Origin of the sequence: Pseudoalteromonas sp. A601, from assembly GCF_002165575.1 — a bacterium.
GTDB lineage: Bacteria > Pseudomonadota > Gammaproteobacteria > Enterobacterales > Alteromonadaceae > Pseudoalteromonas.
The window spans coordinates 57,672-115,342 of the sequence record NZ_MXQF01000012.1; the positions used below are offsets into that span (position 1 = coordinate 57,672).

General features: G+C 40.6%; 54 protein-coding genes (2 of these 54 cut by a window edge). 27 read left to right on the forward strand and 27 right to left on the reverse strand.

The genetic code is table 11. The features are described from left to right. From panB to sfsA, 6 genes are all read right to left on the reverse strand, one after another. Positions 1-793 carry the 5' portion of a 3-methyl-2-oxobutanoate hydroxymethyltransferase gene (gene panB, locus B5G52_RS11770; protein ID WP_087532846.1) on the reverse strand. Its footprint begins 2 nt before the window's first position, so the window shows 793 of its 795 coding nt (coding positions 1-793); its start codon is at positions 791-793; only part of the stop codon is in view: it crosses the left edge, with 1 base visible at position 1. Positions 794-824: 31 nt separating this feature from the next. After that, on the reverse strand, positions 825-1,310 hold the full coding sequence (gene folK, locus B5G52_RS11775) for a 2-amino-4-hydroxy-6-hydroxymethyldihydropteridine diphosphokinase (protein ID WP_087532847.1): 486 nt from the start codon (positions 1,308-1,310) through the stop codon (positions 825-827). Between the two features lie 4 nt (positions 1,311-1,314). Beyond that, positions 1,315-2,742, reverse strand: coding sequence for a polynucleotide adenylyltransferase PcnB (pcnB, locus tag B5G52_RS11780; RefSeq protein WP_087532940.1), 1,428 nt, complete (start codon positions 2,740-2,742; stop codon positions 1,315-1,317). A 174-nt stretch (positions 2,743-2,916) separates the two neighbouring features. Beyond that, positions 2,917-3,864, reverse strand: coding sequence for a tRNA glutamyl-Q(34) synthetase GluQRS (gluQRS, locus tag B5G52_RS11785; RefSeq protein WP_087532848.1), 948 nt, complete (start codon positions 3,862-3,864; stop codon positions 2,917-2,919). 17 nt (positions 3,865-3,881) lie between these two features. Next, complete coding sequence (gene dksA, locus B5G52_RS11790) at positions 3,882-4,325, reverse strand: RNA polymerase-binding protein DksA (RefSeq protein WP_087532849.1); 444 nt, start codon at positions 4,323-4,325, stop codon at positions 3,882-3,884. 267 nt (positions 4,326-4,592) lie between these two features. After that, positions 4,593-5,312, reverse strand: coding sequence for a DNA/RNA nuclease SfsA (gene sfsA, locus B5G52_RS11795; RefSeq protein ID WP_087532850.1), 720 nt, complete (start codon positions 5,310-5,312; stop codon positions 4,593-4,595). Between the two features lie 80 nt (positions 5,313-5,392). On the opposite strand from sfsA, the gene pepB reads away from it, so the two are divergent. After that, complete coding sequence (pepB, locus tag B5G52_RS11800) at positions 5,393-6,688, forward strand: aminopeptidase PepB (RefSeq protein WP_087532851.1); 1,296 nt, start codon at positions 5,393-5,395, stop codon at positions 6,686-6,688. 134 nt (positions 6,689-6,822) lie between these two features. Here the strand turns inward: pepB and B5G52_RS11805 are convergent, their stop codons facing one another. The 7 genes from B5G52_RS11805 to B5G52_RS11835 all read right to left on the reverse strand — a co-directional run bounded on the left by B5G52_RS11805 (position 6,823) and on the right by B5G52_RS11835 (position 13,082). Beyond that, a complete protein-coding gene (locus tag B5G52_RS11805) occupies positions 6,823-8,652 on the reverse strand; it encodes a DUF885 family protein (protein WP_087532852.1) in 1,830 nt (609 codons plus the stop codon). Between the two features lie 81 nt (positions 8,653-8,733). Next, positions 8,734-9,870 (reverse strand): radical SAM family heme chaperone HemW, encoded by a 1,137-nt coding sequence (gene hemW / locus B5G52_RS11810; RefSeq protein ID WP_087532853.1) that lies wholly within the window; start codon positions 9,868-9,870, stop codon positions 8,734-8,736. Further along, on the reverse strand, positions 9,867-10,466 hold the full coding sequence (locus B5G52_RS11815; RefSeq protein ID WP_087532854.1) for an XTP/dITP diphosphatase: 600 nt from the start codon (positions 10,464-10,466) through the stop codon (positions 9,867-9,869). Before B5G52_RS11815 ends, hemW begins: the two co-directional genes overlap by 4 nt. A 3-nt stretch (positions 10,467-10,469) precedes the next feature. Beyond that, on the reverse strand, positions 10,470-10,913 hold the full coding sequence (locus B5G52_RS11820) for a DUF4426 domain-containing protein (RefSeq protein ID WP_087532855.1): 444 nt from the start codon (positions 10,911-10,913) through the stop codon (positions 10,470-10,472). A gap of 51 nt (positions 10,914-10,964) precedes the next feature. Continuing rightward, on the reverse strand, positions 10,965-11,498 hold the full coding sequence (locus B5G52_RS11825; protein ID WP_087532856.1) for a YggT family protein: 534 nt from the start codon (positions 11,496-11,498) through the stop codon (positions 10,965-10,967). A gap of 33 nt (positions 11,499-11,531) precedes the next feature. After that, positions 11,532-12,353 (reverse strand): pyrroline-5-carboxylate reductase, encoded by an 822-nt coding sequence (gene proC / locus B5G52_RS11830; RefSeq protein WP_087532857.1) that lies wholly within the window; start codon positions 12,351-12,353, stop codon positions 11,532-11,534. 15 nt (positions 12,354-12,368) lie between these two features. Continuing rightward, positions 12,369-13,082 (reverse strand): YggS family pyridoxal phosphate-dependent enzyme, encoded by a 714-nt coding sequence (locus B5G52_RS11835; RefSeq protein WP_087532858.1) that lies wholly within the window; start codon positions 13,080-13,082, stop codon positions 12,369-12,371. A gap of 2 nt (positions 13,083-13,084) precedes the next feature. On the opposite strand from B5G52_RS11835, the gene B5G52_RS11840 reads away from it, so the two are divergent. From B5G52_RS11840 to B5G52_RS11850, 3 genes are read left to right on the forward strand one after another with little or no spacing between them, the layout of a single operon-like run. Further along, a complete protein-coding gene (locus tag B5G52_RS11840; protein ID WP_087532859.1) occupies positions 13,085-14,125 on the forward strand; it encodes a type IV pilus twitching motility protein PilT in 1,041 nt (346 codons plus the stop codon). Between the two features lie 20 nt (positions 14,126-14,145). Continuing rightward, positions 14,146-15,276 (forward strand): PilT/PilU family type 4a pilus ATPase, encoded by a 1,131-nt coding sequence (locus tag B5G52_RS11845; protein WP_087532860.1) that lies wholly within the window; start codon positions 14,146-14,148, stop codon positions 15,274-15,276. A 1-nt stretch (position 15,277) separates the two neighbouring features. Continuing rightward, the gene (locus B5G52_RS11850; RefSeq protein WP_254911193.1) at positions 15,278-16,189 is read left to right on the forward strand and encodes a hypothetical protein; all 912 of its coding nucleotides are present in this window, start codon (positions 15,278-15,280) and stop codon (positions 16,187-16,189) included. Here B5G52_RS11850 and ruvX read toward each other — a convergent pair. From ruvX to B5G52_RS11880, 6 genes are all read right to left on the reverse strand, one after another. Beyond that, complete coding sequence (gene ruvX / locus B5G52_RS11855) at positions 16,152-16,598, reverse strand: Holliday junction resolvase RuvX (RefSeq protein ID WP_087532861.1); 447 nt, start codon at positions 16,596-16,598, stop codon at positions 16,152-16,154. The two genes, B5G52_RS11850 and ruvX, sit on opposite strands and share 38 nt — an antisense overlap. A gap of 28 nt (positions 16,599-16,626) precedes the next feature. After that, on the reverse strand, positions 16,627-17,184 hold the full coding sequence (locus B5G52_RS11860; RefSeq protein WP_087532862.1) for a YqgE/AlgH family protein: 558 nt from the start codon (positions 17,182-17,184) through the stop codon (positions 16,627-16,629). 27 nt (positions 17,185-17,211) lie between these two features. Continuing rightward, the gene (gshB, locus tag B5G52_RS11865) at positions 17,212-18,165 is read right to left on the reverse strand and encodes a glutathione synthase (protein WP_087532863.1); all 954 of its coding nucleotides are present in this window, start codon (positions 18,163-18,165) and stop codon (positions 17,212-17,214) included. Positions 18,166-18,218: 53 nt separating this feature from the next. Then, positions 18,219-18,953 (reverse strand): 16S rRNA (uracil(1498)-N(3))-methyltransferase, encoded by a 735-nt coding sequence (gene rsmE, locus B5G52_RS11870; protein WP_087532864.1) that lies wholly within the window; start codon positions 18,951-18,953, stop codon positions 18,219-18,221. An 83-nt stretch (positions 18,954-19,036) separates the two neighbouring features. Then, positions 19,037-19,510 (reverse strand): hypothetical protein, encoded by a 474-nt coding sequence (locus B5G52_RS11875; protein ID WP_087532865.1) that lies wholly within the window; start codon positions 19,508-19,510, stop codon positions 19,037-19,039. A gap of 29 nt (positions 19,511-19,539) precedes the next feature. Then, positions 19,540-20,433, reverse strand: a complete 894-nt coding sequence (locus B5G52_RS11880; RefSeq protein ID WP_087532866.1) for a hypothetical protein — start codon at positions 20,431-20,433, stop codon at positions 19,540-19,542. A 69-nt stretch (positions 20,434-20,502) separates the two neighbouring features. Here B5G52_RS11880 and glnE point away from each other — a divergent pair, with 69 nt between their 5' ends. Next, on the forward strand, positions 20,503-23,295 hold the full coding sequence (gene glnE, locus B5G52_RS11885; RefSeq protein WP_087532867.1) for a bifunctional [glutamate--ammonia ligase]-adenylyl-L-tyrosine phosphorylase/[glutamate--ammonia-ligase] adenylyltransferase: 2,793 nt from the start codon (positions 20,503-20,505) through the stop codon (positions 23,293-23,295). Positions 23,296-23,354: 59 nt separating this feature from the next. On the opposite strand, the gene B5G52_RS11890 is transcribed toward glnE, so the two are convergent. From B5G52_RS11890 to tolC, 3 genes are all read right to left on the reverse strand, one after another. Next, positions 23,355-23,927, reverse strand: a complete 573-nt coding sequence (locus tag B5G52_RS11890; RefSeq protein WP_087532868.1) for a TcpQ domain-containing protein — start codon at positions 23,925-23,927, stop codon at positions 23,355-23,357. A gap of 61 nt (positions 23,928-23,988) precedes the next feature. Beyond that, a complete protein-coding gene (gene lpxL, locus B5G52_RS11895; protein ID WP_087532869.1) occupies positions 23,989-24,915 on the reverse strand; it encodes an LpxL/LpxP family Kdo(2)-lipid IV(A) lauroyl/palmitoleoyl acyltransferase in 927 nt (308 codons plus the stop codon). Between the two features lie 110 nt (positions 24,916-25,025). Further along, positions 25,026-26,366 carry an outer membrane channel protein TolC gene (gene tolC / locus B5G52_RS11900; protein WP_087532870.1) on the reverse strand — a complete coding sequence of 447 codons (1,341 nt, stop codon included), beginning with the start codon at positions 26,364-26,366 and terminating at the stop codon, positions 25,026-25,028. 155 nt (positions 26,367-26,521) lie between these two features. Here tolC and B5G52_RS11905 point away from each other — a divergent pair, with 155 nt between their 5' ends. The 11 genes from B5G52_RS11905 (at position 26,522) to B5G52_RS11955 (ending at position 38,787) form a co-directional block, all read left to right on the forward strand. Further along, a complete protein-coding gene (locus B5G52_RS11905) occupies positions 26,522-27,142 on the forward strand; it encodes an NUDIX domain-containing protein (RefSeq protein WP_087532871.1) in 621 nt (206 codons plus the stop codon). Positions 27,143-27,175: 33 nt separating this feature from the next. Next, positions 27,176-27,634 carry a DUF1249 domain-containing protein gene (locus B5G52_RS11910; protein ID WP_087532872.1) on the forward strand — a complete coding sequence of 153 codons (459 nt, stop codon included), beginning with the start codon at positions 27,176-27,178 and terminating at the stop codon, positions 27,632-27,634. Continuing rightward, positions 27,621-28,412, forward strand: a complete 792-nt coding sequence (locus B5G52_RS11915; protein WP_087532873.1) for a metallophosphoesterase — start codon at positions 27,621-27,623, stop codon at positions 28,410-28,412. Before B5G52_RS11910 ends, B5G52_RS11915 begins: the two co-directional genes overlap by 14 nt. Next, the gene (locus B5G52_RS11920) at positions 28,397-28,957 is read left to right on the forward strand and encodes a YqiA/YcfP family alpha/beta fold hydrolase (RefSeq protein ID WP_087532874.1); all 561 of its coding nucleotides are present in this window, start codon (positions 28,397-28,399) and stop codon (positions 28,955-28,957) included. The genes B5G52_RS11915 and B5G52_RS11920 overlap by 16 nt, the downstream gene beginning before the upstream one ends. A 32-nt stretch (positions 28,958-28,989) precedes the next feature. Further along, positions 28,990-30,879 carry a DNA topoisomerase IV subunit B gene (parE, locus tag B5G52_RS11925; protein ID WP_087532875.1) on the forward strand — a complete coding sequence of 630 codons (1,890 nt, stop codon included), beginning with the start codon at positions 28,990-28,992 and terminating at the stop codon, positions 30,877-30,879. A gap of 47 nt (positions 30,880-30,926) precedes the next feature. Then, positions 30,927-32,816 carry a GGDEF domain-containing protein gene (locus tag B5G52_RS11930; RefSeq protein WP_087532876.1) on the forward strand — a complete coding sequence of 630 codons (1,890 nt, stop codon included), beginning with the start codon at positions 30,927-30,929 and terminating at the stop codon, positions 32,814-32,816. After that, a complete protein-coding gene (locus B5G52_RS11935; protein ID WP_087532877.1) occupies positions 32,809-33,903 on the forward strand; it encodes a sorbosone dehydrogenase family protein in 1,095 nt (364 codons plus the stop codon). Before B5G52_RS11930 ends, B5G52_RS11935 begins: the two co-directional genes overlap by 8 nt. 10 nt (positions 33,904-33,913) lie before the next feature. Further along, the gene (parC, locus tag B5G52_RS11940) at positions 33,914-36,205 is read left to right on the forward strand and encodes a DNA topoisomerase IV subunit A (protein ID WP_087532878.1); all 2,292 of its coding nucleotides are present in this window, start codon (positions 33,914-33,916) and stop codon (positions 36,203-36,205) included. A 153-nt stretch (positions 36,206-36,358) separates the two neighbouring features. Beyond that, positions 36,359-37,072: a 1-acylglycerol-3-phosphate O-acyltransferase gene (locus B5G52_RS11945; protein ID WP_087532879.1), complete on the forward strand. Its 714-nt coding sequence runs from the start codon at positions 36,359-36,361 to the stop codon at positions 37,070-37,072. Then, positions 37,072-37,407: a ribonuclease E inhibitor RraB gene (gene rraB / locus B5G52_RS11950; protein WP_087532880.1), complete on the forward strand. Its 336-nt coding sequence runs from the start codon at positions 37,072-37,074 to the stop codon at positions 37,405-37,407. The genes B5G52_RS11945 and rraB overlap by 1 nt, the downstream gene beginning before the upstream one ends. A gap of 159 nt (positions 37,408-37,566) precedes the next feature. Continuing rightward, complete coding sequence (locus B5G52_RS11955) at positions 37,567-38,787, forward strand: HD-GYP domain-containing protein (protein WP_087532881.1); 1,221 nt, start codon at positions 37,567-37,569, stop codon at positions 38,785-38,787. Here B5G52_RS11955 and B5G52_RS22380 read toward each other — a convergent pair. Then, on the reverse strand, positions 38,747-39,085 hold the full coding sequence (locus B5G52_RS22380) for a hypothetical protein (RefSeq protein WP_087532882.1): 339 nt from the start codon (positions 39,083-39,085) through the stop codon (positions 38,747-38,749). The genes B5G52_RS11955 and B5G52_RS22380 overlap by 41 nt on opposite strands. Before the next feature lie 315 nt (positions 39,086-39,400). Here B5G52_RS22380 and B5G52_RS11965 point away from each other — a divergent pair, with 315 nt between their 5' ends. From B5G52_RS11965 to cyoE, 8 genes are all read left to right on the forward strand, one after another. After that, the gene (locus B5G52_RS11965) at positions 39,401-40,723 is read left to right on the forward strand and encodes an outer membrane protein transport protein (protein ID WP_087532883.1); all 1,323 of its coding nucleotides are present in this window, start codon (positions 39,401-39,403) and stop codon (positions 40,721-40,723) included. Between the two features lie 298 nt (positions 40,724-41,021). Continuing rightward, complete coding sequence (dld, locus tag B5G52_RS11970; protein WP_087532884.1) at positions 41,022-42,722, forward strand: D-lactate dehydrogenase; 1,701 nt, start codon at positions 41,022-41,024, stop codon at positions 42,720-42,722. An 855-nt stretch (positions 42,723-43,577) separates the two neighbouring features. Then, entirely contained in the window at positions 43,578-43,991 is a 414-nt protein-coding gene (locus B5G52_RS11975; protein ID WP_087532885.1) for a hypothetical protein, read from the forward strand. A 253-nt stretch (positions 43,992-44,244) separates the two neighbouring features. Beyond that, positions 44,245-45,159 carry a ubiquinol oxidase subunit II gene (gene cyoA, locus B5G52_RS11980; RefSeq protein ID WP_087532886.1) on the forward strand — a complete coding sequence of 305 codons (915 nt, stop codon included), beginning with the start codon at positions 44,245-44,247 and terminating at the stop codon, positions 45,157-45,159. Between the two features lie 2 nt (positions 45,160-45,161). Next, positions 45,162-47,165: a cytochrome o ubiquinol oxidase subunit I gene (gene cyoB / locus B5G52_RS11985; protein ID WP_087532887.1), complete on the forward strand. Its 2,004-nt coding sequence runs from the start codon at positions 45,162-45,164 to the stop codon at positions 47,163-47,165. Beyond that, positions 47,162-47,782 carry a cytochrome o ubiquinol oxidase subunit III gene (gene cyoC / locus B5G52_RS11990; RefSeq protein WP_087532888.1) on the forward strand — a complete coding sequence of 207 codons (621 nt, stop codon included), beginning with the start codon at positions 47,162-47,164 and terminating at the stop codon, positions 47,780-47,782. The genes cyoB and cyoC overlap by 4 nt, the downstream gene beginning before the upstream one ends. Continuing rightward, a complete protein-coding gene (cyoD, locus tag B5G52_RS11995; RefSeq protein WP_087532889.1) occupies positions 47,782-48,141 on the forward strand; it encodes a cytochrome o ubiquinol oxidase subunit IV in 360 nt (119 codons plus the stop codon). Before cyoC ends, cyoD begins: the two co-directional genes overlap by 1 nt. Before the next feature lie 45 nt (positions 48,142-48,186). Then, complete coding sequence (cyoE, locus tag B5G52_RS12000) at positions 48,187-49,071, forward strand: heme o synthase (RefSeq protein WP_087532890.1); 885 nt, start codon at positions 48,187-48,189, stop codon at positions 49,069-49,071. 65 nt (positions 49,072-49,136) lie between these two features. On the opposite strand, the gene B5G52_RS12005 is transcribed toward cyoE, so the two are convergent. The 4 genes from B5G52_RS12005 to ettA form a co-directional block, all read right to left on the reverse strand. After that, the gene (locus B5G52_RS12005) at positions 49,137-49,808 is read right to left on the reverse strand and encodes a hypothetical protein (RefSeq protein WP_087532891.1); all 672 of its coding nucleotides are present in this window, start codon (positions 49,806-49,808) and stop codon (positions 49,137-49,139) included. Between the two features lie 56 nt (positions 49,809-49,864). Further along, a complete protein-coding gene (locus B5G52_RS12010; RefSeq protein ID WP_087532892.1) occupies positions 49,865-50,773 on the reverse strand; it encodes a histone deacetylase in 909 nt (302 codons plus the stop codon). A 53-nt stretch (positions 50,774-50,826) separates the two neighbouring features. Then, positions 50,827-51,195, reverse strand: coding sequence for a PilZ domain-containing protein (locus B5G52_RS12015; RefSeq protein WP_087532893.1), 369 nt, complete (start codon positions 51,193-51,195; stop codon positions 50,827-50,829). A gap of 213 nt (positions 51,196-51,408) precedes the next feature. Next, a complete protein-coding gene (gene ettA / locus B5G52_RS12020) occupies positions 51,409-53,082 on the reverse strand; it encodes an energy-dependent translational throttle protein EttA (RefSeq protein ID WP_087532894.1) in 1,674 nt (557 codons plus the stop codon). A gap of 213 nt (positions 53,083-53,295) precedes the next feature. Here ettA and metA point away from each other — a divergent pair, with 213 nt between their 5' ends. The 3 genes in view from metA to metH are tightly spaced (at most 9 nt apart) and all read left to right on the forward strand, a layout consistent with a single transcriptional unit that may run on beyond the window. Beyond that, a complete protein-coding gene (gene metA, locus B5G52_RS12025) occupies positions 53,296-54,243 on the forward strand; it encodes a homoserine O-succinyltransferase (protein ID WP_087532895.1) in 948 nt (315 codons plus the stop codon). Beyond that, entirely contained in the window at positions 54,233-55,300 is a 1,068-nt protein-coding gene (locus tag B5G52_RS12030) for a homocysteine S-methyltransferase family protein (protein WP_087532896.1), read from the forward strand. The genes metA and B5G52_RS12030 overlap by 11 nt, the downstream gene beginning before the upstream one ends. Before the next feature lie 9 nt (positions 55,301-55,309). Then, positions 55,310-57,671: the 5' portion of a methionine synthase gene (gene metH / locus B5G52_RS12035; protein WP_087532897.1), read on the forward strand. 269 nt of this gene lie beyond the right edge of the window; the window shows 2,362 of its 2,631 coding nt (coding positions 1-2,362); its start codon is at positions 55,310-55,312; its stop codon lies off the right edge, out of view.

Consider the following 57,671-nt stretch of genomic DNA (forward strand, 5'->3'; position numbering starts at 1 on the left):
AGTTAAACTCATGCTCGCTGCTTGGAAAGACGCCGCTTTTAACATCTGCGCAGTATTTTTTAACGGCATCAGGCATGTTACCTGTTTCAAGTAAAAAGTTTTTCGAAAATTTAGGAATATAGCCTGCTGAAATACCTACCAAATCATGCATAACTAAAATTTGACCGTCGGTTTGATTACCAGCACCGATACCGATAGTTGGAATATCTACAGCATCGGTTATACGCTTTGCAAGTGCTGAGGGGATACATTCGAGCACTATTAATTGTGCGCCTGCTTTAGCGAGTGCTTGGGCATCACTTATCATTTTTTGTGCTTGTTCGTCACCACGACCTTGAATTTTAAAACCACCAAATACATGAACTGACTGAGGTGTTAAACCTAAGTGACCGCATACAGGAATGCCCTGTTGAGTCAAAGCTTTGATAGAGTCATGAAGCCATTCACCGCCTTCAAGCTTAACCATGTTTGCCCCTGCACGCATCAATTGTGCGGCATTTTGACAGCTTTGTTCTGGGTTTGAGTAGGTCATAAATGGCATGTCAGCAATAACAAATAAGTCGCGACTACCAGCACGTACACTGCGGGTATGGTAGGCAATATCTTGATTGGTCACAGCTAAAGTGTCATCGCCACCTTGTAGCACCATTCCAAGTGAATCTCCGACCAAAATAACGTCTACACCGTTATCATAAAATAGCTTGGCAAAGCTGGCGTCATAAGCCGTTAAAGCGGTTATTTTTTGTTGTTCTGCTTTCATTTTAATGAGAGTAGAAACTGTTATTTTAGACATAATATCCTCGTAGGCAACGCCCTGAAATTAGTTACAGAGGTAATTGTTGTAGTTCGTTTAATGCTAAGGTCGCGGTCATTGTGTTTAATTTTATACCGGATGGCAATAAAAGGTTTGGTGCAATTTCAAGTAAGGGGTACACCACAAACTCGCGTTCGGTTAAACCGTAATGAGGGACCGTCAAACGCTCAGTATTTATTATTTGTTTGCCAAATAATAAAATATCAATATCGAGTGTACGTGGCCCCCAACGCTCTTTTTTGCGAACACGACCATGTTCAAGCTCTATTTTTTGCGTTAAATCGAGTAGCTGCTCTGGGCTTAGCGCTGTTTTTATGGCAGCCACAGCATTGACATAATCTGGCTGGTCTTGCGGCCCCATTGGCTTACTTGCGTAATGGCGGGATACCGTAATAAACTCACTGCGGGGCAGTCCTCGTAAGGCAACTACCGCATTTTTAAGCTGTTCTCGTGGGGCATTCAAATTTGCCCCTAGACCAAGATAGACGATTTCCATTTATTTACTCAGCCGTCGGCTTTGGGCTTCGGCGGCGGGTACGTCTGCGGCCTTTAGGCGCCCCTTGACTACCTAGTGATTTGACCATGTCTTTTTGACCATTGATGTCTTTACTCAAATATGCAGTCCACCAGCTTGCCAATTCTTGATGTTCTTGTTCACCTGCTTGCACACGTAATAATAAGAAATCATAAGCTGCTTTAAAGCGAGGCTGTTGCGTTAATCTATAAGCACGTTGACCTGCACGTTTGTCTAAGCGTTGCTGAATATGCCAAATATCACGAGCGCCTAAGGTAAAACGCTTTGGCACGGCAATATGTTGTGCATTTTCGCTGAGGACTTTATTCATTGCTTGTACGTATGCATCATATTCAGATAGTTGTTCACTCAGTTGTAACTGCTTAGCAATTTTTAATAGTGGGAACCAAAGCAACGCCGCAAAAATAAACGCTGGTGTGACTTTTTTATCAGCATTAATACGCTCGTCTGTATTACGAAACATTTGCTGGATAAGTGAAAACTCTAAACCATCTGGATTTTTATCTAAAATACTATCCAGCGCAGGGAACAGCGACTTAAACAGGCTATAACGTCGCAGCATAAGGAAATTTTCTTCTGCTTTACCGTTTAAAAATAATTTTAGTGTTTCTTCAAATAAACGCGCCGGCGGAATGTTATCTAACAAGCTTGCCAGTTCTGTTATTGGCTTCTCTGTTGCTGGCGCAATAGTCATATCTAATTTAGTGGCAAAGCGAACGGCACGTAACATGCGAACCGGATCTTCTCTGTAACGTGTTTTTGGATCACCAATCAGTTCTATTTGTCTGGCATTGATTGCGGCTATACCATTGGCAAAATCATGAATAGAGAAATCATTAATTGAGTAATACAGCGCGTTTATTGTAAAGTCACGGCGCTCGGCATCTTCTTCAATACTGCCAAAGACGTTATCTCGCAATAATTGGCCTTGCTCGCTTGATTGGCTAATTTGGTTTTTGTCTTCAGCGGCTTCATGATGGCCACGCATTGTGGCTACTTCAATGATTTCACGGCCAAAAACAATGTGCGCTAAACGAAAGCGGCGGCCAATTAAACGGCAGTTACGAAACAGCTTCTTTACTTGTTCTGGTGTGGCATTGGTTACAACATCAAAATCTTTTGGTTGCTGGCCTAACAAAATATCACGAATACAACCACCGACAAGGTAAGCATCAAAGCCCCCGTCTTTTAGGCGATATAATACCTTGATTGCATTTGGGCTAAATTGTTTACGAGAAATACCATGCTCATTACGTCCTATCACCAAAGGCTGTGTCGAGTCTTGCTGCTGGTTTGTCTGCGCGCCATTTGGGCCTATAATTTGCCGACAAAATTGAAAAAGCTTGGAAATAATAATCTGTCTCCTACAGAATTTGGTTGATTGATAGCGCATAGCTATCAAAAATCTAACCAAGTATAGCTGTATTTTGTTATTAACTGCACGAGGAATGTGCATACTTGGCGATAAACGTATTGCGTTTAAGGTTTGCTAAGGTTGGGTATAATATACCAGTGCAGCTTAAAAATTAAGTTGAAGACTTTAAAATAAACGCTATTTAGCGAATTTTTACTTAATTATGTGAGTAAAATGCGTCGCTTGGTTATCTGCTGACTGAGAAATTTGAATTTGTGCTACTTTTGGCACCGCAGATAACTTATAGCGATTTACGGCCCAGTCCATCATTTGCTCAATACTCAATGTTAAAACTTCTTGCTCTGGTGCTAAACCCAAAAACTCAAAAGCACTAAAAAGAGCAGGTTTTGGCTGCTGCTTAGAAATAGCCGGAGCATAATTTTGCTTAGATAATTTAAAACCTGGTTTGGCAACAGCTAAAGGGAGGTGGGCGTAATTCGGTATATTGGCATCGAGTTGTTTAAATAAACTGAGTTGTCTGGCTGTGGGCACTAATAAATCAGCTCCGCGTACGATATTAGTAATGCCCTGTTTGATATCGTCAGCTACTACAACCAGCTGATAAGCAAATAAACCATCACTGCGTTTGATTATATAATCTTCATGGGCGAGGGCTGGATCAACGGCAACATCGCCTTGGATGAGATCGTGATAATGTGTTGTCGCATGTTGCTGGATTAAGCGCAGGGCGCCGCTTGCGTTATCTAAAGCACGACGCTTGCAGTGGCCTTGGTATATACCACCCAGTGCTTTGATCTGTTTGCGTGAGCAGTTACAGGCATAAACAAGTTGCTGGGTTTGGAGTTGGTGTAGATAGTGGTGGTAAAGCTCATGGCGCTTAGTTTGATAAACAACTTGCTCGTCCCAGTACAAGCCATAGGCTTCCAATGTTTTGAGAATATCGTCAGCAGCACCTTTTACAACGCGGGTTGTATCTATATCTTCGATACGTACTAACCAGCTGCCTTGATTGTTTTTTGCATCAAGGTAACTACCCACAGCCGCTACCAATGAACCAAAATGAAGAGGCCCAGAAGGAGACGGCGCAAAGCGACCGCGATAGTTGCGCACTGGCGCAGTAACGGCTGTGGTAATAGACATGGTTTAACTAAAAGTTATTAACCGCGTCCAGATTGTTTTTCTTTGATCTCAGCTAGCGTTTTGCAGTCTACGCATAAATCAGCAGTAGGACGTGCTTCTAAACGGCGGATACCAATTTCAATTCCACATGATTCACAAAACCCAAAATCGTCTTCTTTGATAAGGATAATTGTTTTTTCAATTTTTTTGATCAGTTTACGCTCGCGGTCACGGGTTCTAAGTTCTAAAGAGAACTCTTCTTCTTGTGCAGCACGGTCAACTGGATCTGGAAAGTTAGCAGCTTCATCTTGCATGTGTGATTTAGTGCGGTCTACTTCGTTACGTAAATCATTGCGCCATGCTTCCAAAATAGTTTTAAAATGAGCACGTTGTGCTTCATTCATATACTCTTCGCCCGGTTTTTCCTGATACGGTTCTAATCCGGCCTGAGCCAATAACCCTAATTTTTTTTGGTCTGGCATAACTTTCTCCTAAATCCTTAATATAATGCCCAGCTTTAGCCGGCGGCTATAAATAACAGAATCCTATGGCCTAGGCAAATTTATTTTTAATTAATTAGCTGTGGTTAAATTATTTTTACTGCTTTAAAAGGTATCAGGCGGTAATTATGATTGCTTTTTAAGCACAGTGTGATTTTTTAACTGGCCTAGTTATATGGGCAAAAATATTTTTTACAACTTAATTTTTTATTTGTATTAATTTGATTGGTGGAATGGACGTTTCATTGATTAAGAAATAAAAATTACTTTTTCGTCCAAAGTTATTTCTTTGGCCGAAATTTTTGCTTTGTAAGCCAACACTTCAACGCCCTTCGCAATCGCTTCTGTTAATAACTGGGCGTATTTTTCATCGATATGTTTTGCTGCACTCACTTGGGTTATGCCCTCATGTAATACGGCAAATAGCAATACAGCACGATGGCCCTGCTCAACCATTTCAATTAATTCGCGAATATGTTTTTGCCCACGAAGGGTTTGTGCATCAGGAAAATATCCCTGTCCAGTTGTTGGCGAATCTTGACTTAATAAGGTGACGGATTTTACTTCCACGTAGCAATTAGGGCAGCTGGTATCGCTGAGTAAAAAGTCAATTCGGCTATTTTCTTGGCCATATTTCACTTCACTTTGTAATTGCTGATAACCACTAAGCTCACTAATAATATTCGTTTGAATAGCTTCTTCGACCACTTTGTTTGCCATTGCAGTATTAACACATATGAGGTGTTGAAACTGATTTTGCGTCAGCTCTAAAGAATGCGGATATTTACGCTTTGTATTATCGCTGGTTGAGTAAAATGCGTTGAACTGAGGCTCGGCGCAACCTGTCATTTTACCCGTGTTAGCGCAATGCGCAGTAAATTCAGTACCATCCACTAAGCGTAAGTCGGCTAAAAATCGTTTGTAGCGCTTAATTAATATGGCTTGTTGTAATGGCTTAGCAAATTTCATTATTTAGTCTCAATAAGTTGGGAAGTTGTGCCAGCTATAGTAGACTCAGTGCCACTAATTAGCGCAAAGAGTATTCTAACATGTCTGAAAAATTTGTTGTTCAATTAAGCGAACAAGCGGCTGCATCTCATTGGGGCGAAAATGCCACACTTTCATTTAATGAGCACGGTGCTACAGTCCACCTAGCCGAGCAAGAGACCTTAAAAAACGTGCAAAAAGCGGCGCGTACCATTGCCAATCAAGGTGTTAAAAATGTGGTTTTAGCTGGCGACTGCTGGTGTACTGAAACACAATGGGCATTTTATCAAGGCTTTGTTTCTCCTAAAACGTTAGCTGGCGTTGAGTTTGCAGAAAATGCAAAAACAGACAGCCAAGAGCTAAACTCATTATTACGTGCTGCCACTTGGGCGCGTGAAATGATCAACGGCACAGCGGATGATATTTTCCCAGAAAGCCTTGCAGGTAAAGCGGCTGAATTTATTCAATCACTTGCGCCAGAGCATGTCAGCTACCAAATTATTAAAGGCGATGCATTACTTGAGCAGCAATGGATTGGTATCCATGCTGTTGGCCGTGGAAGTGATCGCCCACCAGTATTATTAGCATTAGATTACAACCCTACTGGGGATGATAATGCACCAGTAGATGCGGCTTTAGTTGGTAAAGGTATCACGTTTGACTCAGGTGGTTACTCAATTAAGTCAAGTGAAGGCATGTTGGGTATGAAATGCGATATGGGTGGTGCAGCGACTGTTACAGCTGGTTTAGCTTTAGCAATTAGCCGCGGTATCAACAAACGTATCAAGCTATTTTTATGTTGTGCGGAGAACATGATTTCGGGCCATGCATACAAACTAGGTGACATACTTACTTATAAAAATGGCACAACGGTTGAGATTGTAAATACCGATGCAGAAGGACGTTTAGTACTTGCCGATGGTCTTATGGCTGCAGGCGAAACAGGTGCACCGCTTATCATCAATGCCGCAACTCTAACTGGCGCAGCATTGGTTGCAGTTGGTCAAGAGTACAATGCCTTATTTGGTCTTGATAAAGAATTTGTGCGTGAAGTTGAAGGCTTTGCAGAGCAAGAAATGGAAGCCGGCTGGCCATTACCACTTGAAAAGTGGCACCAACAAAATTGTCCATCGCCTTATGCTGATACTGCAAATAGCCGTGCGCAAAAAGGTGGCGGTTACGGTGGCGCATCAAATGCTGCGGGTTTCTTATCACGCTTTGTACCAAACGATGGTAAAGGCTGGGTGCATATTGATTTAGCTGCTGCGTTTAATATGGGTAGCACAGGCCAATGGGCTGCTGGCGCAACAACTGTTGGTATGCGCACCGTTGCACGTACTTTGCTTGAAAAAGCGTAAAGTAAGCTAGTTTATAGAGTACTTTATTGATCAGGCTTTATGTTGTTTATTAAATAAATTCAATATTCTAAGTTTGATTCAATAGTAAAAAGGCCGCAAATGCGGCCTTTTTAGGTTTTAAAGTAAACGATTCTTTAAACTGATTTACTTGCTACCCATTGATCAACAAAGCTTTCAAGTACGTTAAGTGGCACAGCGCCATTTTTTAGTACTACGTCGTGGAATTGGCGAATATCAAACTTATCACCAAGTTTAACTTTTGCCGCTTCTCGTAGTTCTAAAATCTTTAACATACCCACTTTGTAAGCCGTTGCTTGTGAAGGCATTACAACGTGGCGTTCAACCATTTTAACGCCGTCAGACGTCGCGTTTGGTGTATTATTAACGTAGTAATCAATACCTTGTTGGCGAGTCCATTTCATTTCGTGGATACCTGTATCTACTACTAAGCGACATGCACGCCATAGCTCCATTGATAAGCGACCAAAGTCAGAGTAAGGGTCTTCATAAAGGCCCATTTCTTTTGGTAGTAATTCAGAGTATAAACCCCAGCCTTCGATGTAGGCTGTGTAGCCACCGAATTTACGGAATTTAGGCACACCCTCAAGCTCTTGCGAAATCGCAATTTGCATATGGTGACCCGGAATACCTTCATGATAAGCTAATGCTTCCATTTGGTACGTTGGCATTGCTTCCATGTCGTAAAGGTTGGCATAATAAATACCAGGGCGTGAGCCATCTGGCGCAGGTTGTTGGTAAAATGCTTTACCAGCGGCTTTCTCACGGAAGGCTTCAACAGCTTTCACTTTTAGATCTGCCTTTGGCTTAACAATGAATAGCTCATCTAAGCGAGACTTCATGTTATCAATAAGGCCTGTGGCTTCATCAAGGTAGCGTTGCTTACCTTGTGCTGTATTTGGGTAATAAAACTGTTTGTCAGTTTTCATAAACTGCATGAAGGCTTTTAAGTCGCCCTCAAAGCCAACTTTATTTTTGATTTCACGCATTTCATCATGAATGCGTGATACTTCAGCTAAACCTATGGTGTGAATTTCTTTTGCCGTTAGGTCTGTGGTTGTAGTACGGGCTAACGCATTGTTATAAAAAGCTTCGCCATCAGGAAATTTCCATGCACCGTCACGATCATCTGCGCGTTTTTCAAGCTGAGCAAGGTAATTGATTAGCTTAGAGTAAGATGGTTTTACAGCGGCTTTGAGTGCTTTTTCAGCATCACTGATCAAAGCGTCTTTATCGGCTTGATCTATTTCTAATGCTGTTACTTTACGTTTGAAATCAGCGAGTAATGTTGAATCTTCACCTTTTTCAAATGGCGCACCAATAATGATGTTTTGGCTAGAGTCAATGACGTGAGGGAATACGAACTTAGGCGCAATAATGCCTTTATCTGCACGTGTTTCTAGATCTTTGATAAGTTGGTCGATGACTGTAGTTACACCATTAAGACGCGAGATATATGCTTTAGCATCTGCAACATCAGCAATTTGGTGTTGGTTAATTAAAAATGCAGGGATCATTGAATGAACACCAAACATTTGGTTTACAGGGTAGTTATGGTAACGCCATTTAAAGTCTGCAATCGTGTTTTCAAGATCTTGCTTTTTAAGGTCGTAACTTACTTTGGTACTTTCATCAAGTAAGTCACGGTTAATTGCATTGAGTGCTACTAGGTCGTCTTTAGTTTGCTGTAAGTCTTCAAGAGCGCGCTCTTCGCTGCCATCATCCCACTTATCGTAATCTTTTTTGATACCCATATAAGTTTGGTAAACCGGGCTGCTCATCACATCACGGTTAAAGGTATCTTCAAAAAAAGCATTGGCTTTGTCGATTTCACTCTGTACAGGTTGTGCTTGTACGCTTGGAGTAGTTTGTTGCTCAGGCGTTTGCTGGCAGCCACCTAGCAGTGCAATACTCACTGCGGCAGCGATAAAGGTAAGTTTACGCATGTTTTCCCTTTTGTTGTTAGAAACCAATAAAGGTTATAAATTAATTATTATTAGTGAGTAGTCACAAGAAATTACTTATAACTATACAAATAATTCTAGCAGGTCATTCAAAAAACGATGACCTTTTTGGCTTACTTGCCAATGGCTATCCCTATCAATTAGTAAGCCTGTATTTATCGCTTTATTCAAGGCTTCAGATTGGCTCTGCAGCGATAAATTTGTAAGTGCAGGTAAATCACTTTTTGGGCAAGCTTCAAATAGACGAAAACGATTCATATAAAACTCAAATGGTAAATCGTCTTGCTCTACAGGCCATTGCTTAAATAAATACGGTTTAGCCAAATCCATATACCCGCGAGGATGCTTTACTTTTTCGGTGCGAGTAATTACTCCTGTTTTTGCATCAGTGACCTTACCATGCGCCCCACAACCAATGCCTAAATAGTCGCCAAACCGCCAATAATTCAAGTTATGTTGACATTGAAAGCCCGGCTTTGCATAACCTGAAATTTCATATTGCTGGTAACCTGCTTGAGCGAGCAATGCCTGACCTTGCTCTTGAATATCCCACAAAGTGTCGTCGGGTGGCAGTGTTGGGGGCTTTGAGGCAAATTTAGTATTGGCTTCAATGGTGAGTTGATACCAAGATATATGAGGCGGGTTTAACGCAATGACTTTTTTTAAGTCACTGAGGGCATCCTCAACAGATTGCCCGGGCAACCCATGCATTAAATCGAGATTAAAGCTGTTTAAACCGGCTTCGTGAGCTTGCTCTGCTGCATAAGTGGCTTCATCAGAGCCATGAATACGGCCTAGAGCTTTTAGCTTATCATTTTGCATGCTTTGCACGCCAATTGATATTCGATTAATACCCGCGGCGACATATTCTTTAAAGCGCCCAGTTTCTACCGTACCAGGGTTAGCTTCTAACGTGATTTCACAGTTATCAGATAAGCCAATGAGAGAATCAACGGCGTTTAAAAGACGGACATAGGCGTCACCAGTTAATAAACTTGGGGTGCCACCACCAATAAAGATCGAATGAATTTTTCGTCCTTGTACAAGGTGTAAATCAGCTTTTAAATCATCAATTAAATGTTGAACGTATTCTTTTTCAGGAATATCGCCTTTTTGCCCATGACTATTAAAGTCACAATAAGGGCATTTTTGCACGCACCAAGGTACGTGTACATATAAACTTAAAGGGGGTAATTTCACAGGCCGCCTTTAAGCTTAAGCTCTGCTAATAAGGCTTTTAATGCTTGGCCTCGATGGCTAATGGCATTTTTTTGCTCTTTACTAAGCAGGGCACTGGTGCAATTAAGTTCTGGTACATAAAATATAGGGTCATAACCAAAGCCACCTTGGCCGTCTTGGCTTTGGGTAATTTTCCCTTCCCAACTGGCACTACAAATTAGTGGGGTAGGGTCATTGGCGTGGCGCATTAGTACCAATACACACCAAAAGCGAGCACTGCGAGTTGGGTTATCGCCTAGTTCAATTAATAGCTTATCTATGTTGTCTTGATCGCTTGCATCAGCGCCTGCATAGCGAGCCGAATAAACTCCTGGTGCGCCATTGAGGCCATCGACCTCTAAGCCTGAGTCATCCGCAATGGCAGGGTGCCCTGTTATTTTTGCTGCATGTCGAGCTTTAATAATTGCATTTTCTACGAACGTAGTGCCTGTCTCTGGTACTTCTGGGACGTTAAAATTGCTTTGTGGTAACACTTCTATTTCAAGGGAGCTTAGCATCTTTGCTAATTCAGTTACCTTTCCTTGGTTACCCGTGGCTAAAACTAAGGTTTTTTTCATGATTTAATCTACGTAAAATTTTTGTTGGAACTGCAATTTTTGAAATTGATTGTTTTGTTTAATTTCGATATCAAATCGTAAAATTTCCTCGTTGGTAAATTTTACTTGAGCAAGGTAGTAAATAGAATCGCCTTCAATCACTTCTTTAAATTCTAAAGCTTGTTTATTGCCTAATAAGTTTTTTGCAGTTCCTGTAAGTGATGCTGTTTGCGCTGTATTATCGGCATCGTTTTTTAAAATCGAAATATTAACAATGCCTTTATAGTTACTGCGCTCAAGGCCATAGGCTTGTGCAATCTTGGGCTGAACAAACGTTGATGGAAAGGCAATATAGTGAACTTGCCACGGGCCAAGCTCTTTATACTGCGCACCTTGCATTTGCTCACTGTGGGCACTAAAGGTAATTCCTGCTAATGCGAAAAATAAGATACTTGCTAGTTTTTTCATAAAAGACTCATAATAAAAGAGGCCTATTTAGGCCTCTGAGAAAGGGAGTGTTTAGCCGATTAAATCCATAAACAGGATTTGTGCAAATTGCAGTGCGATAATCAATACTAAAATTGATAAATCAAAGCCACCTAAAGGCGGTAAAACCTTGCGGATGGGCTTAAGCATAGGCTCTGTCAGCTGGTGGAATACAGCTTCAATGGGGTTGTAACCTTGGCTTACCCAACTTAATAAAGCGCGGATGATAAGTACCCAAAACAATAAATTTAAGCCCTCTTTTATCACTGTAATAAAGGCAGAAACAAACACGGTTTGCGCAGACCAACCACCATAAAACATAAGCATCAAGGTCGAGATTTTTGCAATTGCAACAATGAATGCCAATAACAGAGAGGCGAGGTCAAGCCCACCAAAACCGGGAATAATTTTACGTAGTGGGTTTACAGCAAATGAAGTTGCTTTAACCACAAACTGGCTCAATGGATTGTAAAAGTCAGCTTTGGCTGCTTGCAGCCAAAAGCGTAGTAAAACCACCATTAAAAATAGATCAAATACAATCCCGACTAAAAATTGCATGGCATTCATAATTTACCTCGAAAAATAAGCATATCAGCTTAGTTAAAGTTCTTGTTCCATTTGCTCGGCACGGGCAATACACGCATCCATTGCATCAGCAACAGTAGCTGTTAAGCCTTGTGCTTTTAAATGTTCGACTGCAGCATGCGTTGTTCCACCTTTAGATGTTACATTGGCACGTAATTGAGAAATACTAATGTCAGGCTGTGATAGTGCCATCTCTGCAGCACCTAATGCGGTTTGCTGTACTAAGCGACGAGCATCTTCATCATTAAAGCCCAGTGCTTTGGCTTTCTCTTCGATGGCTTCCATAAATAAGAAGAAATAAGCAGGTGATGAACCTGTAACAGCAATCACGTCATTGATTTGAGACTCTTGCTCAACCCATACTGCAATACCGGTTGATTCAAATACTTGTTGTACAAAGACGTGTTCATCAGCGGTCTCACCGTCGCCAAAGAGACCCGATACACCACGACCAAGCAACGATGGGGTGTTCGGCATACAACGGACCATTTTTACGTTTTGCCCTAACATCTCACGAAGGCGTTTAACGGTCAGGCCTGCAGCCACAGAAATAAAGAGTTTATCACTAAAATCGATGCCTGAATCTTGGAATGATTGGCATAAATCACCCATCATTTGCGGTTTAACGGATAACACAATCACATCGGCATCACGCAGTGCTGCGTTATTATCTGAGGTGGTATTCACCCCGAAGTCCGCTGCTACCTTAGTAAGTTTTTCTTGATTGCGGTTAGTGGCAATAATATTTGATGCCTTAAACCCATTTTTTACCATGCCACCAATAATGGCGTAGCTCATGTTACCTGTGCCTATGAATGCAATTGTTTTATCTGACATATCTTAGTTATCACCTTAGCTTCGTTGGCCAAAAATATCCGTGCCGATGCGTACCATGGTGGAGCCTGCAGCAATGGCTGCTTCTACATCACCACTCATCCCCATCGACAGGGTGTCTATTTGAGGATATTGGGACTTAAGTCTATCAAAGCAAGCACGTAATTGCTCAAAATATTGCATTTGTTGCTGCGTATTGTCGGTTTTTGCTGGGATAGTCATCAGCCCACGTAAGATCAGGTTAGGACAATCATCGACAAATTGCGCCAGTGCAGGGAGTGCATCCGGGTGGCAGCCTGACTTAGCTTCTTCTAGGCTGATATTAACTTGAATCAACACATTAAGCGGGTCTTTATTACTTGGACGCTGATTATTTAAGCGCTTGGCTATTTTTTCACGATCGATACTTTGCACCCAGTCAAAGTGACTTGCCACTAAAGCGGTTTTGTTTGATTGAATTGGGCCAATAAAATGCCAAACAATATCGCTATAATCTGCAAGTTGGGTTACTTTATCTACAGCTTCTTGAACGTAGGACTCACCAAATTCTCGGTGGCCTTGTTGATAAGCCGCTAAAATAAAGTCAGCAGGTTTTGTTTTAGAGACTGCAAGTAAGCAAATATCTTGCTCTTTGCGGTTATTTTTTTTTGCCGCTAATGCAATTCTAGCGTAGGCGGATTTAAGTCGTTCTGCTATTGTAACCATATAATTATCAGTTAGTTGTGGAGTCATAAATGGATATTACCGAATTATTAGCCTTTAGTGTGCAGCATAAAGCATCCGATTTACACTTATCATCAGGGGTTGCTCCGATGATCCGAGTTGATGGCGATGTGCGTCGAATTAATATTCCAGCTCTGGAAGACAAAGATGTAAACAGCTTAGTCTACGATATTATGAACGATAATCAACGTAAGGACTACGAGCAAAACCTAGAAGTGGATTTTTCCTTTGAAGTGCCAAATCTTGCTCGTTTTCGTGTGAATGCATTTAATTCTAACCGTGGACCCGCTGCGGTATTTCGTACTATCCCAAGTGAAGTGCTTACACTGGATGATTTAGGCGCACCTGATATTTTCAAAACGATTTCTGATAATCCTCGGGGCTTAGTGTTAGTGACTGGGCCGACAGGCTCGGGTAAATCAACAACTTTGGCGGCGATGGTCGATTATATTAACCAAAATAAACATCACCATATTTTAACCATCGAAGATCCTATCGAATTTGTTCATGACAATAAACTGTCACTCATTAACCAGCGTGAAGTTCATCGCGATACCCACAGTTTCTCCAATGCATTACGTAGTGCATTACGCGAAGACCCCGATGTTATTTTGGTCGGTGAGCTTCGTGATTTGGAAACCATTCGTCTTGCTATGACGGCGGCTGAAACAGGGCACTTAGTTTTTGGTACACTGCACACCACCTCGGCACCTAAAACCATTGACCGTATTATTGATGTGTTCCCAGGTGAAGAAAAAGACATGGTACGTTCAATGCTCTCTGAATCACTGCGTGCGGTTATTTCGCAAACATTGTTGAAAAAAGTTGGCGGTGGGCGAGTTGCAGCCCACGAAATTATGATTGGCGTCCCTGCTATTCGTAACTTAATTCGTGAAGATAAAATTGCGCAAATGTATTCATCTATTCAAACGGGTTCGTCTCATGGCATGCAAACGATGGATCAATGTTTGATTAATTTAGTGAATCACGGTGTGGTTTCTAACGCAGAAGCACGCGCTAAAGCGCAAGATAAAACTAATTTTGGCGGCTAGACCGAAGGATAAGAAATATAATGACTCATTCTCTTAACTATTTTTTACAACTGATGATAAACAAGCAAGCTTCTGATTTGTTTGTTTCGAGTCAGCTACCGGTCAGCGCTAAAATTAATGGCGAATTGATTGCATTGGGAGACGATAAAATTTCGGATGAGGAATCCTTAGCGTTAGTTGAATCGGCAATGAGTGAAAAGCAAAAAGCCGAATTTCATAACTCTAAAGAGTGTAATTTTGCCATTGCTACTGATGAGGGGCGCTTTAGGGTTTCTGCGTTTTGGCAGCGCGACTGTGCTGGAATGGTCATTCGTCGCATTGTGACTACAATACCTGATGTGAATGAATTAGGCCTACCTTCAACTCTGACCGATGTCATAATGGCTAAACGTGGTTTAGTGTTGTTTGTAGGTGGTACTGGTACGGGTAAATCAACTTCATTAGCAGCACTGTTGGGCTACCGTAACCGTAACCAGCGAGGCCATATATTAACCATTGAAGATCCGATCGAATTTGTACATGAACACCGCAAGAGTATTATTACTCAGCGTGAAGTAGGACTTGATACAGAGAGCTTTGAATCAGCTCTTAAAAGTTCCTTACGCCAAGCGCCAGATGTTATATTGATTGGTGAAATTCGCTCGCAAGAAACAATGGAGTATGCACTAAGCTTTGCCGAAACAGGGCATTTGTGTGTTGCTACTTTGCACGCGAACAACGCCAACCAAGCAATCGACCGAATTATGCACCTTGTGCCAAAAGAAAAGCACGATAAGCTAAAGTATGATTTATCCTTAAATTTACGGGCAATCATAGCTCAACAATTAGTGCCTACTGCTGATGGAAATAGTCGTGTTGCTGCAATTGAGATTTTACTTAATACACCAATCATCGGCGAACTAATTAAAAAAGGTGATATTGGCGGTATTAAAGAAGCGATGGCTAAGTCAAAAGATATGGGGATGCAAACCTTTGATCAAGCTTTATTTGAGCTATACAAGCAACAACGTATAAGCTATGCAGATGCATTGCACCATGCTGATTCACCAAATGATTTACGTTTGATGATTAAATTAAGAGATAACGAACAGCAGGGAGCTGGCTTTTTACAAGGTGTAACCATAGATGGTTTAGACCAAAAGGGTTCGTAATATGCAAAGTAGTCCTAAATGGTGTTTTTTGGCGTTGCTGTTTATCAGTTTAAGCACACCGTTTTTTGCTATTTCTCAACAAGATGTCATCCCTATTTATTTACGGGATGACGTTTACCATGATTACGTCCGTTTTTTAGACGGTGAAACCCCCGATAAAATTAACGATTTTAGCGGTAAATTCATTCGCCGTGATGTGGTCGATATGATCATTGCCCAGAAGGCATTACATTTGGGTGGGTTTAAAAAACGCTTTGATTACCAAGTTGGTAAGGTCAATTTTAGAAACACTAGGCTGCTTGAGCAAGGTGAGTTACTTATTAGCTTTGATACTTATTGGTATCAAGATGCCAAGCTGCTGGAAGAAAAAGTGCTAATTAGTGAACCAGTGATCCGTAAAGGAGAGTACTACGCTGGCATTTTTACTGCCCCTGATAATCAAGCAGTTTTCAAAATCCAGCATTTATCAGATTTTAATCAACTAACCAGTGTATCCACTCCACGCTGGCGAACAGATTGGCGCACGCTTGCACAACTACCGTTAAAAAACCTTATTCGTGAAGATGAGTGGTTAAGCCAAGTTCGAATGGTTTCCATGCAGTGGGTTGATTTTATGCTGATGCCCTTAATGCCTGCGATTAATAATCATTATGAGCTTGAAAATATCACCTTAAAAGCAATTCCTAAGGTTTTAATATTATTAGATGATAGTCGCCACTTTGTGGTATCAAAACTTCACCCAGAAGGCTACAGAGCGTTTGCTGCGTTACAAAAAGGCTTGCAAATAATGCGCGACCAAGGTGCAATTGAAAGAGCATATCGACAAGCTGGGTTTATTCCTGAGCTGACCGATCAAGTGATTATTAACCTACCACTTACCCGTAAGCTTGTTCAAAATAGCTCTCTAAAATAATCACTGCAGACATGTTATCCACGTTGCCTTTGCCTAAGCTCTTGTAACCACCTTGTTCAAATAACCGAGCCTTGGCGTCAGCTGTAGTTAAACGCTCGTCTTGGGTCTCTACGGGTAGGCCAAAATTATTATGTAAGCGGTTGGCAAACTTCTTAGCTTTGAATGTGACTTCTTGATTTGTTCCATCCATGTTCAGTGGTAAGCCAACTACTAATAGATCTGGCTGCCATTCATCAACGTGTTTTTTAATAAAATCCCAGTTTGGTATGCCATCTTTGGCTTTTACAGCGCTGAGACTTGAGGCTGATCCAGTCAGTTCTTGGCCAATGGCAATACCAATACTGGTCGTGCCAAAATCAAAGCCCATCACAGTACGTTCACCTTTGGGCTTAAGTTGTTTTTTGCTCATTGTTTCTTCTATTTAAAGTGCGTTGCGTTTAGGCATGACCTGCTTCAGCGCTTAATTGGCTAATATCAAAACCTAACGTTTCAACGGCCTTTTCCCAGCGTTGCTCCACTGGAGTGTTAAATATAATGTCAGGGTCCGCTTTGATGATAAGCCACGAATTTTCAAGTAGCTCTTGTTCCAGTTGACCTTGCTCCCACCCAGCATAGCCTAAAGTTATAATAAATTGCTCCGGTGCTTGCGTGGTCGTTAGGCTTGCTAATACATCTTTTGAAGTCGTAATCATTATTTCACTACTAAGCTCTTGGCTTGCTGCATAGCCCGGCTTTGGTGAGTGCAACACAAAACCACGATCGGTTTTTACAGGCCCGCCAGCAAACACGGCGACTTGTGATGCTTGATTTGATTTATCGTTATCGATTTCAATTTTATCAAGTAAATCACCTACAGTGATATTAATAGGCTGGTTAATAACCAGCCCCATAGCCCCATCTTCATTGTGCTCACAGATATACGTTACTGCACGTTTAAACAAAGGGTCTTGCATTGAAGGCATTGCGATTAAAAAGTGATTTTCTAATGATTGCATAACGTTACCCCTTTATTATATTGAAAATTAAGTATGGCTTAGTTTTCTCTCTATCGCATCAAATAAGATGCCGGTAATTGAAATATCATAAGCAGCCTCAATCTCTTTGACGCAAGTAGGGGCTGTTACGTTTATCTCGGTTAGCTTATCGCCAATAATATCAAGCCCAACAAAAACCAAGCCCTTTGCTTTTAATGTTGGTGCCACTGCTTGGGCTATTTTAAGGTCTGACTCACTAATAGGACGAGCTTCACCACGACCGCCAGCAGCTAGATTGCCACGGGTTTCACCATTTTGTGGAATACGCGCTAAACAATAGGGGATCACCTCACCATCAACAACCAGTACGCGCTTGTCGCCTTGTTTGATTTCAGGGATGTAATTTTGCGCCATCGCAAAGCGGCTACCATGCTCCGTCAAAGTTTCGCAAATGACGCCTATATTGGCATCATTTTCTGTCACTCTAAAAATAGATGCGCCACCCATACCATCTAAAGGCTTGAGGATAATATCTTTATGCTCAGCTAAAAATGCTCTAATTTGATGCTTATCTCTAGTTACTAAGGTATCTGGAGTATGTTCACTGAACCATGCGGTAAAGAGCTTTTCGTTAGCATCACGTAAGCTTTGTGGTTTATTGACGATTAATGTCCCTTCAAGTTCAGCACGTTCCAGAATATAGGTTGCATAAATATATTCAGTATCAAACGGCGGATCTTTACGCATTAAAATAACGTCTAAATCAGCAAGGGCAATGGTGGCTTTTTTTTCAAGTTCATACCAGTGGCTTTCATTATCAAATACTTGTGCTTTAGCTGCTGTTGCAAAAGCTTTACCTTTGCGTAGAGATAAATCATCCATTTCCATGTAATAAATTTCATAGCCACGACTTTGAGCTTGCATCATCATTGCAAAGCCTGTGTCTTTTTTAATGTTAAACCCGCTGATTGGATCTGAAATTATACCTAATTTAATTGCCATGTCGTTGCCTTACTAAATATGTTGCAATAGATATGAGGGTGCTTTTAGTAATTTCAATTAGCTAAATCACCAAACTGTAGTTGTAATGCACTTAAGACCGTTAAAGCGGCGGTTTCAGTTCGTAAAACCCGTGGGCCAATGCGAATATCTGTAAAACCTTGCTGTTTGGTTTGTGCTATTTCTTCATCAGTAAAGCCACCTTCAGGGCCAACTAAAAAGCGAACACCACTTTTGGGTACTGTGATTGTCTTAATCGAATGTTCGGCACGTGGGTGCAGAGTCAGCTTTATTTCATCACTGCTTTGTTTTAGCCACTCATTTATATCAATAGGGGGGTGGATGGTGGTAATACGATTACGACCTGATTGCTCTGCTGCAGAAATAGCTATTTTTTGCCATTGTTGGTGTTTCTTTGCTAAACGCTCAGCACTGAGTTTCACACCACAACGTTTACTAAAAATAGGGGTGATCTCTGTAATACCTAATTCAACAGACTTTTGAATGGTAAAGTCCATTTTATCGCCGCGAGATATACCTTGACCTAAATGAATACTCAATGGTGATTCAACGTCTATGTCGTTAAATTCAAGTGGCATAGCAACGACAGACTTTTTGCCAACTTCGATGAGTTCACACAAGTATTCACCGCCTTGGCCGTTAAATAATGATATTTGTTCACCCACCTTCATACGTAACACTCGACCAATATGACCTGCTGCATCATCGTTTAAATGAACGGGGGTTGAAAGTGCGATTTCGCTTGCTTGATATATATGAGGAACGCGCATGATGACCTTAAGATAAATAGCTAATGTAGCTTATGGTATGTAACGCTGCTCTTTGGTGCAAATATTATTAGCAGAACTAAACTTTAACTGTTTATTTTTTCATTTAAGGCGTCTAAATCTAGAGGTGTTTCTGCAATATCATCTTGACAGGATAAGTGGTTACTGTGTGCTTGTTCGGTGACCGGTTCAAAATGATAGCCGTGTTCAACCTCACTCACTAAAAATCGTACATTGTGCAGTGAGTTGAAGATAAAACGTTGATTGTCATCTGCAAGTAAATAATCGGTTTGATTAAATAAAACGCCTACAATATCGTGATGTTCGTGTAAGTAGCTTGCCAGCTCTGACACGCTAATTTCATTATTAAAATCACAGTAACAATAATCTTTGATAAGCTCATCAAACATCAATTTTACGAGCTGGCGGGTATTTATACCAGCAACTACTAAAGTGCTAGGGGTGCTGGTGCTAGCTTGACCAAAATAGTGTTCAGTGAATTGTCGGCTAAATTCACTGTCATTATCGATCAACAAGTAATTATCTACTTTAAACGGCATGGGGCCCCACATGTTGGTATTTTCAATAGCTAAATTGAAAACATACTAATAAGTAAATAGCCTATAACGCTGAAAACAGCAAATTCGATACAGGCAATACCAATGTTATCTTGATGGTCAATTTCAAGTGCAGTATCAATATTGGGTAAAGAAATGAACTTAATAATGGCCGTTAGTATATACAGTAATAACCACATCGTGCCGCAATGTAAAGCTAATGTGAAGATATTCTCTACCATTTTTCCGTTATGGAAAATTGCGCTTGCCAGCCCTGCATAAATCGCTAACGCTAAACCAATAGATTTTCCCGCATAACGTATGCCTATGGAAGTATTTTCTAGATTGAAGTTACTTTGTAGTGAGGCACCTTGATTTGCTCTAGCAAATCGATATTCGCGTAATTTACTATCTAAAGCAAAAATTCCCTGCAATAAAAAGAAGCTAACAAATGCGATTAATAAGCTACTAAACCCCTGAGTATGTGACCAGTTATAAAGGCCTAAGGTAATAATACAGTTTGCGATTAACATGCCAGAATCAACCAAAGCTGCACATACGTTTTGTTTTAAAATAGCTGCTTCTTCATTAAATCGATGCAAAATCCATTTACGATGAATTAAATGACCGATTTTAATGAAGCTAAATAAAAGTACAATTAATGTAATAACCTTTAAGGGGTTTGATTGTGCTGCGCTGATGCTAATTTCCTCAAACAAATAGGCAATGGTTGCAACGACTACACTTATCTCTGAAGCAAAACTAATACCCATAGCAAAGTTGTCATGTTGGGCAAGTTCTTCTTTCAAAGCTTGCTTTGCCTTGAAGTGGTTTAGTCCTCGTAAGCCTATTACGGTTAAACAAATAACCGCAAAACAAATGGCAATCGCGAGTAAACTAGTGTTAGATAAAGACAAATATGACATGTTGAACCTAGATAACAATTAATAATTTCATTCTAGTATGATTACTGCTGATATAAAAGAGAGTATTTAATGAGCCAACAACTCCCCACACAAATACAGACCCTTGGTACGGAACGCTTTGTAGAACTATATGCTGAGCGTCCAGTAAACGAGAAAATTATCAAGCTACTTGGCTTGAGTGAATTTGCTTGGCGTTGTTTAGAGTCTCAACCTGAGCTTATTGATATGTTGCTTTCAGAGCGTGACATGTTGCTGCGGGACTGCCCTTGCCCTTTTTTAGGCTATGAGCTTAGTAATATAGATGAAGTTGTAGGCTATAAAATACTACGCCAGTACAGAGAGCGCTACTGGCTCAAAGTGGCATTCTTGGATATGTGTTGTGATAACGATATAGCAGATAGTATTCGCTATATTTCTATGTTGGCAGACAGCTTAATCGATGGTGCAAATCGTTGGGCTTTTGCACAAGTAGCTAAAGTTAATGGTGAGCCTGTGGATGAGCAGGGCAACGCTATGCAAATGTTGGTTTTAGGGATGGGCAAGCTAGGGGGAAAAGAGCTTAATTATTCCTCTGATATCGATTTGATATTTGCTTATCCGCAAAGTGTAAAAACACAAGGCGGTCGACGCTCACTCGAAGCGCAAGTTTTTTATACTAAAGTTGCACAAAAATTGATTGCGTCATTGAACCAAAATACAGCTGATGGGCAGGTATTTAGAGTCGATATGCGGCTTCGTCCTTTTGGTGAAAGCGGCCCGTTAGTGATGAGTTTTAATGCAATAGAAGATTATTATCAAGAGCAAGGGCGAGAGTGGGAACGCTATGCCATGCTAAAAGGTCGTTTAATTGGTGAGCAAACTCAATACAGCGATGAATTTTACCAGTTATTAAAGCCTTTTGTGTATAGGCGTTATATTGACTTTTCAGTGATAGAATCACTGCGTAAAATGAAGCAAATGATTGCTCAAGAGGTGAGGCGTAAACGCTTAACCAATAATATTAAGCTTGGTGCGGGTGGCATACGTGAAGTTGAATTTGTGGTACAGGCATTACAAATGGTTCGCGGTGGACGTGAGGCTAATTTACAAACGCAATCACTGCTTAAAGCCCTTACAGAGCTAAGTGCAACCAATGTAATAGCTTCAGACGAAGCTAAACTCCTACAAAGTAATTACTTGTTTTTACGTAAAGTTGAACAGTACCTACAAATCTTTGATGATCAACAAACACAAACATTACCAGATGATGAACTTAATCAGCTGCGTCTAAATTTTTTACTAGGGCACATTGATTTTAGTCACACACTCGATGAAACAAATAACATTATGGCTGCGGTACATAGTGAGTTTGAATTAGTCATTGGTTATGACAGTGAGCCTGATGATCCTTGTGAAAGTGCCTTTGTAAGTGCATGGGAGCATAATGATGTAAGTTTACTGTCAGAGGCTGATGACAGTTGGCAACAGCCTTTGAGTGACTTTAGGGAGCGATCAGCTAAAGCAAAGATAGGTTTACGAGGTCGTGATATTCTCGATAAATTAATGCCATTGCTGCTAAAGCAGTTAACTCAGTGCAATGCATCAGACGCGGTGTTTAGTATGATTAGTCAAGTGCTGAATAAAGTCATTTCGCGTACTGCATACCTTGAGCTGTTATATGAGAATCCTGGTGCGCTGAAACAGCTTGTAACCTTGTGTTGCCACAGTAAGTGGATCGGCGAACATATTTCTCGTTACCCAATTTTGCTTGATGAGCTGATAGACCCTGCTGTGCTTTATAAACCCACGCCATTGACGGCTTATAAAGATGAAGTACGACAATATTTTTTACGTATAGATAGTGACGATTTAGAGCAACAAATGGAAGCGTTACGCCAATTTAAGCAAACTCATCAGTTACGTATAGCAGCAGCTGATGCGACAGGCGTGTTAGATGTGATGAAGGTTAGCGATCACTTAACAGCACTTGCTGAAGCGATTGTTGACCAAGCAGTAAACATCGCTTGGCAGCAAATGGCCACGCGTTTTGGTATTCCGCCCAACACAGATGATGAAAATAAAGGGTTTGGTGTTATAGCATATGGTAAAACAGGAGGTTTTGAAGTTGGTTATGATTCGGATTTAGATTTGGTATTTGTACATAATCACGACGGTACAAGCCAAACAAACGGCAAAAAAAGTATATCTTCTAGGCAGTTTTATTTAAAACTCGCGCAGCGCTTAATGCATTTATTTAATACGCGTACGGCATCAGGTATTTTATATGAGCTCGATACACGTCTAAGGCCTGAAGGAGCCTCAGGGTTGATGGCTATTAACTTGGAAAGTTTCCATCATTATCAATTAACGCAAGCTTGGACTTGGGAGCACCAAGCGCTAGTACGCTCAAGAATGATTTTAGGGCAAGTAGAACTGCAACAAAGGTTTGAGCAAATCCGCTTAGAAATACTTTCGCAACAGCGTGATAATGCCGTGCTAAAAGGTGATGTTATCAAGATGCGCGAGAAGATGCGCAGTCACTTAGCTAAAGGCAATGATACACAGTTTGATTTAAAACAAGATGCCGGTGGCATGGCTGATATTGAGTTTATAACCCAGTACCTGGTGCTAAAAAACGCGCATACATTTTCTCAGTTAACGACTTTTTCAGATAATGTGAGAATTCTGACTGACGCAGCTCGATTAGGTTGTATTGATACACCGTTGAAACAAGGGCTAATTGCAGCCTACATTGAATATCGCTCTCGCTACCATGTGCTAAGTTTGGATCAGCAAGGGCGTTGTGTTAGCCGTGAAGAGCTTAGTGAGCATATTAGTTTGGTTACTAAAGCTTGGCAGGAAATTTTTGAACTAATTAAATAGCCGTGAATTTAGAAGTCTGAGCGAGTGTAAGTATTCACTTGCTCTCATTCAGATAAACACTAACTTTTTAAGCGTCGGCAGTTTTCTCTTACATATTCAGAAGGGAGCTCAGTAATCACTGCTGCCCTTTGTTTAAAGCAAAAGAAGGTGTATACCTCGTTTTCAAAATCATCATTTATAGCACGGCCAACTTGGTATAAAGTCGAGTTGAAATTACTATCTACTCGAAAATGATCTTTGACTACGTAGTCTTTGCTTAAATACCAATAGAGCACGATATCTTCATTGCGTGCGTATTGCGACATCACTTTTTTAAGAGTCGAGCCATTTTCAAAACGTCTTGCTGTGAACTCACCAGTCCAATTTGGAGATGATGGTTCGACAACTCGCGCGCGTTCAATTAATGCTGCATCAATATTTAACTCAGGTTTTGGTAGTTTTAAAACATATTTATCTCGTTCATTATTTTTATTTACTTGATTACGCAACGCCGAATAAAACCGCGATAACCCTTGCGCAGCAGCATTTTTTGTTTCTTTCATGTCCATAACGGGGCCATGACCAAATAAAAAATAAATGGCGGCTATAATTAATATAACTGCTAGTGATAAATGCTTAACCCAAAACCACATAACTCATACTCTTGTTTTTGTGTTTGTTCATAAAATCATATTAAACCACGAAAGTCATCTTCTACTTATAGTAAGAAGGCGCGTTTTCGTCAGGGCGAGTTTTAAAACGTCTGTGTAGCCACATGTATTGCTCGGGTGCTATTGTTACAGCCTGTTCCATGCGTTGATTCACTCGTGTTACATCTTGTTTGTCATCGCCACTTGGGAAATTCTCAAGCAATGGGAATATTTCTAGGTGATACTTACCGTCTTTGTCACGCTGGCTAGCAAAACTGACGACCTCACAATGTTTACTCGCCGCGAATAATAGCGTTCCTGTTGTTGTTGCCGCCTCAGCTACTGCGAAAAAAGGGGCAAACTCACAGCGCTTTCGGCCATAGTCTTGATCTGGTAAGTAGTAACACACTTTTTTGTTTTTAAGCGCTTGTAGTAGCCCTTTAACGTCACGTTTGCCAATTAAAAACTCATTAGAGCGTAAACGACCATTAGTTGTAAAATATTCCATTAACGGATTATTGTGCGGGCGATAAAAGCCAACACCTTGACAGTTTATTCCCATCACTCGGCTGGCCATTTCTAAGTGTAGAATGTGGGGGACTAACAACAAAGCGCCTTTGCCTGATTGATTAATTTTTTCTAGGTGTTCTAGTCCTTTAATCGAGCCGAATACTTTATTTACTCGCCATTGTGGCCACCACCATGCCATACCTGTTTCCATCATGGCGATGCCAGTATTCTCCATATTTTCTAGCACTAGTTGTTGTTGTTCGTGTTCAGGCATATCAGGAAAACACAGTTTGATATTTACTTCAGCAATGTGTCGGCGCTTCTTCATAAAGCGGTGTACTAAACGCCCTAAATATTTACCCATTAGTAATTGTAGTTTATGAGGAAGCCATGAGATCAAATAAAGAAAAAATACGCCAACCCAAGTTAACCAATAGCGAGGACCTAAAAAAGACAGCTTGAAAGCAGAGGAATTAACCACAAAAAAACATCTCAGAAAATAAAAGAAGTAGTTTAACTGTATGTGTTTAAAAACACAAAAAAGCCAGCATTAAGCTGGCTTGATAGTTAAAAAGCGATGGAATTAATTGCTTAAATAGCTTTTAATCCCTGATTAATAGCAATTAAATCTTCACTGGTAAGGGTACCAGCGGCTTGCTTTAAGCGTAATGTAGAAACCACATAGCGGTAACGTACATTGGCTAGGTTACTTTTTGCATTGTACAGATTTTGCGTGCTAATGAGTACGTCAACAATGGTACGAGTACCCACCTCAAACCCCGCTTCAGTAGCTTTTAATGCACTTTCTGCTGAAACAACAGCTTGCTCAAGAGCTTTAAAGGTAGCAATGTCAGACACAACTTGATTATAAGATGTAATAACAGAGCGAGTTACACCACGCAACGATGCTTCTAAGTCTTCACTGGCAGCAACGTAAAATGCACGGGCTTGCTCTGTTGCTGCAGTTGTTGCACCACCAGAATAAATCGGCACAGTAAAATCAAGACCTACCGTTGCGCTATCACCACGAGGTTTCATAGTGTTGCTATTATAATCGGTTAATGAATCCCCATAAGTTGCATTAAGGGTTAGTTTTGGATAGTGCCCAGATTGCGCTAAATCAATTTGATCTTTAGCAATATCGACCGTTACTTTTGCAACTTGTAAATTTAAGTTCTTTTGCTCAGCCAATTTTACATAGTCAGTTGATTGTTTGTTTGGCTTTACTGTCGAAAATGTTTGGGTATCTAGCGTGTCTAACTTGGCATGATATTTACCAGTGATTTCACGAAGTTGCTCTCGAGCAGTTTCAACGCCGTTTTTAGCCACAATCTCTTGTGCAACTGAGTTATCATATTGTGCTTGTGCTTCGTGAACATCAGTGATAGCTGTAAGGCCAACAGCATAGCGTTGTTTAGTTTGCTCAAGTTGACGCTCGATTGCACGTTTTTCTGACTGTACAAATTCAAGATTGTCGATGGCACTTAATACATTAAAATAGCCATCCGCAACACGAACTATTAAATCTTGCTGTGCAAAATCATATTGTGCAGAAGCTTGTAAAGCTTGTTTGTCGGCGATATCTAAAGAATTCCATGCACCTAGGTCAAAAAGTGTTTGATTTAAACTCAGTCCACGGCTGAATGTATCAGTATCACCGTCTATTTTTGCATAGCCTAATGGGTCAGTACCTTCATATGTTGTGCTATCTGTCTTATCATAGCCCATTGAAAAGCCAATTTGCGGTAGTAAGGCGCTTAAAGCTTTATCACTGTTATAAGATTGTGCATCGGCTTGTGCTTTAGCTTTTAAAACCGTTGGATCATTTGCAGTGGCAATTTCGTATACTTGTAATAAATCTTCAGCATTTGAAGCTGTAGCAGTCAATGCGCATGATAAGCCGATCAGCGCAGCAAGAATGTTCTTTTTCATTAGTTGTTCAGTCCTTAGACAGTTTGCGTACTAAAAGCATGGTAACCTGTTTTGTCAAATAACTAAAAAAAATTTGTGTAAAACAGCGCAAACAAGTGTAACAGAATATAATAAACCGCAAAATTTTTGAGTTAAGAAACCGATTAAGGAAATAAATGACTAATAAAGCGATTACTCAATTTACCAATAATGATGTTGACGTTGCGCCAATCGAAAACTTATACAGTGGCTTTTTTAAAATTAACCTTTATCAATTTGAACATGCTTTATTTGCCGGAGGTAAGTCACAAACCATTAAGCGTGAAATTCTTGAGCGTGGTGATGCTGTTGCTGTGCTTCCTTATGATCCCCTTACTAATAAAATATTGCTTATAGAGCAGATACGCATTGGTGCTATGCGTAGTAAAGAGTCGCCTTGGCTTTTAGAGTGTATAGCTGGTATGACTGATGGCAACATTGATTATGAAGCCGTTGTTAAACGCGAAGCCTTTGAAGAAGCTGGCCTTCAATTGCAGCAACTTGAGTATATGTTATCGTACTTATCAAGCCCTGGTGGCACCACTGAGCGTCTTTATCTTTATTTAGCCATCGTAGATTTAAGCCAACATACTAGCGGTGTTTTTGGTCTTGAGACAGAAGGGGAAGATATTAAGACACATGTGATAGATTTTGACGAGGCCTTAGCGCGTCTAAGCAGTGGTGAAATAGATAATGCGGCAACGGTGATATCTTTGCAGTGGTTAGCGCTCAATCGCGAGCGTATAATAAGTAAGTAGACTACTTTTAACTCTTAACTTTATGGCGGTAACTTGACAGCAACAGCAGTGAAACAACGATATATCCAAAGCTTACCTAAATACCTTACTTTGTGTGAGCATAATTACCTGCGCGCTTTAAAGCTGTTACCGCTAAGTAAAGAGGTTGGTCAAACACGCCGCGTTCAATTAGGTGAGCATCAGTTTGAAATTAACGTTGATGGCTGTGCCAAGTACACCATGGATATTTCAATAACTCAGTTATCTGGTGTTATTCAAGGCATGACGCCGTTATTTTTAACTGTGCGTTTGTACCATGATGCGAAAGTTGCTGAGATTGTTCATCACGATTATCATCAAAGAATTAAGCCATCATATGGCTACCCGAATCCTTTAATGCATCAAAAAGATGAAAAATATCAACTCAATGCTTTTTTATACGATTGGCTAGTGGCCTGTATTGATAGTGGCCGTGCAGTGCTTAATTGGGACGTTAATAATGGCTTGGTTTGAACAAAGTGTTCAGTTTAATCGTGAAGTATTAAAGCTGGCTCATGTTACAGATAGTCATTTGTTCGCCAGTCGTCATGGCGAATATTTTGGAGTCAACACTGCCGACCACTTCCTCGCTTGTTTAACACACATGGCGACGAAAAACTTAGATGCAGTGGTATTTGGCGGCGATTTAACCCAAGATCACAGCGTAGAGTCATATTCATTATTTGCTCAATTAATAGCAGAGTCACCATTAACTTGTCCTGTTTTTTGGTTGCCGGGGAATCATGATGAGCTAAATTTATTAACATCTCTGGCTAATAAGCAAATCTCAAATGCGAAGCGACTAATCACTAATAGCTTTGCTGTACTTCTACTTAATTCAAAAGGAGCAACACCTGCCGGATGGGTAACTGATGCTCACCTAACAGAAGTGGTAGACTGTTTAGAGCAAAAAAAATTGCCGAGTGTTGTTTTTTGCCATCATAACCCATTACCAATAAATGGTTATTTGGATAAGCACATGCTAGAAAATGGCCCGCAATTGCTAAATAGGCTCAATAACAGCAATTATGTAAACTGGTTGTTTCATGGTCATGTACATAACAATTATGAGTTTGATTACAGGGATATGAAAGTGGTTTCAACCCCTGCAAGCTCTGTACAATTTTTAAAAAACACACCTGATTGGCAACAACAAAATCAAGGTGCAGCTTATAGGCTTATTACTCTATCTATGAGTGCAGAGAGTGGAAATTTGACCTGCGACACGGAATTGGTATGGTTAAACGTGTAATTTATATTCATGGCTTTAATAGTAGCGAAAAATCATATAAAGCTGTGCGCTTTGGCGAGTATATGGCAAACTATGACGTTGAATATTTTGTGCCGCGCTTAAACCATGAGCCTTTACATGCCATTATTCAATTAGAGCAACTACTAACGCCAGAGACAGTTTTAGTTGGTAGTTCTTTAGGTGGTTTTTATGCCACGTATTTATCGCAAAAATATCAGCTTCGTGCAGTGGTCATTAATCCTGCGGTTGAGCCTTTTTTATTATTGAGTTCATTTTTAGGGCCTAATTATAACCCTTATCAGGATACCCACTACGAGCTAAATAAAAGCCATATTAGTGCGTTAAAATCACTGTTCATAACACCGCTAACTTACCCATCATTACTGTATTTATTACAGCAAACGGGCGATGAAGTACTCGGCTTTGAACAGGCAGTTAATTATTATTCACAGTGTAAACAACATATTGAGTTTGGTGGCGATCACAGTTTTCAAAACATTGAGAGCACCTTTGTAAGTATTGTGGATTTTCTTAAAATCACGTAAAACATAGCTAAGCGCATAAAAAGATAAAAACTATGAGTCAGCAAAATTATAACGCCGAAGCCATTGAAGTCTTAAATGGTTTAGAACCCGTAAAACGCCGTCCAGGTATGTACACAGATACCACGCGCCCTAATCATTTAGGCCAAGAGGTGATCGATAATAGTGTCGATGAAGCAATGGCTGGGCACGCGAGTAAAATCGACGTCATTCTACATGAGGACAACTCGTTAGAGGTGAGTGACGATGGCCGTGGTATGCCAATAGATATTCATCCTGAAGAGGGTATTCCTGGGGTCGAGCTGATTTTTACCAAATTGCATGCCGGTGGTAAATTCTCAAATAAAAACTATCAATTTTCAGGTGGTTTACATGGCGTAGGTATTTCGGTTGTTAATGCACTATCTACTCGTGTTGAAGTTATTGTGCGCCGTGATGCGCAGCAATTTATGATGGCGTTTGAAAATGGCGACAAAGTTGAAGATTTAAACGTTATTGGCACTGTGGGTAAACGTAACACAGGTACAACCGTGCGTTTTTGGCCTGATGCCAGCTACTTTGATTCTGCTAACTTTTCACTGACTAAATTACATCATTTACTTAAAGCCAAAGCTGTATTATGCCCCGGTTTACGCATTAAGTTTATTAACAAGCAAACTAAAGAAACTCAAGAGTGGTATTACGAAACGGGCTTACGTGATTACTTAAATGAAGCTGTAAAGGGCTATGAAGTCTTACCAAAAGAACCGTTTACAGGGGAATTTTCCAGCTCCACAGAAGGGGCTGATTGGGCTGTTGTATGGCTACCTGAAGGCGGAGAGTCAATTGCAGAAAGTTATGTAAACTTAATTCCGACTGCGCAAGGTGGTACGCATGTAAATGGCTTGCGCCAAGGCTTATTAGAAGCAATGCGTGAGTTTTGTGAATTTAGAAACCTGCTTCCACGAGGCGTTAAACTGACTCCTGACGATATCTGGGAGCGTTGTAGTTATGTCTTGTCAGTTAAAATGCAAGATCCTCAATTTGCAGGCCAAACGAAAGAAAAGCTTTCATCGCGCTCTTGCTCAGCGTTTGTATCAGGGGTGGTGAAAGATGCATTTAGTTTGTGGCTCAACGAGCACACTGATATTGCTGAGCTTTTATCTGAGTTATGTATTTCAAATGCTCAGCGTCGTCTTCGTGCTGCTAAAAAAGTTGTTCGTAAACGCGTGACGGCAGGCCCTGCATTACCAGGTAAATTAACGGACTGTAGTGCGGCCGATAATGATCGCACTGAATTGTTTTTAGTTGAGGGTGATTCTGCTGGTGGCTCTGCCAAGCAAGCTCGAGATCGAGAGTTTCAAGCAATTATGCCGCTGCGTGGTAAAATTTTAAATACGTGGGAAGTAGAGTCAGGCCAAATATTAGCTTCACAAGAAGTGCATGATATATCGGTTGCATTAGGAATGGACCCTGATTCAAAAGACTTATCAGCACTGCGATATAATAAAATATGTATTTTAGCGGATGCTGACTCTGATGGGTTACACATTGCAACTTTACTCTGCGCACTCTTTGTTCGTCACTTTCCTGAGTTAGTTAAGCAAGGTCATGTATATGTGGCTATGCCGCCTCTATTTCGCATTGATATTGGTAAAGAGGTTTACTATGCACTGGATGAAGATGAAAAATCGGGTATCTTAGCGCGCATAGAAGCGGAGAAAAAACGCGGTAAAGTTAACGTGCAACGCTTTAAAGGCCTGGGCGAAATGAACCCGCTGCAATTGCGTGAAACCACTATGGATCCGAATACGCGTCGCTTAGTGCAGCTAACATTAGACGAAGAGCAACACACTCTCGAAATGATGGATATGTTGCTTGCTAAAAAGCGCTCTTCAGACAGACGTCAATGGTTAGAAGATCACGGAAATCGCGCTCAAGTATAACTACAAAGGAAGCAGCTTATGCACCCTCAACTTGGTAGGCTTTATTAGTGGCTGTTTTAAATCGCTATTTGTTAAGCTTCGCATTAGCAGTGTTTTTTAGCACTACTAATGCGAATACTTCAGTTGAGCAGCAATGGTTAGAGGAAAAGCTGGCCATTGCTGCAGAAAAAAGCATTGAGAACCCAACGCTTGCTGTTATATACCTTAATAATATCCTAAAAGATAAAGCACCTACGTTAACTGAAATTCAACGCATAAAACTACAAATCACGCTTGCTGAAAACTACCTGCTTAATAGTGATATGAATAAAGCAGTTGAATTAGTCAAACAGATACAACGTTATCAAGAGTTACTCGATGCGACTTCAGCGGTTAGCTACTTTATTGTTAAATCGGATATATACTTGCTGCAAGGGGATTCTAAGTTAGCATTAGCTGAATTAGATAAAGCTAAAGAAAAAATAACGCTGTTAGATGATAAAGCTAAAGGTAACCTTTATGCTGCTTTTGCCAACTATCACGTTAGTAATCACAACGAGAGTAAAGCAAAAGATTATTATTATAAAGCCTACGAAGTCTTTCTTAAAAGTGGCGATGACTTACAGCTCGCTTACATTGAATCTATGATGTCACAATCTTATGAGGCTTTATATGATTTTGATAAAGCTATTGAGCTGCAAAAAAAAGCCCTGTCTTATTTTAGTCGTAAAAATTTATCGTTTGATATGATGGTTTCTTATTATCATCTAGCTAAGATTTATCTCAAGCTTTCACGTAGTTCAGACGTAATTTTGAATGCTGAGCAAATTTTAAAGATTAACGCAGAGTCACAATCATCCTGCCCTAAATTTAATTACTATGCATATATCACTCTTACGCAAGCATACTTACAATTAGGTAATATTGAACAAAGCGTTAAGTTTTTAGATTTAAGTAATCAGTTTGTGGTCGGTATTGAAGACGTCTATAAGAAGATAGACCACTTCTTAATTCAAACTGAAATTGAAATAACACAATCAAAACTTGAACAAGCTAACCGAACAATTACTGAAACTAACGAGCTTTTAAGTGATATTCCAGCTGAAAGTGCAATAAATTTTTTACTTCGGTTAAAAAAATTGCAAGCAAAATTGTCCATAAAAGAAGGCGACTTTGAACGAGCAACTGAGGAATATCAATCATATATTTCGCTCAATGAGCAGCATTATAACTATATACGTGAACTGTTTCGCTCTGAGAATAAAGCCCAATTTGACATCAAAAAATTGGAACTAGAGAAGCAATTACTCGAAAAAGATAAAGAACTTAATGAATTTGCTATGTTAGAGATTAAGCAAGAACAAGCACTTCATCATACAGCTATGTTCAGTATTTTGATGTTCTTGCTCGTGTTACTTATTTTTACATGGCGCCAGTATCGATTGAAACGAGAGTTTAATGTACTCGCTAATACTGATTATTTAACCGGTGTGGCAAATAGGCGAAAAGTCATGGACTATGCAGAGCTGCAATGGCAAGAGTTAAAACAAGGCTATAATAAATTTGCGCTAATTAGCTTTGACTTAGATCACTTTAAAAAAGTGAACGATAACTACGGTCATCCAGCTGGTGATTTAGTATTAAAAACCATTGTTAACGTTGCCCAGCAAGCAATTCGTGAAAATGACTTCTTGGGACGGATTGGTGGCGAAGAGTTTTTAGTTGTTTTGACTGGCACGGAGCAAGTTGAAGCCACTGAAATTGCTTACAGAATAAAAAGTGCCATCGAAAAAGCACAAATCCAGAGCGATAAAGGAATAATTAGAGTCACTGCAAGTTTAGGCGTGACTCAAAAGAATGAGCAAACAAGCACATTCAAAGATTTACTAAAGCAAGCAGACAAAGCCTTATATGCTGCTAAAGAAAATGGCCGAAACAGGGTAGAGGTTTATGAATAAATTACTGACATTAATAATCAGTTTAGGGCTGTTAAGTACACCCGCAGGTGCAGCAAACATACTTAAAGAGCTGAGCGTCGCTCAAGGCTTTGAAGTGAGTATTTTTGCCGATGATGTAGAGAATGCTCGCCAAATTGCAGTGTCTAAAAAAGGCATTGTTTATGTTGGCTCTCGTAAAGCGGGCAAGGTATATGCACTGATAGATCACAACAGTGATGGTGTTGCAGATAAACAGATTTTAGTCGCCAGTGACTTATCAATGCCATCAGGGCTTGCCATTAAAGGTGATGATTTATATGTAGGTGAAGTACACCGTATTATTCGCTTCAAAAATATAGATAAACAACTCAAAGCACCAAAATATGAGGTCGTTTATGATGCATTACCGACAGAGCGTCATCACGGTTGGAAATTCCTACGCTTCGCACCTACCGGCGAATTGATAATCCCAGTAGGCGTACCCTGTAATATTTGCGCTGAAGATGAGCGATTTGGTCGAATATTTGCACTGGATGTAAATACCAAGCAAATTACCACACTTGCTAAAGGTGTGCGCAATTCGGTTGGCTTTGATTTTCATCCAAGCACACAAGCTATGTGGTTTAGCGATAATGGACGAGATATGATGGGTGATGACATACCGCCTGATGAATTAAATCGCTTAACTAATGAGGGTGAACACTTTGGCTTTCCTTATGTACATGCGGGAGCTATTTTAGATCCTGAGTTTGGTAAAGGTAAAAGTACCAGCGATTATACGGCACCCGCATTAGCGTTAGCTGCTCATGTGGCCCCACTGGGTATTCACTTTTATAACGGTAAGCAATTTCCGAGCGATTACAAACAACAGTTATTTGTTGCTGAGCATGGTTCATGGAATCGCAGTAAAAAGTCAGGATATAAAGTGGCTGTTGCCACTATTGAGCAAGGACGTGTGATAAAATACACGCCGTTTATAACGGGCTTTATGAAAAACGAAGAAACATTGGGTCGTCCGGTTGCTTTTGCAGAACTTGCCGATGGCAGCTTATTGATCTCCGATGATTACGCCAATGTGATCTACCGTGTAAGCTATAAAAAAAATTAGGTAGGCTTTGATGAGTGATACAGATACCTTGCTGATGCAAGGAGTTGAGCAACAAACAATGGGGCGTTTTACAGAAGACGCTTATTTGAATTATTCCATGTATGTGATCATGGACAGGGCATTGCCACATATTGGCGATGGTTTAAAACCGGTCCAGCGCCGTATTATTTATGCGATGAGTGAGCTGGGATTATCGGCTGCAGCTAAATATAAAAAATCAGCACGTACCGTCGGTGATGTATTGGGTAAATATCACCCTCACGGTGATAGTGCCTGCTACGAAGCTATGGTGTTAATGGCGCAACCGTTTTCTTATCGTTATCCATTAGTGGATGGTCAAGGTAACTGGGGGGCGGCGGATGATCCTAAGTCATTTGCAGCAATGCGTTATACTGAAGCTCGTTTATCCAAATTCTCGGAAGTGCTGCTCAAAGAGCTAGGCCAAGGTACCGTTGATTGGACTCCTAACTTTGATGGCACCATGGATGAACCACAGGTTCTACCCGCTCGACTGCCACATATTTTATTAAACGGTATTACCGGCATTGCAGTTGGTATGGCGACAGATATTCCACCGCATAATGTGCGAGAAGTGGCCAGCGCATGCTGTTTATTACTTGATAAACCAAAAACTGAGCTGAATGAGTTGCTTGAATTAGTTCATGCTCCAGATTATCCAACTGATGCTGAAATAATCACTCCAAAAGCAGATATTCAAAAGATTTATCAGACTGGGCGTGGCTCAATAAAAATGCGTGCAGTTTATACGCAGGAGCAAGGTGATATTGTTATCACTGCATTGCCACATCAATGCTCTGGTAGTAAGGTCCTTGAGCAAATAGCCGCGCAAATGAATGCGAAAAAGCTGCCAATGGTGGCTGATTTACGTGATGAGTCAGATCACGAAAACCCAACGCGTATAGTGATTATTCCACGTTCAAATCGCATTAAAGCAGAGCCGTTAATGGCTCACTTATTTGCCACCACAGATCTTGAAAAAAACTACCGTGTTAATTTAAATATGCTTGGCCTTGATGGCCGCCCGCAGGTTAAAGACTTACGCAGTATTTTGACTGAGTGGTTAGTCTTTAGACGCGAAACAGTGCGTCGTCGTTTGCAATACCGGTTAGACAAAGTACTTGCACGCTTGCATATCCTTGAAGGTTTACTAGCCGCCTTTTTAAATATCGACGAAGTTATCGAGATCATTCGCTCAGAAGATAAACCAAAGCCAGTTTTAATGCAGCGCTTTGATATAACTGAAATTCAAGCTGAAGCAATTTTAGAATTAAAGTTACGTCACTTAGCTAAACTTGAAGAATTTAAGATTCGCGGTGAGCAAGATGAGTTAGCAAAAGAGCGTGACAAGCTTGAGCTTACTTTAGGTTCAGATCGTCGTATGTCGACGTTACTGAAAAAAGAAATTCAAGAAGCGGCTGAGTTGTACGGCGATGATCGTCGTTCGCCTGTTGTTGAGCGTATTGAAGCAAAAGCATTGAGCGAAAAAGATTTAATCCCTTCAGAATCAGTGACGGTTGTATTATCTGAAAAAGGGTGGGCACGAGTCGGTAAAGGCCATGATTTAGATGTTGAGGGCTTAAATTACAGAGCGGGTGATGAATACAAAGCATCTGCGCGTGGTAAGAGCAATCAACCTGCCGTGTTCTTAGATTCAGCAGGACGGGCATTCGCTACCGATGCACATGGCTTACCATCAGCGAGAAGCCAAGGCGAGCCAATGACGGGGCGTTTCAACCTCAGTGCAGGGGCTAACTTCGAACATGTTGTCATGGGAGAAGATAAACAAGTATTACTGATGGCCTCTGATGCAGGTTATGGTTTTATTACTGACTTTGTTGATTTAGTCAGTAAAAACAAAAACGGTAAAGCACTTGTAAGTGTGCCTAAAGGTGGGCAGTTACTTGCACCGATCCGCGTCAATGATGTAGCGACAGATTACTGCATGGCTATTTCAAATGAAGGGCGGATGTTGCTTTTCCCATTGCGTGACTTACCAAAACTAGGCAAAGGTAAAGGAAATAAAATAATTTCCATCCCAAGTGCAAAAGTGCAAGCTCGTGAAGAGTTTGTAAAAGTGCTCACAGTCGTGCCACAAGGCTCTAGCGTGACACTGCATGCAGGTAAGCGTAAGTTAACACTCAAACCGAGTGATCTTGAGCATTATCACGGAGAACGGGGGCGTCGCGGAAATAAGCTACCACGAGGCTTACAACGTGTTGATGAGGCTGAAGTTGAGTTCATGCCAAATGACGAGATAAACGAATCCTCTCAGCCAGAATAAAGACAGCTATACTTTATAATCATACGGCCTGCTAATGCAGGCCTTTTGTTTTTAAAGGATAAATTAATTTAAGCTTACAAGTGTGCGCTAAACTCTCGTTTAGCGACTAAAATAACGCTATAATGCCCGCGCTTTAATTATTGGAGAGTATTTTTGCTAGCTTTTATTCGTATCTTAATCATGGCTTTGTTTATTTTGTTGAGCTGCTTTTGCGGCTTAATATTGTGTTTAGTTAAACCATTTCATAAAAATAATGTACATATTATTGCAAGTTGGTTTGGCTCAATGGCTAAAATGCTTGGTGTTAAACTCATTATTACACGCCACAGCGAAGCACAAAGTGCAGGACCTGCTGTGTACTTAGCAAATCATCAGAATAATTATGATTTATTTACATTACCCGCTGCAGTGCCAGAAAACTGTGTAAGTTTAGGTAAAAAAAGTTTGAAATGGATCCCGTTCTTTGGTCAGCTTTATTGGCTGTCTGGAAATATTCTTATAGATAGGACGAATCGTTCAAAGGCGGCGGGTACGATTTCAAAAGCAGCTGAAAAAATCAAACAAAATGGTTTATCTGTATGGATGTTTCCTGAAGGAACGCGTAGCTATGGCCGAGGCCTATTGGCTTTTAAAACAGGGGCATTTCATACGGCTTTGAATGCACAGGTTCCAGTTATACCCGTGTGTATGAGTACAACGAATAAAACCATTAAACTAAACCGCTGGGACAATGGTACAATCTACATTGACATGTTAGCACCACAGCACCTTGATAAAGAGATAAGTGCGCGTGAGCACGCAAGCCGCGTTCACGCTATAATGGCAGCTAGAATTACCGAATTAGATGCGCAAGTGAGAGAAAAGTAATGGAAAATTGGCGTGAAATTAGTGAAGACATCGTAACTTCTTTATTAGAAGATGGCTCTGATCCTGAAATCCTATATGAAGTAGAGCACCATTTTGTTTGTGAAGACTTCGTAAAACTTGAGCAAGCCGCACTTGCTGCGTTTAAACTAGGCTATGATGTTGAAGAACCTGCTGAATTAGAGCTTGAAGATGGCGCTAAAATTTGGGGGTTTGATATAGTTGTTGAAGCTGAGTTAGACGTAGACGTAATTATGGAAGACGTTGATAAGCTTGCTCAACTTGCTGTTGATACCGGTGTTGAGTACGACGGCTGGGGTACTTATTTCCAAGAATAAGTGCTAGCCACTAGGTCCTAGCCACTAGGGCCTAGAGCAATTTACCAACCCGCCAGTTTTCTCATACTTATTTATTGTTCCTGCTTTTAGTTATAGACATTTATACTGGATAGTTGATAATAAAAAGCCATTATTGAAAAAAGTAACTTATTGCTATTTATGCTCATTACCCTTCCTATTTCCGAGCTTGTGCCAGGTATGTTTGTTGACAGTGTTAGCAAACAGTATGAAGGCGTTGATAGTATAAAAATTAAAACTCGTGGATTAGTCCGCGATAAATCGATTATTCAACGCCTTATCTCTGAAGGTGTGCAAGAGTTACTGATAGACTTTACCCAAAGTGACGTAGGGATTCCTGCTAAATATCAGGAAAAACCTGATACCACCGCAGAAAAAGCGCAACCAGGTAAAGCAAAGGAAAAAGAAAAAAAAGTAGTTTCTGTTGAGCAAGAGTTTGCCAAAGCCAGCGTTAGCTATGAGCAGCATAACCGAAAGTTACAAAGTTTATATGGCGATGTAACATCGGGTTTGAAAATGAATATCTCGTTATTAGACGATATCGCCAAAGATATCGTTGCTTCAGTATTTCGAAATCATAATGCCATGACAATTCTGACTCGGCTCAAAGATAAGAATATGTATAACTGGCGTCATATGACCAATTGCGCGATTTTAGTGACAGTTTTTGCTAAGTATCTCGGTTATAAAGAAGAAATCGTACAAGAGCTGGCAATGGGGGCATTGTTACATGATTTAGGTCAAGCTAAATTACCACAGGGAATATTCTCTAAGCCTGAAGAAGTGAACGAGCTCGAGATGCAGGCAATAAAAAAGCACGTTGCTCAGAGCCTTGGGCTTGTAAAAGGTGAAAAGGGAATAACGCCATTGATGCTTGATATGATAGTTAATCATCATGAGCGCTTAGATGGTAGCGGTTATCCGCGAGGAATAGCTGGAGAGAAGTTAAGTCGCCCGGCTAGGATCATGGCTATTGTCGATGTATATGATGCGATGAGCTCTGATAGGCCGCATCAATTAGGAGATGAACCTATCAATGTTTTACGCTATTTACTGGGTAGTAAGCACTTATTTGATAGTGAATTAGTACAGCGGTTTATTAAATGTTTAGGCGTACACCCAGTTGGCACCATAGTTAAGCTAAACAATGAACGTTTAGCGTTAGTCACTGAAGGAAACCATCAAAACCCAATTAAGCCTAAAGTTAAAATATTTTACAATGCTAAGCATAACCACCATGTTACGGCAAAAGATATTGACTTAACGTCGCCTGAGCATGATTTAAAAATCCTCGCTAGCATAAAGCCCCTTGATTATCAGCTTAATTTGGCTCGTTTGTTAAAAGAGCACTTGCTGGTTTAGTATCTTTTGTAATTGATTTATCACAGTGCTTTTTGGTTGACTGTCTTGCGGATAATAATGCCCCACTAAAACAACTCACCATTAATACTAGCCATAGTAGTGTGCCTTTCTCCGAGTGAAGTGCACCACAGCAACATAGTAAAGCTATAAAAGCAGCCACTATCGCTCCTAACCAATAATGATTAACAGGGTTATCGCATTCACCGGCTCTGGTACATGCGCAAAAGTTTGCTTTACAAAAACTAAATACGCTGCCTCCACAAAAAACAAGGGCCATAATAATTAATACTATTTCCACAGCTATCCCCCTTCACTGGTGTTTGCAAATAGTCTAATTGCGCAGATTAACCAAGTCAATGTAAATGATAATTAATTACAATTAGAGCTTTAACTCTAATATCACATTTCTCATCCGATGAGTTTTAAAAAAATGTTAAAGTGTAGTTAAAAACCCTATTTTTTGCCATTTTTTGCCATATTCATGAAGTTTTTTACAAAAAATTAAGGTAGTGTAGCGAAGTTTTGAAAATAATTACTTGATCCTAAATAACCTGTGCACAGGTTAAGAACAACTAAATGGGTATCCAAGCTTTGCTTTGGTTAAGGAAACACAATGAAATTTACTAAAACTCTTATTGCAGCATCTCTTGCTGTTATGTCTGCAGATACTTTTGCAGCGGCATTTCAATTAGCTGAGCAAAATGCTTCAGGCTTAGGCCGTGCGTATGCAGGTGAAGCTGCAGTTGCTGATGATGCTTCTGTCGTTGCTCGTAATCCCGCTCTTATGTCTATTTTTAAAGAAAATCAACTAAGTGTAGCTGGTATCGCCGTAATCCCTGACGTTAGCTTACGTGGTACGCAGGCGAGTAATTCATCTGTAAACCCAAGTCAATTAAATGATAGCAGCATTGCTCCTGCTGCATTCGTTCCTGCGGGTTATTTTGTTATGCCTATCGATGACAAGTTTGCTGTCGGATTTGGTGCGTTTTCAAATTTTGGTTTATCAACTGAGTTTGAAGCCGATTACCCTGCAGGGCAACTTGCTGGTGAAACCGAGATTGTGACTGTAAACATGAATGTTAGTGGTTCATATAAAATTAATGAACAATTTAGCGTAGGCCTTGGCCTTAACTATGTTTATGCAGATGCAAAAATTGTTCGTAATTTTGGTGCTACGTCAGAGCAAACTCAAGCTCAGTTTGATCAATTATCGCAAGCTGGGTTGTTACCTCCAGATTTTCGTGTTCCATCACAAGCTGAGGCTGTGCATTTAGAGGGAGACGATTACGGGTTTGGTTGGAATATAGGTGGTATGTACCAGTTTGACGAAAATAGTCGTTTTGGTTTTAACTATCGTAGCGAAACAGATATCACTTTTGAAGGCGAGTTTTCAAGTCAGCTTCCAGTTGGCTTAGGTGTTGGCTCTGGTGGGGCAAGCCTTCCTGGTCGCGTTGAGATTACGTTGCCGGCAATTGCTGAGTTTTCAGGCTCACATCAGTTAGATGAAAAAGCAGGCTTACATTATAGTGTTTTATGGACCGGCTGGAGTAGTTTCCAAAAGCTACAAGCAGATGTTGATGGGCGTGATGAACCTGGTTTCTCAAAAAATGAGAACTTCTCGAACTCAATGCGCTATTCAATTGGTGGTGACTACCAGTTTAATGACGCCGTTTTATTACGTGCAGGCCTTGCATATGATGAGTCTCCAGCTGATAAAAACCATATGTCAATTTCTATCCCAGATACAGATCGTTTTTGGTACTCATTTGGTGCTAACTACACAATGAGTGAGCAGGCAAACCTAGATATTGGTATGAGTATTTTACGTGGTAAAACACAGAATTTCACTGAATCAGATAACCAGGGTCAGCAGTGGGGCTTTGAATCAAAAGGCCATGCAGTGTTAATTGGTGCACAGTATAACTACACGTTTTAACCTTTTCTGCTAAGCGAGGCGATTCGCTTTCTGATATAAAACAAAAAAGCCGCGTTATGAAGTTTCATAACGCGGCTTTTTTGTTTTCACTGCTTTATAAGTAGGTCATTAATGACCTACTATATCTTTAAGTGAAAAAATCTAATCTGCATTCACTGGAATAATTTGTTCTTATATTGCAAAATAATTGAAATAAAATAGGAGTCGAACGATTATTTTAGTTTCTATATAGATAACAACTCAACTTTTGATAGTATATTGTCGGCATATACTAAATATCACTACATCAGGAATAATAATGACTAGCAGCTCAGCACATACTTCATTAATCCAAGAATTAAACACAATTGTAGGTAGTAAATTTACGCTAACTGATGATTCGAAAATGCAACCCTACTGCAAAGGGTTTCGCTTTGGTTCTGGTAACGCTTTAGCGGTGATAAAACCGGCAACATTAGTTCAAGTTTGGCAAGCGTTAAAGGCGTGTGTTGCAAGCGATGTGATAGTGATAATGCAAGCGGCTAATACGGGACTAACCGGTGGCTCTACACCTAATGGCAATGACTATGATCGACCTATTGTTGTGATTAATACAATGCGTATAAGTGATGTCCAGTTAATAGATAATGCAAAGCAAATAGTTGGTCTGGCTGGGGCGACTTTATTTGGTTTAGAAGATGTATTAAAACAGTATGGTCGTGAACCACACTCGGTTATTGGTTCGTCGTGTATCGGTGCTTCTATAGTTGGTGGTGTTTGTAATAACTCTGGTGGTGCTTTAGTACAGCGTGGCCCTGCTTATACTGAACTGTCTTTATTCGCTCAAATAGATGAGCAAGGTCATTTATCTTTAGTAAACAATTTAGGCATACACCTAGGTGATACTCCAGAAGATATTTTGACAAATTTACAAAATAAAAACTACACTGAGAAAGATGTAGAATTTGGCGAGCAACGAGCATCTGATAATGAATATCACGAACGTATTAGAGATGTTGATGCAGATACACCATCACGATTCAATAATGACGGACGTCGCTTATATCAAGCCTCAGGCTGTGCAGGAAAGTTAGCTGTTTTTGCTGTACGCATGGATACATTTCCTATTCCTGAAAAATATCAAGTATTTTACCTTGGTACTAATGACGCTAACGTATTAGCGCAAATTCGCCGGGATATGCTGTCATCCTTTAAGACTCTGCCTGTTTCAGGCGAGTACATCCATAGAGAGTGCTATGATGCATGTAAAAAATACGGCAAAGATACGTTTTTAGTGATTGATAAACTAGGTTCAAAGTTCATTCCTAAGATGTTCGCTATGAAGCGAAGCGTTGATCGTATTGCTGATAAGCTTTCATTTTTACCGACTAAGTTCTCAGAGCGCGTTATGCAGTATTTGAGTTATTTATGGCCAAATCACTTACCTAGAAGAATGGAAAACTTTCGTGATAAATATGAACACCATTGGATAGTTGAAATGAGTGGTGATGGAGTTGACGAAGCCAAAGCTTACTTTGATAAGTTTTTTAAAGAGAACGAAGGCAGTTACTTCGAATGCACTAAAGATGAAGGTAAAAAAGCAATTTTACATCGCTTTGTAGCCGGCGGCGCTATTGGGCGTATGCATGCAATGCGCGCTAAAGAGCTTGGTGATGTGATGACCATAGATGTAGCATTTCCCCGTAATGAAAAAGAGTGGTTTGAGCAACTACCAAAAGAGTTAGATGACCAAATAGAAGTGAAACTTTATTACGGGCATTTATTTTGTCATGTTATGCATCAAAACTACATTATGAAAAAAGGCGTTGATGCAAAGGCTGTGAAAAATAAAATCTTACAAACGTTTGATGAGCGTGGTGCAGAATATCCTGCCGAGCATAATGTGGGCCATGAATATCTAGCTAAAGGTGCCTTAAGATCATTTTATAAAGAACTTGATCCAACCAATTCTTTTAATCCAGGTATAGGTAAAACAAGTAAGTGTAAACATTGGTCTTGATAATAAAGTGTTAACTTTGTAAATTCTTTTGTTTTCTTATCCTCTAAATATTTTATTCCCAAAAATTAAATAAATTGTTGGGAATAAAATTATTTTTCTGAAATTGCTTTTCTTAACTACTTTTTAATTAAATCGGCTTTATTGTTTATCCATCTGATTTTTAAGATAATTAAATTTAATGTCAGCTCTTAAATTAATATGTATATCAGCTCTACTTATAGCTAAGTGGGCTAAAATAGCATGAGTTAATTTTTTTCATCTATTGAGTTTATTTTTATCAGTTGTCACAGCAGAGCTATTACTCTAAATTTATAGTCAAGCAAACAATAGGACTAACCAAAACAGGTTACTGCTTATTTCGGCTACTAAGCCAAGTTATAAATGTCATGAGTTTGCAGCCTTAAGGCTAAGAAAAGAATCTTTATAATTGTGTGTGAAGATGTTGTCAAAAAGACGACTCAAGTTAGGGATTAACTTGGCTTGAGTTGCTTTTTATTTTAACCACCACGCAGTTAGATGAACCCAGTTTTCATCAATGAATTTAAAGTGCACAGATTGCACTTAAAACCGAATCTTTATAATTGTGTGTGAAGATGTTGTCAAAGGCGGCTCAAGTTTTTTTAAGCTTGGGCTGTTTTTATATCTGCTGTATACATTTCTCCCCTAAATATTGCTTATTCCTAAATACAATAACCTAAATATTTTTCTTATTATTTTTTCCTTGTAGCGTATGTTGATTTTGTTATACTTCTGAACGAATTTTCAGTACTTACTGAAAGCTTATTGATTTAGATCATCCATACATAGTTAAAAATATAGTATATGAACAACATTTTTTAGTAAGGTTTTATTCGTTTGAGTTTAAATACGTGTTCGCCATCCTGCATATTAACAACGTTAGGTCGTTGGCAATTGGCTGTGCGTGCAACACTTGCTGGACGAGAACTTTTATCTGTATTTTTAATCTTACTGCTTAATTTGTCTATGATTGCCAGTGGAGCAATTGAAGATGCTATAGAGCTTAAAAGCTTATTAACCGAAGGGGCTGTTTATGAGTCATCTTTAGTTAATGTGTTTAGTTTTTTAACTTACCCTGTAATATCGTGTCAGTTACTTATCGGGTTATGTTGGTTACTATTTCATTATATCCCATCACGTCGTGCGGGTATTATTTTACGTAAAACGACCTTTTCACTTGTCCAAACACTAAAGTCTCAAATTACAAGCCATGCCCATGGTTGTCGCGCTCCCCCTAGCTTTAACGGTTGAATGCTATCTAATTTAGTTAAGTCAATACCAAGCTTTATTCTCAAAATAGATAGCAGCAGTGTGTCTGTTATTCAACCATCCCTAATTAACTCATTCAAGCTTTTGGGTTTGCTGTAAAGCTGTTTGAGAAATATAAAGCGTTGTTTATGTAAAAACTAAGCAGCTCGCATCAAATTATATAACCATTTTACGTCAAACTTTATTGCTTGAACGCATCGCAACGTATTTTGGCTGTAAGTTGTAGGGTAGTCATTTGTTAAATCGAAATCTATGTAATAGTGCTCTAGGCACTCTTTTACTGGCACTGACCGGCTGTAAAGGTGGAGTGCTTGATCCCAAAGGGCAAATCGGAATAGACGAAAAAAATCTAATTATCATCGCCACTGTATTAATGCTCATAGTGGTAATTCCAGTAATAGTTATGACGCTGTACTTTGCGTGGAAATATCGCGATGGACAAGATCATGAAGTATATGCCCCAAAATGGGCACATTCAACAAAAATTGAAGCGGCGGTATGGGCTATTCCTATTGTGATAGTCATTATATTAGGTGTTATTACTTGGCAATCTACCCAAGAGCTTGACCCATATAAACCGTTAGAAGGTAAAGGTGAGCACTTAACGGTAGAAGTAGTTTCGCTCAATTGGAAATGGTTGTTTATTTACCCAGAGCAAGGCATTGCTTCTGTGAATGAACTCGTGTTTCCTGCCAATGTTCCTGTGGAATATAAAATAACTTCGCAAAGCACCATGAATTCTTTTTTCATTCCCCAACTGGGTAGCCAAATTTACTCTATGGCTGGTATGGAAACCAAACTGCATTTAATCGCTAATGAACCAGGCACGTTTAAAGGTTTTTCTGCTAACTACAGCGGCGCAGGTTTTACTGGCATGAAATTCAATGCCATTGCTACACCAACGCAAGCTGACTTTGATACTTGGGTAAACAAGGTTAAAAGTCAAAAAAATACACTTTATAAAGCGGATTACGATGCATTGGCACAGCCTAGCGAAAATAACCCTGTTAGCTATTTTAGCGATGTTGAAGAGGGCTTGTTTCATACTATTGTTATGAAATATATGCAGGCGCATGGTGATATGAACAAGAAGCATAAAGCATTGCCTGAACACAGTGGTCACACAATGCATAGTGAAGGCGAGGAATAATTATGTCGTTATTTGGAAAATTAACATTAGATGCAATTCCGTTCCATGAACCCATTTTAATGGTGACAATGGCGGTAGTAGTGATTGCAGCAGCATTAATAGCTACATTGGTTACAAAATATAACAAATGGGGTGTGCTATGGCACGATTGGATCACCTCGATTGATCATAAACGCTTAGGTGTAATGTATATCATTCTTGCGCTTATTATGCTTTTTCGTGGTTTTTCTGATGCCATTATGATGCGAGCACAGTTAGCGCTCGCGACAAGTGGTGCACCGGGTTATTTACCACCAGAGCATTACGATCAAATATTTACAGCTCACGGTGTGATCATGATCATCTTTATGGCGATGCCATTTATGATTGGTTTAATGAACATTATTTTGCCCTTGCAAATTGGTGCTCGTGATGTGGCCTTTCCATTTTTAAATAACTTAAGTTTTTGGTTAACCGCAGGTGGAGCAATATTAATTAATATTTCTCTATTTTGTGGGGAGTTTGCAAGAACTGGTTGGGTGGCTTATCCGCCATTATCGGAGATGTCCTTTAGCCCGGGGGTCGGGGTCGATTATTATATTTGGGCATTACAAATATCGGGTATTGGTACGTTGTTAACAGCAGTAAATTTCTTAGTCACTGTATTTAAAATGCGTGCACCTGGAATGCGCTTAATGCAAATGCCAATTTTTACTTGGACATGCACTTGGGCAAATATCTTAATCGCTGCGTCATTCCCAATATTAACAGCTGTGCTGACTATGCTAACACTGGATCGCTATTTAGATTTTCACTTTTTTACTAATGAAGCGGGCGGTAACGCCATGATGTATATCAACCTGTTCTGGGCTTGGGGTCACCCTGAGGTGTATATATTGATTTTACCTGCTTTTGGTATTTTTTCCGAAGTCATCTCTACCTTTACTGGTAAGCGTTTATTTGGGTATAAATCTATGGTTTATGCCAGTGGTGCTATCTCAATCTTGGGCTTCATCGTGTGGCTACATCACTTTTTTACTATGGGATCGAGCGCTAATGTCAATGCCTTCTTTGGGGTAATGACCATGGTGATTGCGGTACCCACCGGTGTGAAGTTATTTAATTGGCTATTTACTATTTACCGTGGTCGATTACGGTTTACCGTGCCAGTACTATGGACGCTAGGTTTTATGGTCACCTTTACAGTAGGTGGTATGACAGGTGTATTACTTGCTATTCCTGGCGCTGACTATGTCTTACACAATAGTTTGTTTCTAATTGCACATTTCCATAACACGATTATAGGTGGTGCGGTATTTGGTTACTTAGCAGGTTTTGCTTTTTGGTTTCCTAAAGCTATGGGCTTTAAACTTCATGAAGGGTGGGGTAGAGCGTCATTCTGGTGCTGGTTAGTCGGTTTCTTTGTTGCATTTATGCCTTTGTATGTGCTTGGCTTTTTGGGAATGACACGACGTTTAAATCACTCTAACAACCCTGATTGGAATATCTGGTTATATATCGCCTTTGTTGGAGCGGTGATTATTATGTTCGGCATTGTATTTCAAGTGGTGCAGCTGTTTGTTAGCTTTAAAAACCGCGAAGCATTAAAAGATACAACAGGTGATCCGTGGAATGGTCATACGCTTGAGTGGTCTACCTCATCACCACCACAGTACTATAACTTTGCAACGATCCCACATGTTCACGACATAGATACGTGGACAGACATGAAAGAGAAAGGCCAAGCGTATCAGCAAAAGTCGAGTTACGCGCCAATCCACATGCCAAAAAACACCTCGGCAGGGGTGATGATGAGTGCCTGTTTTACCACATTCTGTTTTGCCATGATCTGGCATATTTGGTGGTTGGCAATTGTCGGTGTTATTGCTGGAGCCGCGGTATTCTTTAAACGCTGTTACACCAGCGATATTGATTACTATGTGCAACCAGAAGAAATTCTTGAAATTGAAAGTGCACATAATGCCAGTGCAACAACATTTAACCAAGGTAAGGAGTTCAGCGCATGAGTTCGATCCCTACTGATATGAATATCATCAATCATGATGCCCATGCTCACGAGCATCATGATACCGGTGGTGACACGGTATTTGGTTTTTGGCTTTATCTAATGACCGACTGCTTATTATTCGCCTCATTTTTTGCCACTTATGCTGTTCTTTATATGAATACCGCTGGTGGTGTGTCAGGCAAAGACATTTTTGAACTGGATTTTGTAGCGCTTGAAACCGCAGCATTACTTTTAAGTAGTATCACCTTTGGTTTTGCGATGATCTTTGCCCGTGCCCAGAAAAAGGCTGCGACGTTAGCGTGGTTAGCGGCTACTTTTGCTTTAGGTGCTGTGTTTATCTCTATGGAAATTTATGAGTTTAATCACTTAATTACTCATGGTAATGGCCCACAGCAGAGTGCTTTTTTATCTGCGTTCTTCTCATTAGTTGGCTTACACGGCTTGCATGTGACGGCAGGTTTAATTTGGATGGCAACGATGATGATTGAAATATCACGGCGGGGTCTAAAGTCTGCCACCGTTACCCGTTTAAGTTGCCTCAGCTTGTTTTGGCATTTTCTAGATGTGGTATGGATTTGTGTTTTCACCGTTGTATATCTAATGGGGGTAATGTAATGAGCCATAGTGAATCTCATGCTTTAAACGAGCTACAAACACAAAGCGACAATGCAGCTACACATGGCAGCGTTAAAGATTATTTAATTGGTTTTGTTTTATCGATTGTACTGACGGTGATTCCATTTTGGGCGGTCATGAATGGTACGCTCTCAAAGCCAACGACCTTTGCCTGCATCGTCATAATGGCCATTGTGCAAATTTGGGTGCACTTAAAATACTTCTTACATCTGAACTTTAAAACTGAGGAGGGTAAAGCGAGCTCATTATCGTTTATTTTTAGTGCTTTGATCATCGTGATGGTGGTAGGGCTGTCGGTGTGGATCATCTACGAATCGAACGCCATGATGATGTACTAGCCCCCAGCTAGTACATTGTTAACAGAAAAGAAAAGGGGACAGAAGATGTTTCGTCGTTACTTAAAGGTCACTAAACCCGGTATTATTATGGGCAATGTCATCTCGGTTGCGGGTGGTTTTTTACTTGCTTCGCAAGGGAGTATTGATGGCTGGTTAATGCTTGCAACATTAGTGGGTTTATCTTTGGTCGTAGCTTCAGGTTGTGCGATTAATAATGTGATTGACCGTGATATTGATAGGTTTATGGCGCGTACTAAAACACGGGTGACTGTAACCGGTGAAATGTCAGCTAAAGCAGCTTTACTACATGCTACTGCGCTTGGGGTATTAGGTTTTGCTCTACTAGTAATTTTTACTAACTGGATTGCCGTTTTTTTTGCTGCTTTTGGTTATGTGATATATGTAGGGATTTACAGCTTATACATGAAGCGTCGCTCAGTGTATGGCACATTTGTAGGGAGTTTATCAGGCGCTGCCCCCCCTGTTGTGGGCTATTGCGCCGTGACAGCACAATTTGATGTTGGCGCATTAATTTTACTGGTAATGTTTAGTTTATGGCAAATGCCACATTCTTACGCGATTGCTATTTTTCGCTATAAAGACTACCAAGCTGCACGCATTCCAGTACTGCCAGTAGCGCACGGTATTGATAAAGCAAAGCACCATATTGTGTTATATATCGCCGTATATGCGTTAGTGGTGATGCTCTTAACAATTGGCGGTTATACCGGTATGGCGTTTTTAGCGGTTGCTTGCACCACTAGCTTTTGGTGGTTATTAATGGCACTAAGAGGTTATCGCCGCAATATTGATATTAGTGGATGGGCGCGCCAAGTGTTTGCGTTTTCAATCCTTAATATTACTGCTTTGAGCATTGCTATGGCAGTTGATTACCAAAGTGTGCCATCCCAATTATTTGTACTTAATTAAAACCAATTTTATTCCAAAGTTAACAAAGGCTCTGAGTTCTCCGAGGAGCCTTTTTTCTTTATGTGTTAGTTTTCTAATTGCAAGTCTTCGCTATCAAAATAAAGTGGCTTTAAAGTGCCGCAGTTAATGAATTTATAGGTTAACTCGCTTTCTTTTGGCACACGTTTAGAAGTACGGAATTTTTGCAAACAGGCACTGGTTAGATCAACATAAATAAGGTGGTTATAGCTAGGAGCCTGACTTATTTTATGAATGTAAATGCGCTCATTTTCTTTTAAAGTGATTAAATCATAATCTTGCCATTGCGATGACTCAGCTAAATCGTTCAGCTCTCGTGCATAGAGGCGTTTACTCATTTCTATGGTGCGATTTTTATATACTAAGATGCCATCGCGGCGGGAATCACCGTTATACACATCAGCAGTGATTGTAATCTCTTCATCACGCATTAAACGTTGGATATTAAATGGCTTAGGCTTAATTGTTATCAGTTCTGCACCTCTTACAACATTTAAAAAAGCGACATCGGGGTTTTCTATTTTGTATACGATTTGCACATCGTGAGGTTGTTTGTATGTGGGAAGATTGACGGCAAAAATACGTGAACCCTGATTCACCAATGCCATGGCATGTTCTGCATTATAAGCTGGGTTTATAGGTGGTAATTCTTTTGCCTCTTCCTCGCAATACGCTACAGTTGGTAGTCCTAGCAGCAACATAAAAAATAAAAATCGCATAATAACCTCAATTAATTTATAGGTTTAAAGTGTAGCTTAAATTTGTACTAACATGATTAAAAACGTGCTGCTTGCTCTACAACAATGGCATGGCGCTGGGCGAGACGCAAATGGTCTCGGTCATAGCCGCCACCAATCACGGTTGCCACTGGTGTATTATGCTCAATACAGCGTTTTAGAACCAAGTTATCTCGTTTTTCAATACCTTGCCAGGTTATGTCGAGTTTACCTAAACCGTCTTCTTGCCATATATCAACACCGGCATCATAAAGCACTAAATCGGGGTTGAGCTGCTTAAGCAAAAATTGCAATGTGTCATCTACTACACCTAGGTATTCATCGTCTTGCATGTTATTTGCCAGACCAATATCTAAATCGCTGGGGGACTTTCTAAATGGGAAGTTCTTTTCGCAGTGAATTGAGCAAGTATAGACATAAGGCTGGTGAGTAAGCATTGCTGCGGTGCCATCACCTTGGTGTACGTCGAGGTCAAAAATAAGTACATTGGTCACTTCACGGTTTTGTATAAGGGTTTGTGCTGTAAAAGCAAGGTCGTTCACCATACAAAATCCTGAACCAAAATCTGTATGCGCATGATGAGTCCCGCCAGCTAAGTGGCAGGCGATACCACTTTTAAGCGCAAGACGTGCTGTTTCAAGAGTGCCAAGTGGCGCTGTAAAAGTACGGGCTATAAGTGGTTCTGACCAAGGTAGACCAATGCGTCTTAGGGCTTTTTCTTCGAGATTATTATGCCATAAGTCAGCTAAATAATTTGCGCAGTGGACGAGCTCAAGATCATCTGGACTACCGAGCCTTGGTTGAGTTAAATTGTTATTAACGAGCCCTAGCTGTTTTACGTGCTGATATAAATTAGCAAATTTACTCATCACAAAGCGGTGTTTAGGATCAAAGTTAAATGAGTAATTTGGATGATAAACCAGAGGCAAATGTGGGTTTAAAGTCATAACAGCGCATTTTTAATAATTTACGCCATGGTAATCAAGTTACAGCAGATAGTCTATTTTTGTGGAGTGTGGATAAGCATCGCGAGTTCACGGTGTAATAGCGCGTCATCACCTAAATTAAGCTCTACCAAACGTTTTAAATGCGTAATACTATCAATATCTATATGAGTACAATGCAAACCAAAGTGCAGAGGCTCAATATGACTAATCTCAACCGCCATAGCAATGCTTACTTGGCTATCAGGCAAGGTAAAGGCAAGTTCAGCTGATTGGTGTTTGTCAGCTTTTAAGCCATTGGGGTGGCTAATCAATACACCATTGAGTGATACATCGAGTAATTCACAATTGTACTTTTGATCGTTTATTAAAAGTGTTGCGGGAGTAGAAAACAACACGCGAGTATATTGGCGACGATTATCCATAAAAGTTAAGACCCAGTAATGAATACAGGAGCTCATATTATAGTCAATAATTTACTAATTGAGAGTGGGTTTTGCTCATTTGAAATAAAAAGCCCCGCATAAATGCAGGGCTTAAAATATGTTTAGTACCTAGTACCTAGTACCTAGAACCTAGAACCTAGAACCTAGAACCTAGAACCTAGAACCTAGAACCTAGAACCTAGAACCTAGAACCTAACCAATTTTCTTGTATTTAATACGCTTCGGTTGCGCTGCAGCTGCACCGAGGGTTTTCTTTAACCATTCTTCATATTCGGTGTAGTTACCATCGAAGAAGTTAATTTGGCCTTCATCACGGTAATCAAGAATGTGCGTAGCAATACGGTCTAAGAACCAACGGTCATGCGAGATACACATTACATTACCCGGGAACTCTAAAATTGCATTCTCAAGGGCACGCAATGTTTCAACGTCCAAATCATTGGTTGGCTCATCCAGCAGGATAACGTTGCCGCCAGCCTTTAATAACTTAGCTAGGTGTAAACGGTTACGCTCACCACCAGATAGGTCTTTAACAAACTTTTGTTGGTCATTACCTTTAAAGTTAAAGCGGCCTACGTAAGCGCGGCTTGGGAATTCAAAGTTGCCAATTTTAAGCACATCTTGGCCATCAGCTATTTCTTGGAAAACCGTATTGCTGTCGTCCATGTTGCCACGGAATTGATCAACTGTTGCAAGCTCAACTGTTTCACCAATAGTGATATCACCGCTATCTGGCTTTTCTTCACCGCTTAGCATTTTAAACAGGGTTGATTTACCCGCACCATTGGCACCGATAATGCCCACAATAGCGCCCTTAGGCATGGTGAAGTTTAAGTCATCAATGAGTACGCGGTCACCAAAGCTCTTCTTCAAGTTTTTAACTTCAATTACTTGGTCGCCTAAACGCGGGCCAGGTGGAATAAATAGCTCGTTGGTTTCGTTACGTTTTTGGTAATCAGAGTGTTGTAACTCACTAAACTGTGCCATACGTGCTTTAGACTTAGCTTGACGGCCTTTCGGGTTTGAACGTACCCATTCAAGTTCTTGTGCAATTGACTTTTGACGGGCTTTTTCAGATTTCTGCTCTTGTTGCAAACGCGCGTCTTTTTGTTCAAGCCAAGAAGAGTAGTTACCTTCCCATGGGATACCTTCACCACGGTCAAGCTCTAGAATCCAACCCGCTACGTTATCTAGGAAATAACGGTCATGGGTTACTGCCACAACGGTGCCTTCGTAATCATGTAAGAAGCGCTCAAGCCATGCAACAGATTCAGCATCTAAGTGGTTAGTAGGCTCATCAAGAATAAGCATGTCTGGTTTTTCTAATAATAAACGACAAATCGCGATACGACGACGCTCACCACCGGATAAAACCTCAACTTTAGCATCCCAAGGCGGCAGGCGAAGTGCATCAGCAGCACGTTCTAATACGTTATCAATGTTGTGGCCGTCATGGGCTTGAATGATCGCTTCAAGTTGACCTTGCTCTTTAGCTAGTGCGTCGAAATCAGCGTCTTCCATCGCGTATTCGTTATAAACTTCATCAAGACGACTTAATGCGTTTTTAACTTCACTGACCGCTTCTTCAACGGTTTCGCGCACGGTTTTGCTTTCATCAAGTACCGGCTCTTGTGGTAAGTAACCAATTTTAATACCCGGTTGAGGATGTGCTTCACCTTCAAACTCTTGATCAACGCCAGCCATAATACGTAGTAAGCTTGATTTACCCGAGCCGTTTAAGCCAAGTACACCAATTTTTGCGCCAGGGAAAAAATGCAATGAGATATCTTTTAAAATAGTGCGCTTAGGTGGCACTACTTTCGATACTCGACTCATCGAGAAAATAAACTTATCTGGTAAAACCATGGAAAAAGCCTTCGAATTATAAATAAAATTATGATGGCTTATTGTAGAGTCTCATAGCCTAAACAGTCAACGAATCAGCAAAGTGAGCCCTGTGTTTTTAAGTAAATAGGCGATATACCAAATTCATTTAGACATCTATACATCTAGAGGTTGAAATTTACTGCTAACCGTTCATAATTAGTCATTGGTTAAAATAATGCTTGGAGTGAATGAATGCCTATTACAGTGAAAGATGAATTGCCTGCAATTGCAAAGTTACGTCAAGAAAACGTATTTGTAATGCCAAAAACCCGTGCGAAAACACAAGAAATTCGCCCGATGCGACTGGCCATCTTAAACTTAATGCCGAATAAAGTTGAAACCGAAGTTCAGTTTATTCGCTTACTGGCAAACTCACCGCTGCAAGTAAATGTTGAGCTGTTACGGTTAGATACTCACCGCAGCAGCAGTAATTCTGAAGAGCACCTAGACACCTTTTACCGTTATTTCTCAGAAGTAAAAGACAACAACTACGATGCTATGTTAGTTACCGGCGCACCGCTTGCGCATTTAGAATACGACGATGTCGCTTATTGGGATGAGCTCAAAGTGATACTCGATTGGGCTGAGCAACATGTAACATCAACCTTGTTTTCGTGTTGGGCGGCACATGCAGGGTTGTTTCACCATTATGGTTTAAAGCGCGAATTAAAACCGAAGAAGCTCAGTGGTGTATTTACTCATCATTGCTACTTTGAACACGCCGCGCTTACACGTGGTTTTGATGATACCTTTGTGGTGCCACATTCTCGTTTTGGTCACATTGATATTGAAAAAATAAACGCCTGCGAAGATTTAGTTGTATTGGCAGGCTCAGAGCAGGTGGGTGCTTACTTACTTAAGAACAAGTCGGGGAGTCAGGTGTATATTACAGGTCATCCAGAATACGATGCCGACACATTAAAGGGCGAATACCAACGTGACCTTGCAAAAGAGCCCAACGCCGCTATGCCTGAAAATTACTTTCCCGATAACAACCCAGATAACGAGCCGTCGAAAACCTGGCAAAGCCATGCTTTCTTGTTATTTTCGAATTGGTTAAATTACTATGTGTATCAAACCACACCTTATGATATTAATCTCGTTAGCCAAGCAGTAAGGACTAACAACTATGCCGAGTAATACAGTGAATAAATATGCAGAATTAACCGAAGCGCTCAAACAGCGAATTTTAATTCTCGACGGCGCTATGGGCACCATGATCCAAGAGCATAAATTAGAAGAAGAAGACTACCGTGGTGAGCGTTTTAAAGACTGGCATGTATTAATTAAAGGCAATAACGACTTGTTAAGCCTGACTCAGCCTAAAATAATTGCTGATATTCACCGTGGCTTTTTAAATGCTGGTGCCGATATTATTGAAACCAATACCTTTAACTCGACCACTGTCTCAATGGAAGATTACGACATGGCAAGTATCAGCCGTGAGGTAAACCTCGAGTCAGCCAAGTTAGCACGCAGTATTTGTGACGAGTTCACCGCTAAAAATCCTGATAAACCACGTTATGTGGCTGGTGTACTTGGGCCAACGTCAAAAACTTGTTCTATTTCACCTGATGTAAATGACCCAGGTTATCGTAATATCACCTTTGATAAATTAGTCACGGCGTATGTTGAGTCTACCCTTGCTTTAATGGAAGGCGGCGTTGATTTAATTTTGATAGAGACTATTTTTGATACCTTAAACGCCAAAGCAGCCTCATTCGCTGTTGAAGAAGCGTTTGAGCAAGCAGGGCGTACATTACCGGTGATGATCTCAGGTACCATTACTGATGCATCAGGGCGCACGCTTTCAGGGCAAACTACCGAAGCGTTTTATAATTCAATCCGTCATATTAAGCCTATTTCTATTGGCCTTAACTGCGCACTAGGCCCTGATTTATTACGCCAATATGTAGAAGAGTTATCACGGGTGTGCGAAACCTTTGTCTCTGTTCACCCTAATGCAGGCTTACCTAATGAATTTGGTGAATACGATTTAGAAGCGCCTGAAATGGCTGTTGAGATCATTGATTGGGGCAAATCGGGTTTTATAAATATTGTTGGCGGTTGCTGCGGTACAACACCTGCTCATATTAGAGCGTTTGCTAAAGGCCTTGAAGCGGTTAAACCTCGTGTATTACCTGAGCTTGAAGTGCGCATGCGCTTATCTGGCCTTGAAGCGTGTAACTTAAATTAGGAAACCGACATGACACAACAAATTGCAGTATTTACTAACGTCGGTGAGCGTACCAATGTAACCGGCTCAGCCATGTTCAAGCGATTGATCATGGAAGAAGACTATGAAACCGCCCTTAATGTTGCCCGCGAACAAGTTGAAAATGGCGCACAGGTAATTGATATCAACATGGACGAAGCCATGCTGGACTCAAAAGCCGCGATGGTGAAGTTTTTAAACTTAATTGCCTCAGAGCCTGATATTTCTAAAGTACCCATCATGGTTGATTCCTCTAAATGGGAAGTGATTGAAGCGGGCTTAAAGTGTATTCAAGGCAAGGCGATTGTTAACTCAATCTCACTAAAGGAAGGTGAAGAGCCATTTAAACGCCAAGCCAAAATTATTAAACGCTTTGGCGCTGCTGCTGTTGTTATGGCGTTTGATATCGATGGCCAAGCAGACACCGCAGATCGTAAGTTTGAAATATGTGAGCGCAGTTACCGTATTTTAGTTGATGAAATAGGCTTCCCACCGGAAGATATTATTTTCGACCCAAATATCTTTGCGGTTGCCACAGGTATTGAAGAGCATGATAACTACGCGGTCGAGTTTATTGAAGGCACGCGTCGCATCAAGCAAAACTTACCCCATTGTAAAGTGTCGGGTGGGGTATCAAACGTATCGTTCTCGTTCCGTGGTAACAACCCTGTACGTGAAGCGATTCACTCGGTATTTTTATACCATGCCATAAAAGCAGGCATGGATATGGGCATAGTCAACGCAGGGCAACTTGCCGTTTATGATGATATACCAGATGAGCTACGTAAAGCCGTTGAAGACGTTATTTTAAATACCGACTCAGGTGCCGGTGAGCGTTTAGTAGAGCTTGCGCCTAAGTTCTCAGGTATGGCACAAGCTGAGCGTGTTGAAGATTTAGAATGGCGTACGTGGCCTGTTGAAAAACGTCTTGAACATGCGCTTGTAAAAGGTATTACCGAATACATAGACGAAGACACCGAAGAATGCCGCGCGGGTGCCGATAAACCCATACACGTAATCGAAGGGCCATTAATGGATGGCATGAACGTGGTAGGTGATTTATTTGGCGCGGGTAAAATGTTTCTACCTCAAGTGGTAAAATCAGCCCGGGTAATGAAGCGTGCTGTGGCATACCTTGACCCATTCATTGAAGCTGAAAAAGAAGAAGGTGCCACTAACGGTAAAGTTGTAATGGCTACCGTTAAAGGTGACGTGCACGACATAGGTAAAAACATCGTGGGCGTTGTTCTGCAATGTAATAACTACGAAGTAATTGATTTAGGTGTAATGGTACCGGCAGAAAAAATACTGCAAACAGCGATAGATGAAAAAGCCGATATTATTGGTCTATCAGGCCTTATTACCCCATCGCTTGATGAAATGGTACACGTTGCCAAAGAAATGAAGCGTCGCGGTTTTGAACTACCGTTATTAATTGGTGGTGCGACAACATCCAAAGCGCATACAGCTGTAAAAATTGAGCCACAATATGACAAAGGTGTGGTATACGTAAATAACGCTAGCCGTGCCGTAGGCGTGGTTTCAAACTTGTTATCAAAAGAGCTAAAACCCGCCTTTTTAGAAAAAACCAAAGCTGAATATGTAAAAGTACGTGAGCAGCAAGCACGTAAAAAGCCGCGTTCAAAACCGGTGACAATTCAACGTGCTCGTGATAACGCAGCCCAACTTGATTGGGATAACTACACACCGCCGGTGCCAAAAAAGCTGGGTGTGACTGAGTTTAAAAATGTATCGATTGCGACATTACGTAAATACATCGACTGGACGCCATATTTTATGACCTGGTCAATCGCGGGTAAATACCCACGCATAATGACTGATGAAGTTGTCGGCGAGCAAGCACAAAGTTTATTTAAAGACGCCAATGAGATGCTCGACGAGCTTGAACAATCAGGTGGCTTACAGCCGCTTGGAGTCATTGGTTTATTCCCAGCTAACCGCGTAGGCGATGACATTGAAATCTACACCGACGAAAGCCGAACTGAGTTACTAACTACATCGTGCCATTTACGTCAGCAAACCGAAAAAACTGACTTTGCGAACTACTGCTTAGCCGATTATATCGCGCCAAAAGGCACACCTGATTACTTTGGTGCGTTTGCGGTAACCGGCGGGCTTGAAGAAGATGACCTTGCGGATGCATTTGATGCCAAGCAAGATGACTATAATAAAATTATGGTCAAAGCGGTTGCCGACCGGCTCGCTGAAGCATTTGCCGAGTACTTACACGAGAAAGTACGTAAAGAGTATTGGGGTTTTGCACCGGATGAAAACTTATCGAACGATGAGCTTATCCGTGAAAACTACCAAGGTATTCGCCCAGCCCCTGGCT

Coding starts and splice junctions, on each gene's coding strand:
- folK (WP_087532847.1), bottom strand. CDS start 1,310: ATGGAAATCGTCTATCTTGGTCTAGGGGCAAATTTGAATGCCCCACGA.
- pcnB (WP_087532940.1), bottom strand. CDS start 2,742: ATGCGCTATCAATCAACCAAATTCTGTAGGAGACAGATTATTATTTCC.
- gluQRS (WP_087532848.1), bottom strand. CDS start 3,864: ATGTCTATTACCACAGCCGTTACTGCGCCAGTGCGCAACTATCGCGGT.
- dksA (WP_087532849.1), bottom strand. CDS start 4,325: ATGCCAGACCAAAAAAAATTAGGGTTATTGGCTCAGGCCGGATTAGAA.
- sfsA (WP_087532850.1), bottom strand. CDS start 5,312: ATGAAATTTGCTAAGCCATTACAACAAGCCATATTAATTAAGCGCTAC.
- pepB (WP_087532851.1), top strand. CDS start 5,393: ATGTCTGAAAAATTTGTTGTTCAATTAAGCGAACAAGCGGCTGCATCT.
- B5G52_RS11805 (WP_087532852.1), bottom strand. CDS start 8,652: ATGCGTAAACTTACCTTTATCGCTGCCGCAGTGAGTATTGCACTGCTA.
- B5G52_RS11815 (WP_087532854.1), bottom strand. CDS start 10,466: ATGAAAAAAACCTTAGTTTTAGCCACGGGTAACCAAGGAAAGGTAACT.
- B5G52_RS11820 (WP_087532855.1), bottom strand. CDS start 10,913: ATGAAAAAACTAGCAAGTATCTTATTTTTCGCATTAGCAGGAATTACC.
- B5G52_RS11825 (WP_087532856.1), bottom strand. CDS start 11,498: ATGAATGCCATGCAATTTTTAGTCGGGATTGTATTTGATCTATTTTTA.
- proC (WP_087532857.1), bottom strand. CDS start 12,353: ATGTCAGATAAAACAATTGCATTCATAGGCACAGGTAACATGAGCTAC.
- B5G52_RS11835 (WP_087532858.1), bottom strand. CDS start 13,082: ATGACTCCACAACTAACTGATAATTATATGGTTACAATAGCAGAACGA.
- B5G52_RS11840 (WP_087532859.1), top strand. CDS start 13,085: ATGGATATTACCGAATTATTAGCCTTTAGTGTGCAGCATAAAGCATCC.
- B5G52_RS11845 (WP_087532860.1), top strand. CDS start 14,146: ATGACTCATTCTCTTAACTATTTTTTACAACTGATGATAAACAAGCAA.
- B5G52_RS11850 (WP_254911193.1), top strand. CDS start 15,278: ATGCAAAGTAGTCCTAAATGGTGTTTTTTGGCGTTGCTGTTTATCAGT.
- ruvX (WP_087532861.1), bottom strand. CDS start 16,598: ATGAGCAAAAAACAACTTAAGCCCAAAGGTGAACGTACTGTGATGGGC.
- B5G52_RS11860 (WP_087532862.1), bottom strand. CDS start 17,184: ATGCAATCATTAGAAAATCACTTTTTAATCGCAATGCCTTCAATGCAA.
- gshB (WP_087532863.1), bottom strand. CDS start 18,165: ATGGCAATTAAATTAGGTATAATTTCAGATCCAATCAGCGGGTTTAAC.
- rsmE (WP_087532864.1), bottom strand. CDS start 18,953: ATGCGCGTTCCTCATATATATCAAGCAAGCGAAATCGCACTTTCAACC.
- B5G52_RS11875 (WP_087532865.1), bottom strand. CDS start 19,510: ATGCCGTTTAAAGTAGATAATTACTTGTTGATCGATAATGACAGTGAA.
- B5G52_RS11880 (WP_087532866.1), bottom strand. CDS start 20,433: ATGTCATATTTGTCTTTATCTAACACTAGTTTACTCGCGATTGCCATT.
- glnE (WP_087532867.1), top strand. CDS start 20,503: ATGAGCCAACAACTCCCCACACAAATACAGACCCTTGGTACGGAACGC.
- B5G52_RS11890 (WP_087532868.1), bottom strand. CDS start 23,927: ATGTGGTTTTGGGTTAAGCATTTATCACTAGCAGTTATATTAATTATA.
- tolC (WP_087532870.1), bottom strand. CDS start 26,366: ATGAAAAAGAACATTCTTGCTGCGCTGATCGGCTTATCATGCGCATTG.
- B5G52_RS11905 (WP_087532871.1), top strand. CDS start 26,522: ATGACTAATAAAGCGATTACTCAATTTACCAATAATGATGTTGACGTT.
- B5G52_RS11915 (WP_087532873.1), top strand. CDS start 27,621: ATGGCTTGGTTTGAACAAAGTGTTCAGTTTAATCGTGAAGTATTAAAG.
- B5G52_RS11920 (WP_087532874.1), top strand. CDS start 28,397: ATGGTTAAACGTGTAATTTATATTCATGGCTTTAATAGTAGCGAAAAA.
- parE (WP_087532875.1), top strand. CDS start 28,990: ATGAGTCAGCAAAATTATAACGCCGAAGCCATTGAAGTCTTAAATGGT.
- B5G52_RS11935 (WP_087532877.1), top strand. CDS start 32,809: ATGAATAAATTACTGACATTAATAATCAGTTTAGGGCTGTTAAGTACA.
- parC (WP_087532878.1), top strand. CDS start 33,914: ATGAGTGATACAGATACCTTGCTGATGCAAGGAGTTGAGCAACAAACA.
- rraB (WP_087532880.1), top strand. CDS start 37,072: ATGGAAAATTGGCGTGAAATTAGTGAAGACATCGTAACTTCTTTATTA.
- B5G52_RS11955 (WP_087532881.1), top strand. CDS start 37,567: ATGCTCATTACCCTTCCTATTTCCGAGCTTGTGCCAGGTATGTTTGTT.
- B5G52_RS11965 (WP_087532883.1), top strand. CDS start 39,401: ATGAAATTTACTAAAACTCTTATTGCAGCATCTCTTGCTGTTATGTCT.
- dld (WP_087532884.1), top strand. CDS start 41,022: ATGACTAGCAGCTCAGCACATACTTCATTAATCCAAGAATTAAACACA.
- cyoB (WP_087532887.1), top strand. CDS start 45,162: ATGTCGTTATTTGGAAAATTAACATTAGATGCAATTCCGTTCCATGAA.
- cyoC (WP_087532888.1), top strand. CDS start 47,162: ATGAGTTCGATCCCTACTGATATGAATATCATCAATCATGATGCCCAT.
- cyoD (WP_087532889.1), top strand. CDS start 47,782: ATGAGCCATAGTGAATCTCATGCTTTAAACGAGCTACAAACACAAAGC.
- cyoE (WP_087532890.1), top strand. CDS start 48,187: ATGTTTCGTCGTTACTTAAAGGTCACTAAACCCGGTATTATTATGGGC.
- B5G52_RS12005 (WP_087532891.1), bottom strand. CDS start 49,808: ATGCGATTTTTATTTTTTATGTTGCTGCTAGGACTACCAACTGTAGCG.
- B5G52_RS12010 (WP_087532892.1), bottom strand. CDS start 50,773: ATGACTTTAAACCCACATTTGCCTCTGGTTTATCATCCAAATTACTCA.
- B5G52_RS12015 (WP_087532893.1), bottom strand. CDS start 51,195: ATGGATAATCGTCGCCAATATACTCGCGTGTTGTTTTCTACTCCCGCA.
- ettA (WP_087532894.1), bottom strand. CDS start 53,082: ATGGTTTTACCAGATAAGTTTATTTTCTCGATGAGTCGAGTATCGAAA.
- metA (WP_087532895.1), top strand. CDS start 53,296: ATGCCTATTACAGTGAAAGATGAATTGCCTGCAATTGCAAAGTTACGT.
- B5G52_RS12030 (WP_087532896.1), top strand. CDS start 54,233: ATGCCGAGTAATACAGTGAATAAATATGCAGAATTAACCGAAGCGCTC.